The sequence below is a fragment of the Methanobrevibacter arboriphilus JCM 13429 = DSM 1125 genome (genome assembly GCF_002072215.1).
Classification (GTDB): Archaea; Methanobacteriota; Methanobacteria; order Methanobacteriales; family Methanobacteriaceae; genus Methanobinarius; species Methanobinarius arboriphilicus.
On record NZ_JXMW01000007.1, the window covers coordinates 1 to 57,671 of the forward strand.

Genomic DNA, 57,671 nt, shown 5'->3' on the forward strand with positions numbered 1-57,671 from the left:
GTTAGTTATGTTGGTAATGAGAATTATACTGCTTTTATTAATGCAAGTAGTTTTACTGTGATTTTGAATGATACTAATTCTAGTATTGTTGTTAATCCTGAAACTGTGAGTATTGGTGATAATGTTACTATTTCTGGTGAGCTTGTTGGTTATGTTGGTAATGGCTCTGATATTTTGACTGTTAGTGTTGATGGTAATGTTTATGATAATGTTATTATTAATGGTACTGGTGGTTGGAGTCTTAATTATACAACTAATCGTACAGGAAACATAATTATTACTGTTAGTTATGTTGGTAATGATAATTATACTGCTTTTATTAATGCAAGTAGTTTTACTGTGATTTTGAATGATACTAATTCTAGTATTGTTGTTAATCCTGAAACTGTGAGTATTGGTGATAATGTTACTATTTCTGGTGAGCTTGTTGGTTATGTTGGTAATGGCTCTGATATTTTGACTGTTAGTGTTGATGGTAATGTTTATAATAATGTTACTATTAATTCTACTGGTGGTTGGAGTCTTAATTACACAACTAACCGCACAGGAAACATAATTATTACTGTTAGTTATGTTGGTAATGATAATTATACTAGTTTTACTAATGCGACTAACTTTTCAGTGGCTAAAAATGGTGCTAATTCTTCTATTAATATTCCTAGTAATATTAAGGTTGAAGATTCTATAATAATTGATGGTGTTTTAGCTGATGAAAATGGTAATCCAATAGCTAATACTACTATTACTGTTATTATTGATGGTGAAAACTTTAATGTAACAACTGCTGAAAATGGTAGTTGGAATATTAATTACACCCCAACTTATGCAGGTGAATTTACTATTAATCTTACTTGGGAAGGTAATGAAAATTACACTAGTTTTAACAATAATACTAACTTCAATGTTACTAAGTTAGCTACATATTCTAGTATTGATCTTTCAGGTGATTTTAGAGTAGGGAAAACTACTGTTATAAGTGGTGTTCTTCTCGATGAGGAAGGTAATAAAATAGCTGATATTGAATTAGAAATTACTATTGATGGTAAAAAACATTTAGTGAAAACTAATTCCAATGGTTACTGGTATTTAACTTATAAACCTGAAAAAACTGGAAAAACTACAGTTGTACTTAATTTCAATGGTGATGCTAAATATTTAGGTTTCACTAACAGCACTAGTTTTGATGTTAAAAAAGGTGAAAGCTTTGTTAATGTTACTGTTAATGAAAATAAGAATGGTTCTGTTGATTTGATTGTTAAAGTAGTTGATGAAGATGGTGATACCATACCAGATTATAAAGTTGATGTTGAATTAGATGGTAAATACATAGGATCTGTGATAACAGATTCTGATGGAGTTGGAATATTCCATATACCCAATTCTAAACTTACACCTGGTAAACATAAGATTACAGTTTCATCTGACAATGAAAATTACTTTAGTAATTTAGCATTTGCTGAATTTGAAACCAAAAACAACAACACTAACAACACTAATAATACTAATAGTACTAATGGTAATGGCAATAAAACAAGCGATAATCCAGTAGCAATAGCTACTATGAAAAAAACAGGAATACCAATAATAGCTATTATACTAGTATTGATAAGTATATTTGGAATCAGCTTAAGAAGAAAACAATAATTAAACATTTTTTTTTAGGAGGGCTTATTTATTTTTTTCCTCCATATTTATATTTTATTATTTATATTTTAGTTTTTATTATTATTTTTTAGGCTTTGTAGAAACCATTTCAATAATCAATATAATCATGAAAAATATATTGTTAAAAATGCTTTATTTTGAAATTAAAGAACAATTTTCAAAAATTATTTCCACAAAGCAAAAATTTCAAGTGATAAAATAAGGGTTTCTACAAAGCCATTTTTTATATTATTTTTGGCTTTGTAGAAATCCTTTTTTTTAGCTTATTTGTGCTGATCTTTTTTAAACAGATTTTAGCATTAATTATAAGTATAAATAATGAAATTTATAAGTTTATTTTCATTTAAATCAGTGATGCATTGATTTTTAAATTTTTTAATATAATTTTTCAGGCTTTTCAAAGTTAACATCCGAAAAGATTTAATTGTCTTGAAATTAAATCATTAAACTGAGAGTATGTACTTTTGCGTTTTATAATAATATATATTCTCATTATTAATATTTATATCTTTTTAATCCTTAAATTTCAAAATAACTAAATATAAACCAAAATATAAAAATTTAAAGAAAAAAAGGATAGTTTATTTGAAAATTAAAGAATAAATTTTTCAAAAAAAATAATAAAAAAGTAAAAATATAAAAGATAAAAAGAAAAAATAATAGAAAAGGAGGTCGACTCACAATTATTTTTGTTCAATTAGTATATATACTAAAATGAATAATTTTTAAAAAATTTTATTATATAATATTTTGTTCAAAAATATTTCTAAATTTAGACTTTTGTTCATTGAATTTGTAATTATGAGTCATCCTCAAAAATAAATAAAAAAAGAATATTTATTTTTATTATATATTATTTATTATAATTATTTATTAGATAGTATTTATTCTATTACATTATTTTATTTATTCTATTACATTCTTTTCTTATAAATTTTTTATTTTTCTTATAATCTATTATTTTTCTTATTAATTTTTTATATTATAACATTTTTATATATATGACTTATTGGTATTATATTCTTTCAAATAATAAGTCCATCATATCTTTAACTGTGTATGTATCTGGATATATGGCGTCTATTCCAAAGTTTTTGAGGGTTTTATTTGTAATTGGCCCTATTGCAACTGTTAAAACACTAGTTGATAATTTATTAACTAACTCTGGAATTTGTTCATCACTAGCTATCTTAAAAAGGTTTATTGCTGTTAATGGGCTTGTAAATGTTATTGCATCAATTTCAGAACTTAAAATTTTACCAATTAAAACTTCAATTCTAACCGTGTCAAGAGGAATTATTGATTCATAACTTTCAGCAAGTATGACATCAGCACCCATTTTTTCTAATCCTTCTGGAAGAGTATCTCGTGCAGCTAATGTTCTTGGAAGTCCAATAAGGCTTTTTGTAATATTAATGTCTTTAAAGGATTCAAGAAGTCCTTCTGCAGTATAATTTTCAGGAACTAGATCTGTACCTAAACCATATTCATTAGCTAACTCTGCTGTTTTTTGTCCAATAGTTGCTATTTGGCAATTTTCATTTATTAATTCTCCAAAATTAGGATAAAATTTAAAAATTGATTCTATTGATGTTGGTGAAGTAAATATTAACCAATCTAAATCATCAGCTAATTCAATTAATGCTTTTAGAGATTCTGTATTAGTTAATTTTAATTCCAATGTTGGAGCTATAAATGGTGTTGCCCCATAGGATTCTACAATGGATACGGCTTCATCTAATCTATTAAAAGGTCTTGTGATAGCCACTATTGTTTCTTTTTCAAATTTTTTCATTTTTACATCTCCTTAATTTATTGGAAATAATATTATGAGATATCAATATTTAATGATTAATTTTATTTTAATGATTAAGTTCATTTTAATGATTAATCTCATTATTTAATGATAGCCTATATAAACAGTAATATTTAGTCTAATCTAAATAATTCTATTTTAAATACTAATCTTTATCTTTAAAATCTTTTATTTCTTTAAAAACATTTATAACATTTCCAACGATTAATATTGCAGGAGTATTAATATCTTTTTTGGCTATATTTTCTAATTTTCCAAAAATGATTCTTTCATTAGGAAGTGTTCCATTTTCAATTATACAAGCAGGTGTTTCAGGACTCTTATATTTCATCATTTCAGCAGTATTCTCTTCTATTTTTCCTATTCCCATTAAAACAATTATGGTATCAGCAGTATAATCCCATTTCACTTGTTTTTTATTTTTTGTAGGATCTTCATGCCCTGTGACTACTGTGAATGATGTAGCTACTCCCCTATGGGTGATTGGAAGACCAACTGTTGTTGGAGCTCCGATAGCTGAAGTTACACCTGGAATGATTTCAAAAGAAATATTTTCCTTTATAAGTTCTAATATTTCTTCTCCTCCTCTTCCAAATACAAAAGGATCTCCTCCTTTAAGTCTAACAATTATTTTATTGGATTCATTCTTTGCTTCTTTAATAATAATCTTATTAATTTCTTCTTGAGATTTATAATGTTCTCCAGCTTTTTTTCCAACATAAATTAATTTTGCATTAGGAGAATGTTGTAATATCTCTTCATTAGCTAATCTATCATATATAACAACATCTGCTCTGTTCAATGCTTTTATAGCTTTAAGTGTAATTAGTTCAGGATCTCCAGGACCTGCTCCAACTAGATAAACGGTCATTTATTCACCTTGATAGTCAAATCTTTAATTTAAAATATTTTTTTATAATATATGCTACTAAAATTATATACTATCTAAAATTCCTTTGAAAAAGCTTAATCCATCATCAGAACCTAATATTTCTTCTGATGCCCTTTCTGGATGGGGCATAACTGCACATACTAATCCAGATTCATCACAAACTCCAGTAATTCCTTCAATTGAACCATTTGGATTCTTATTAGAAAATTGGAGGACAATCTGATCTTGACTCTTTAGTGTATCAATGTCTTGGTTAAAGTACCTTCCTTCAGCATGAGCTACTGGCATTTTAATAATTTCGTTTTTCTTAAAATTATTCGTAAATGGAGTTCTTGTAGTAGATACTTTTAAATCAACCCATTCACAGTTGAACTTTGGATTTTCATTTACAGTAAATACTCCTGGAACAAGACCAATTTCAGCTAAAATCTGAGCTCCATTACATATTCCAAGAACTGGTTTTTCTTCTTTTACTAGAGATTTTATTCCATCTACTACTGGAGTAATAGAAGCTATTGCTCCTGCTCTTAAATAATCTCCATAAGAAAATCCTCCAGGTATTACTACTGCATCTAAGTAACTAAGATCTTCTTTATTCCACCATACATATTCTCCTTCACCACCAGCTAATTCAATTGCATGATAGACATCCCGATCACAGTTAGAACCTGGAAATCTTATTACTCCTATTTTCATTTCTTTTTACTCTCCATTAGCTATTTATAGTTATTTCATAATCATGAATTACAGGATTACAAAGTAGTCTCTGACACATATCATCAACTTCTTCTAAAACTTTTTCTTCATTTTTTTCATCTATTTGAAAAGTAATAATATCAATTGTGTCAGTATTTTTTACTTTATATCCAAGTAAATCTAGTGCTCTTTCTATTGTTGAACTTTCTGGATTTAACATTCCTTTTTTTAGTGAGATTTTAACTTCAACATTGAATATCATATTATCATAGATCCTTTATTAATATTCTAAAATTTCATAATAATTGGAAATTATTGAATTTCCCATCTTTCTATATCTTTTTCATCAACAATCATACTACAAACTTGATCATAAATATCCATAACATTATCTTGACCTTGTCTAAATGAATCCTTATCTAAAGTTTCTAAAGTTTCTATATCCCAGTATCTACATGTATCTGGACTAATTTCATCTCCTAAAACAATATTCCCCTCTTCATCTTTTCCAAATTCAAGCTTAAAATCTACTAATAATATTCCTTTTTCTTTTAAGAACTCGCTCAAAATTTTATTTATTTTAAGAGTAATATTTCGTATTTCATCTAATTCTTCTTGAGTAGCTATTCCAAGAGCAATAGTTATTTCATCATTTAACATAGGATCATGATATTCATCATTTTTATAATCCATTTGTATAATAGGAGGATCTAGCTTTTGATTTTCTTCAAATGGAAATCTTTTTAAAAGACTCCCAGTAGCTATATTTCTAGCTATCACTTCAAGAGGAATCATTTCTAATTTTTTAGATAACATTGATCCTGTTTCAATCAATTGGATATATTGGGTTTTTACATTGTTTTCTTCTAATACTTCAAAAAGTTTTGAAGATATTAATGAATTACAATGTCCTTTTCCTTTTAAATTATCTTTTTTTTCTCCATCTCCAGCTGTGATATCATCTCTAAAAGTAACAATAACTTCATTTTGTTTTTCAGTCTCATAAACATCTTTAGCTTTTCCAGCATAAATTAAATCTTTAGATTCACTCATAACAGACACCAGGAATAAGTATAATTATAATTTAAATTAAATATATTTCTTATTAGCTTTTTTATTAGCTTTTTTATTAGCTTTCTTATTAGCTTTATTATTAGATTTATTATTAGATTCATTATCAATTATTAGATTCATTATCAATTTTATTATAAATCCCATGAATTTTATTATTAATTTTATTATTAATCTTTTTATTAATTTTATTAAAGAATAATTCTATTATATTTATTATTAACTTTATTATTATTTTTATTATTAGTTATATTATTAATTTTTATATAATTTCTTTTTTATATTATTTCTTACTTTTTCATTATTATTTAATTATTTTTCATTATTTTTTATTATAATTTTTTTAATATGATATTAACTATATATATTTAATTTTATTTAATTTTTTTTAATTTTAATTACTTGCTATTAATTAATTATAGTAAATTACTATAATATTATATTTTTTTAATATAAAATTTTTAATATAAAATTATTTTAACAATATTAAATTTTTTAATATTAATCTTTTATTATTAAATTTTTATAATCTTATGCTTACTAATTTTATGTAATAATATTAGTTTATTAAAATATGTTTTCTATGACTAATAACCTTGATTACAACTAATTTTTAATTATTTTAAAAATTAAATTATGAAATTTAATTTATTAACAAATTGTATTAATATTATTATCAATAAAACAAATAATGATAAATATTAATAATAGAAAATACTATTAATAATAGAAATATAACTATTAATCAAAATTAATTAAATAAATCAATATAATAAACATAAGTTATATTATCTAGTTTAGATATTAGCTAATATTTAAGAATCTTTATAAATTTTTAAAAATATCACTATCATATGCCTTTAATTTATATATAATAACTATTATTAATAAATCAATAAAATAACATTTGGATAAGAATGATATAATCAAAATTATAATTAAAAATATAGTTAAAATTACAGTTAAAAATATAGTTAAAAATATAATTAAAAGATTTTAATAATTAAAAAATGTAGCTAAATAATATAGTTAAATAATATAGTTAAAAGATATAGTTAAAAGATATAATAAAGTAAAATTATATTAAAAATATCAATTAATAAAAATATTATAAAATATAATAGAATTATTCTATAAAGTTATTTAAAAATTATTAAAATATACTAGATTATAAAATATAATGAACCATTTAAGATAAATAAATCATTTAAATTATATTATTTAAAATAATAAATTATTTAAATTATAATCTAAAATATTATATCTAAAATCTTCATTAAGTTAGGGATGTTTATAATTATACACAATAAGATTATTACAAAGGGTTAAAATATGTGCGGAATTGTTGGATGTGTATTAAAAAATAGAAAAGTAGCTCCAATTCTTTTAGAATCTATTGGTAAGCTTGAATATAGAGGTTATGATTCTGTAGGAATTTCAACAGTTGATCAAAATGGTATTCACTTAAAAAAGGGTTCTGGTAAAATCAAAGAGGTGAATGAAAAAATTGATCTTGGAGAACTACCTGGAACTACTGGAATAGCTCATGTTAGGTGGGCAACTCATGGAATACCAAGCACAGAAAATTCACACCCGCACACTGATAATGAAGGGAATATATCAGTTGTTCACAATGGAATTATTGAAAATTTTAGTGAGATTAGAGAATCTCTTGAAAAAGAAGGTTATATATTCAAATCTCAAACAGATACTGAAATTATACCAATTTTAATTGAAAAAAATATGAATAAAGGGCTTAATTTAGAAGATGCAGTAAATGAAGCTCTTAAAATTATAAAAGGATCTTATGCTATTGGAGTAATATCTAAAGATAATCCTAATGAAATAATAGGTGCAAGAAATGACAGTCCATTGATCATTGGTGTTGGAGATGGGGATTATTTCATTGCTTCTGATGCTACAGCTATTATAAATCATACAAAAAATGTTATTTATGTTGATAATGGAGAATTAGTTATTTTAAATAGTGAAGGTGTTGTTGTTAAAGATTCTAAGGGAAATGTAGTTGATAAAAATATTGATGTAATTGATTGGGATGCAGAAATGGCTCAAAAAGAAGGTTATGACTATTTCATGCTTAAAGAAATTCATGAACAAGATTCTGCTATTAGAGATACACTTTCTGAAAAAGATAAAATTGCTGAGATAATATCTAATTTAGATGGGATTAATAGAATTTGCTTTGTAGCTTGTGGTACCTCTTTTCATGCTTCATTAACTGGAAAATATTTAATTGAGTCTATGTCAGGAATTTCTACTGATGTTATTCTTGCTTCAGAGTTTAGATATTCTGCTAATACTTTAGATGAAAATACTCTTGTTATTTTCATTAGTCAATCTGGTGAAACTGCAGATACTCTTAAAGCTTTAAAATTAGCTAAAAAAACATCAAAAACTCTTGCAATTGTTAATGTACTTGGAAGTTCAGCTACTCGTGAAGCAGATTTTGTTATATATACTAGAGCAGGGCCTGAAATTGGTGTTGCTGCAACAAAAACATATATAAGTCAGTTAGTATGTATATATATGTTTGCAGCTATTTTAGCAGATAATAAAGAGCTTTTAAATACTTTAAATGAAGTTCCTGATTATGTTTCTGAGGTTTTATCTAAAGAGGATGTTGTAAAAGATATAGCTTCTAAATATAGTGATGTTAATGATTTTTTCTTTATTGGTCGAGGTTTATCATATCCAACAGCATTAGAAGGAGCTCTTAAATTAAAAGAAATAACCTATATTCATGGAGAAGGATATGCTGCAGGAGAACTTAAACATGGTCCTTTAGCATTAATTGATGATGATGTTCCAGTTGTTGTTGTTTTACCTCCTGGAGATAATTATAAAAAAACTGTTAGCAATTTAGAAGAGGTTAAAGCTCGTGGAGCTCATGTAATAGCTATTGGTTCATGTGAAGATGATTTTATAAAAACAGAAGTTGAAGATTCATTTTGTATTAATGATAAGGTAAAAGAAATTATCGCACCACTAATATATGTTGTTCCTTTACAGTTATTATCTTATTATATTAGTGTAGAAAGAGGTTTAGATCCAGATAAACCTAAAAATTTAGCTAAATGTGTAACTGTTGAATAAATATTAATATTATTTTTAATTTTTGAATAAAATAGCTATTAGGTAAATGAATTTAAGCTTTAAATTGAATTTAAGCTTGCCTATAATTGAATTTAAAAATTTTTTATTATTTGAACTCTAACGTTTATTAACTATTTTTAATTATAAATTACAGAAATGTGCAGAAATGTTTAAGTAGTATAGTTTATCATTTATAATCTAATTCAATCTTTTCTTTGTTAATAAATCACTTATTTATTATAAATTCATTATAAATTTGAAAATTTAATCTATTAATCTAATTATATTAATCTAATATTATAATAATTACAATAAAAAATATCACAAAAATAATTTAATTATTTATCTAATTTTCAGTTGTATTTATATAATATTTTAAATAATAACATATTATAAAATATGAAAGTTCATGTATACTAAACATTGAGAAATTAAAATGTCAAAAACTGCAAGAATGATTCTTTATGTAAGATTGAAAAAGTATTTGAACCAATTACAGAAAATTAATTATAGAAAGAGTTCTAAAACATCTAGTAGAAATTAAATGATTATATTATTTTAAATAAACAGTTATTTGACTTCAAAAATAATGGCTTTGAATATATTTACCTATATATATGGATTTTTAAATGAAAAAAAAAATGAAAGAAAGATTTGCTGATGAGTATAAAGGAGTTAAAATCCATTAATTCATTAAAGATGAACTATTTGAATATTAAATGTAATTCGTCTTGATGTGGATTCAATTGTTAATGATTATAAACAAGTTATAATTCTTAATTATGTATTGCTTTTTCATTATCTTAATAATCTTATCAAAAATTGATAAAATGTTAATAACTGTTATTATTCCAACATATAATGCTGAAAAATATCTAATAAATACTATTGACTCTGTAATTAACCAAACTTTTGGTTTTGAAAATATTGAGCTAATAATTGTAGATGATAATTCTACTGATGGAACAAAAAATTTAATTTTAGATTTAGCAAAAAAATATAAAAATATTATTCCCATATTACTAGAAGATAATAGTGGATCTCCAAGCAAACCTAGAAATATTGGAATTAAAAAAGCTTCTACTAATTATATCATGTTTTTAGATAATGATGATTTTTATTATCCTGAAATGTGTGAAAAGATGTATTTAAATATTACTGGTTCATCCTGTGATGTTGTAACTTGTAGATACAGACAATTTATTAATGGGAAATATAATAGAAGAAAATCCTTTTTAGATGATCTTGATAGCTTTATAAAAATTGATTCAATAAATGAATTCCCAGATTTAATGACTTTGGGTTTTCCTACTATGATTTGGACAAAAATCTTTAAAAAATCAGTTATTATTGATAAAAACATATTATTCCCAGAAGGAGAATTCTATGAAGATGTTTATTTCTGTGCTAGTTTTTATGAAGTAGCTAAGGGAATAATAGTATTAAATGATTTTTATGGATATAAGTATAATGTAAGAATTGGAAAGAGTAAATCAAATTCTCAATTATTCAATAAAGAGTCATTTATGAAACAATTTAAAGGTTTCAAAAGAATCACAGCATTTTTTAAAGGGGAAAATTTCCCATTCATACCAGAGTTAGTTGTAGATATGACTAAAATTTTTTTATATTCTGATTTAAATAAAGAATGTCAAAAAAGGTTTTTAAATGAAATGAATAGTTTTTATAAAGATTATAAATTAACTACAAAATTAAATACTGCGTCATTACCTTTGAATATTATATTAAATATTTTTATAAAGCTATTTTCACTAAATAACAATTTTTCTATTTTTACATCAATATTAATAAAAAAATTAAAATAGTATGATATGGGAGTATAATATGAGTTAAAAAATAATATAGTAAATCTATTTTTACTTGTATTTATATATTTAAATAATAACATACTTTATTTATAATAAATAAAATATTAATATATTAAAATTGAGGAACTAGAATGTCAAAAACTGCAGGAATGATTCTTTGTGGTGGTTTTGGTAAGCGTCTTAGGCCTATTACTGAAAAAATCCCAAAACCACTTGTTGAAATCAAAGACGATTACACTATTTTAGATAAACAGCTGTTTGATTTTAAAAATGCTGGTGTTGAGGATGTTTATCTTTTAACTGGATTTTTAAATGAAAAAATAAAAGAAAGATTTGGTGATGAGTATAAAGGTGTTAATATTCATTATGTTATTGAGGATGAACCTCTTGGAACTTTAAATGCAATTCGTCTGGGTATGGATGAAATTACAGACGATTATGAACAGTGTGTTATTCGTAATGGTGATGTTGTAGCTGATTTAAATCTTTCAAAGATGGTTGAACAAGGTGAAAAGTCTGATTATCCATTTAATATTTTTATAACTCAAATGCAATCACCTTATGGAATTGTTGAAACAAGTGGTGATAGATTAGTTTCATTTAAAGAGAAACCTCTCTTAGATTATTATATCAATGGCGGGATTTATTTTTCCAAGGGAAAACTTGATTTTGGAGACTTTAAAACAGGAGATATAGAAAAAACACTTTTCCCATTAATGGCAAAAGATAATAAAATTGGTTATTATAAGGAAGATGGGTTATTTTGGATGGCGATAGACACATCTAAGGAATTAGAAACAGTTAGACAAGAATATGAAAATCGTACTGATAAGCCTTGGGGTTATGAAAAGATTCTAATTTATACAGAGAAGTATTTAACTAAAGAACTTTTTATAAAAGAAGGTTTTCAAACTAGTTTCCATTTTCATGAGAAAAAGGATGAAACCATGTATATAATCTCTGGTGCAGGTTATATAGAGTTTAATGATAAAAAAGAATACTTTGGTAAAAATGATACAATAAGAATAGAGCCTAATATCGAGCATTCTATTGTAGCTACTGAAAACACAGTACTCCACGAAGTTTCAACACCATACTTAAACGATACTGTTAGATTAGAAGATTTTTATAATAGATGATCAATAATTATTCAAATATCTTCAAATAAGTTAAAAATTTTAAAATATTCAAACGGCATAATTTCCAAAATACAAAATTTTATAATATTATTTTTTGATATTGAGTAAAATTAATTTTTAGTAGTAAAATTTCACTAAGACTTTTTAATAGTTGATAATATGGATATTACGTTAATTTCAAAATCTTTTCAAACAAATACTAATGGTTTAGGTAGTTATTCAAAAAATTTACATGAAAGTATTAAAAATAATAGGAATTTAAATATCAGACAAATATCTCAAAATAATACTTTAATAAAATTAGGGCAACCAGCTACTTTATTCTTTTCATTTGTGGAGATTCCATTGAAGATGAGAAATTCCGATATTTATCATGCTTTATCTCCAATGGAATCTTTTTATTTAGATCCTAAAAAATCAGTTGTTACAATACTGGATTTTATTCCACTATTTGAAAACACTGAAGAAACGGACAAATTTAAAAACTTTACAAAATTTTTCTATGAAAAGGCTGTTAAAAAATCTATAAAATTTGAAAAAATAATAACAATTTCAGAAGAGACTTCTAATGATTTAAAATCACATTATAATGTAGATGATGAAAAGATCCATTCAATAAGATTAGCTATAGATAGAAAATATCATCCAAAAAATATTAAAAATGATATTTTTACAATTGGTACTGTCTCTGGTTTGGGAAGTAGGAAAAGGATTGATATATTGATTAAGTCTTTTTTGGATGCAGATATTGAAAATTCTCGATTGTTGATTGGTGGCAAAGGGCATATGTTAGATGAATTAAAAAAATTGGCAAATAATGATCCTAGAATACTTTTTTTAGGTTTTATTTCTGATGAGGATATGGTTGATTTTTATAATTCATTGGATGTTTTTGTTTTTCCAACAATCATGGAAGGTTATGGTATGCCTATAGTTGAAGCTATGGCTTGTGGAAAACCGGTTATTACTTTAGAAGATGCATACATTCCTCATGATATTAAAAAAAGAACACATATATCAAGTAAAAATAATTTAGCTAATGTTTTAAAAGAAAAAAATTTTGATTGTGATATTAAATCAAATCTAAAGTTTTCAAAGGAATTTAGCTTAGAAAATATGGGTTATGATTTAATAAAAGTTTATGAAGAGATGCTGTAATTTAAGTTTAAATTTGAAAATATATTTATAATTAATATAGATTTATAATTAATTTTATCAATTCATTTTGGAGGTATAAAATATGATTGCATTAATTACAGGTATTACAGGACAAGATGGTTCTTATTTAGCAGAATTGTTATTAGAGAAAGGTTATGAAGTTCATGGTTTAGTTAGAAGAAGTTCTTCTTATAATACTAAAAGAATAGAACACTTATATTTAGATGAATTGATTGAAGATAGCCATAAAGATAGAAAAATTCAATTACATTATGGTGATCTAAATGATTCAACAAATTTAATGTCTTTAGTTAATAAAATAGAACCTGATGAGATTTATAATCTAGCTGCTCAGTCTCATGTTAAAGTTTCTTTTGAAACTCCAGAATACACTGCAAATTCTGATGGTATTGGTGTTCTACGGCTTTTAGAAGCTATTAAATTATCTGGACAAGATAATATTAAATTTTATCAAGCTTCTACTTCTGAATTATATGGTCTAGTTCAAGAAACTCCTCAAAATGAATTGACTCCATTTTATCCAAGAAGCCCTTATGGTGTTGCTAAACTGTATGGTTTTTGGATAACAAAAAATTATAGGGAAGCTTATGATATATTTGCTTCTAATGGTATTTTGTTTAATCATGAAAGCCCAAGAAGAGGAGAAAATTTTGTTACAAGAAAAATTTCAATAGCTGCTGCAAGAATTTCTTTAGGATTTCAGAAAAAATTATATTTAGGGAATTTAGATGCATCAAGAGATTGGGGCCATGCAAAAGATTATGTTGAATCTATGTGGAGGATATTACAGCATAAAAAGGCAGATGATTTTGTTGTTGCAACTGGAAAAACTCATACTGTAAGAGAATTTGTAAATTTAAGCTTTAAAGAAGTTGGAATTGATTTAAAATGGGTTGGTGAAGGTGTTAATGAGAAAGGAATTGACACAAAGACTAATAATGTTTTAGTTGAAGTTGATCCTGCATATTTTAGACCAACTGAAGTTGATTTATTATTAGGTGACCCTTCTAAAGCAAGAAAAAAGCTTGGTTGGAAACCAAAAATATCTTTTAATGAGTTAGTTAGAGAGATGGTTCAAAGCGATTTAAAAATGGTTAAAAATGATAAATCTTTATTATAATACATTATAAATATATTATAAACTAGCCAATTGATGATTTTATGAACTGGAAAAATAAAAAAGTTTTTATAACTGGAATATCAGGATTTGTAGGTTCTTATTTGACTAAAGAACTACTAGAAAGAGGAGCTAATGTTTCAGGTTTTGATAGAAAAATTAAAAAAAATCCTATTATTGATTTAAAAACAGATAATTTAAATATTTTTGAAGGAAATTTATTAGATAAAAAATCTGTTGATAATGTATTAAATGATGATTTTGATTTTGTTTTTCATTTAGCTGCTCAGCCATTTATTCCTAGATCTTTTGAAAATCCAAAAGAAACACATGAAGTTAATGGAGTTGGAACTTTAAATTTATTAGAATCTATTGTTTCAAAAGATTTAGATTCGAAAATTGTTTTTTCAAGTTCAAGTGATGAGTATGGTTTAGTTTTTTCTTCTAAGCAGCAATACTTAGATTCAAAAGAAAAATATGGTAATATATTTCCTGAACCAGTTTCATTTCCAGAATTACCAATTTCTGAGAATAATCCTTTAAGACCAATGTCTCCTTATGCTGTTAGTAAAGTTTATGGAGATTTTTTAATGAGAAACTATTATCATGCATATGGTTTAAATACTGTTGTTTCAAGGTCTTTTTCTCATGAAGGTCCTGGTAGGGGAGAAATGTTTGTTACTTCTGTTATTACTAGTCAAATTAATCAATATAATAGAGATTTAATTGATAATATAATTATTGGTAATGTTAATGTATTTAGGGATTGGAGCCATGTTGAAGATATAGTTAATGGGTATTTATTATTAGCTGATAAAGGATTATCGGGGGATGTTTATAATCAAGGTTCTATGAGAACAAATTCAATTTTAACATATATTTTATTAAGCTTAGAATCTTCTGGATATGAAATTGATAAAATTGAAACAATAAATAATGATAAAATAGTTAAAAATCCTACTGAAACTGATGATTCTAAGCTGTTTGGGTTAAATTTTTATAAAACTAAACTTGATAAATTAATGATTGATGGAGATATTAATTTTACTTTAGATGATAAAGGAGTTATAGTATTTACAAACTCTGAAAAAATAAGAATAATTTTTGATGAGAGTAGATTTAGACCTGCTGATGTTCCAATTTTACTTGCTGATAATAAAAAAATTAGAAATTTAGGCTTTAAAACAAAATATAACATTAAAAATATTATCAATGATCAGTTGAACTATTTTAACTAATCTTAATTTTAATCCAACCTATATTAATAACATATTTATAGTTAGTTTTATAACCAATTCTTTTATAGCTACTTTTATTATATCTATTTTTATTATAGCTATTTTTTATATTTATAATATTTATAATATTAGTATTATACTTAAAATATTATGTAATACTTTCTTTTTTTTATTGATTCTGTATATTGATTAATTTATAGAGAATAATGATTTTTATATATGAAAATATATACTCTATTTATGAATAATCATTTAGGTTTTAAAAAATCAGATAATATTACAGAATCAAAGGATATTAAGAAATCAAGTCCTATTGAAAATTTTCATGAAATAATCAATCAATACTTTTTAAAAGAAAAAGAAACTTCAAATATCAAATATAGAAAAGAACTTTTAAAAATGGTTAATGACTATATAATCAAAACTGATGATGGATCATATACAATAAACTCTCCAGATTTTGATGGAAAAGTTGAAAGTATGCATAACTCAAATGGTGCTATTACAGAATCATTTGAAAAATTTGTCAAACCATTTAAACATAGCTATATTCAAAATAATTTAAGACAAAGTGGTAGTGATTTAGAGAGTTTTCATGATTTTCATGATTTTACTTATGAAAAAGATATAGCTATCTTAGATATATGTAGTGGTTTAGGATATAACTCATCAGCTATTATTGAAGAATTTTTGAAAAATAAGGGGGATAATGGGTCTCTTTCTATTGATATGGTAGAAATCTCAATTGAAACTTTAGCTATGGGTCTTTTAATACCCTCTCCTATAAAAACTCATAATTTTATTAAAAAGGCAATTGAATCTAAGCTTATTGATGAGGATTTTGCAAAACTAGAAATTGAAAATGCAAAAATTCCTGACAATGTTAATATTAATATTTTCTGTGAAGATGCTCGTAAAACCGTAAAAAATTTAAAAGATAATACTTATGATGCAATCTTTTTAGATCCTTATTCACCAGCTATGGCTCCTGAATTGTGTACTGTTGAATTTTTTGAAGAGTTGAAAAGGGTTATTAAAGATAATGGTATTATAGCTACTTATACTTTAGCTGCGGGTGTTCGCTTTGCTTTTGTTGAAGCTGGTTTTTATATTGGTGACGGTCCTGTTTTTGGTAGAAAGTCGGGTGGAACAATAGCTTCTTTAGATATTAATAATATTTCTAAAAATATTCCTATTAATGATGAGAGAACAATAGCTTTATCTGATGCAGGAATTCCTTTCCGCGATCCAAATTTGGACTTTAATACTGAGAAAATTCTTGAAAATAGGAGTGAGGAGCGATCATTAGCTAGACACAATTACAAAATTTCTTCCGCTGTTCAAACTCCAATATTTTTTGGGGAGGATGTTTCTGATGAAAAGTTAAAAAGAAGAATTCTTAGGAATTTTAATAAGGTGAATATTTCTGATTTAAAATCAAAAGAAGCACTTTATATTATAGAAACTCAAAAATATCATGATAAAAAACCTACTATTAATTTTAATTCAAAAGATAGAATTATTGAAATGAATAAGAGACTTTTAAAGGTTATTAATAATAAATTTTATAAATAATAGATTTTAGACTTTTTATTTTTAATTTATTAAATTTTAATATCATTCTAATATACTTTTTTGGTATTATTTTTATTATAGTAAATAATTTTTTGTTCATTAAAATAATTTTTTAATTTAAATCTATTTTTACTCTTTAAACTCATTATTGTAGCTTTATTTTAGTAATATTTATATATATCTATTGTAAATATGATTATTTAAATAGTAAGAACTTTTATAATATTTTAATGAGTTTTTAAGGATATAAAATTAAATAATCTTTATTTAAATGATACTTATGTATAATTATTATAATAAAATATTATAATAAAATTAGAGTACCTAAAATCATGATATAACGAATAATGTTATGATCTTATAATAATTTTAATATAATATTAGAATATAATTAGATTTAAAATACTTCGTGATTAAATTATTATGAATACTTATTTATAGTATAATGTACTTAAAATAATAGATTATTAATATTTTAAATATTATAATCTAGTTTATAATTATAATTTTACTTTATAAATTTTTATAATAGACTATAATTATAGTACTTTATTATAGAAGTTTTAACTATTTATTTAATTTATTTAATGTTTAATTTAAATAATTTATAATTGAATGGTATTAAATAATTTAAAATAATCTAACAAATAAAATACTTCAAAATATTTCTAAGTATTTTAAAACCATATATTAAAAATAATATAGTGACTATTGATTTGGAGGAATTATCATTTTTGAAATTAAATATAAAGATAATAGAGGGAGAGTTGGTTTACTCAAAACAAAACATGGGACTGTGAAAACTCCTGCTTTAATGCCAGTTATTCATCCAAAAAAACAAAAAATTGATGTTAAAAAGTTTGATACAGAAATTGTAATTACAAATGCTTACTTAGTATATAAAGATGAAGAATTAAAAGAAAAAGCTTTATCTGAAGGGATTCATAAATTAATTAACTTTGATGGTCCTGTCATGACTGATTCTGGTTCATTTCAGCTTTCAGTTTATGGGGATGTTGATATAAGTAACAAAGAAGTTATTGAGTTTCAAGAAGCTATTAAAACAGATATTGGCACTTCTCTTGATATTCCAACTGCTCCTTATGAAACAATAGAAAAAACTAAAGAAGATTTAAAAATAACTCTAGAGAGAGCTAAAGAAGCTGTTGAATATAAAGAAGCTAAAAATATGGAAATGCTTTTAAATTCAGTTGTTCAAGGTTCAACTTATCCAGAACTTAGATCCTATTGTGCAGATGAACTTTCAAAGTTAAATGCAGATTTATATCCTATTGGTGCAGTTGTACCTTTAATGGAGAATTATAAATATAGGGATTTAGTGGATGTTGTCATGTCTTCTGTATCTCATCTTCCAGATTCTACTCCTCGTCATCTTATGGGTGCAGGCCATCCAATGCTTTTTGCATTAGCTGTAGCTATGGGTTGTGATTTATTTGATTCTGCAGCTTATATTTTATATGCTGAAGATGATAGGTTTTTAACCACACGTGGAACTTATAAACTTGAAAATTTGCAAGAAATGCCATGTTCATGTAAAATTTGTAATAATTATACTCCTGATGATTTGAGAGCTATGGAAAAAGATGAGAGAACCAAACTCATAGCTGAACACAATTTAAATGTTAGTTTTGCAGAATTAAGAGTTGTTAGACAAGCCATTATTGATGGAGATTTAATGGAGTTAGTTGAAGAACGATGTAGAGTTCATCCAATGCTTTTAGATGCTTGTCGTCAGCTTGATAAATATACTGATGATTTAGAGCTCTATGATCCAAGAATTAAGAAATCTGCATTTTTTTATACAGGTCCTGAATCTTTAAGACGACCTGAAGTTACAAGACATTTAAATAAACTTAAAAATATGGATAAAAAAAGAGATTTGGTTATTTTACCTAAATCTAGAAAACCATACTCAAAATATATTAATAAATCTGATTTTGGTGATTTTTATACTTATGGTAGTGAAACAGATTTAGATTTAGATAACACTGATTTCATGGTTTTAGATGTTCCATTCTGCCTTATACCTCTAGATATTGATGAAGTTTATCCTTTATCTCAGAATGAATCTCCTAAAATAAATGATATTGATTCTATAGAGTTTATAGAGAATTTTATTTCTGAATTTATAGAGTATTATGATCAAACATTGATTAGTTCTAAAATAATTGACTTATTAGGTATTGGTCTTTATAATATTCATCCTGATTCAGATAATGTAAAATTTATAAAGGATGATGAAAGAAAGGTTAAAGCTATAGCTGATTATCAATTTGGTAATGGTGTAGGGGAATTTATCTTTGAAGGGAATCTTAAAATCGAAAAAAGTAAAAATACTGGAAAGATTAGACATATTTATTCTGATGGGACTCTTATAGCTAATATGAGAGCTTCTGATTCATTTTTTGTTTTAGCTAAAGAAGGAGCAAAAAGGTTGCATCGTTTTAAAGCGTTTCCTGAAAATAGGGTCGTGGTAAATAAAGATTCAGAACCTTTTGCTCGTGAAGGTAAAAGTGTTTTCTCTAAATTTGTACTTGATTGTGATACTAATATTAGATCTAAAGATGAAGTTTTAATAGTTAATGAAGATGATGAATTATTAGCTTTTGGTAAGGCTTTGTTAAATCATAATGAAATAATGGATTTTAATACAGGTCAAGCTATAAAAACAAGAAAAGGATTTGGAAATATAGTTTCATAATCCTCTTTTTATTGTTTAATAATCCTCTTTCTATTATTTAATAATCTCCTTTCTATTATTTAATTATTTTATAATTCACTTTGTTTTGTTTTATTTTATTCTTTGCAAGTTGTTTCTTTGAAATTTTTTGAACTTTATTAACTATTAACCCATAATAATTTTTTCCTATTTTGTTTGATATTATTTTATTCTTTTGGGATTGTTTTAAAATATTTAAACCATATTTATGCTTTGTTATTGAATTTTTTTTAAGAATATTATTTTTGCTTTTATAAATGTATATTCCATATCCTTTTTGTATTGAGTTTCCTGTTATTTTATTAGATTGTATTGTGTTACTATTCCCTTTTAAGTTTATCCCATAATTTTTTGGCTTTTTAATACTATTACTTAATATTTTATTTTTATATCCATTAATTTTTATTGCAAGATTTCCTTTAATAATTTTATTTTTATAAATAAAGTTTTTGGCTCCATTGGATACTATTTGATTGTTATTACTATTTAAATTATTATAAATTATTCTATTACTGTTGCCATTAATATCTATTCCTTTTTTGCTGTATTTAATATTGTTACTTTTAATATTATTACTTTTAATATTGTTATAATCGCCTTTTACTATTATTCCGTTTCTATTGTTTGTTATAATATTCCCTATTAATTGATTATTAATACCTTTAATGTATATTCCATATTGATTGTTGTTTAATTGATTTTTATTTATTAGTGAATTTGATGCTTTATTAACAATTCCATATTTATTATTAATTATTTTATTATTTAGTATCTTGGCTTTACTTGACACTTTAATACCAGTATTAGCTTTGTTAATATTGTTATAGGTTATTTGATTATCATTACCTTTGCTATTTATTGCTGTAGATCCACCATCAATAATATTATTGTTTATTTGATTGTTGGAACCAGTATTAATGATTCCATTTTGATTATCTGTTAAAGTTAATTTGTTGTAACTAATAATAGCTTTATTTCCTTGATTTTCTATTATAACATTATTATTTTTGTTGTTATATAAATTATTATTTTTAATAATCGTATAATGTCCTTTATTGATTATATGGCCATTTAATTCATTTTTGATAATTTGATTATTGTTTCCAATTATTTCAAGTTTATAATAATTAGAATTAGTATTTTTAACTTCTTTTATTTCGGTTATGTTATTATTATTACCTTTTATAGTAATTGTAAAAAAATTGTTTATAACAGTACCATTAATAGAGATATTTTTAATTTTTGAGTTATTTTCATTATAATCTATATAAAAACGATTATTTGAAATATTACTAGAGTTATTACTATTATTTATAAAAATTCCATGATTGTTAATATTATAAATATTATTATTCATAATATTTAAAGGAACATCTGAATAAATTAGTAAATTATATTCTTTTTTGGAATTTTCAAAATATGAATTAATAATATCAAATTTATCTTCTTGATTATATATGGCACTACCATAACCATTTGCAGTGTTATTTTTAAATTTTGAGTTGATTAAAACTTGCTTTCCTCCAAATTTGTATATAGCTCCACCATAGTTTGCACTATTGTTAGTGAAATTGGAATTAATTATAGTTTGAGCAAAACCTATTTGGATGAAAGCTCCTCCACCTTCGGTTGCAGTATTATTTATGAAGTTAGAATTAGTTATAGTTTGATTACTATAATGATTAAAGATAGCTCCTCCATAACTTCCATTGTTATTTGTAAAATTAGAATTATTTATAATTTGATTACCATAGATATAAATGATAGCTCCTCCATGAAATCCAGTATTATCTCTGAAATTAGAGTTATTTATATCTTGAATACCTCTATAATGATATATAGCTCCTCCTCCATAGCTTGCAGTATTGTTAATAAAGTTAGAATTATCTATAATTTGACTACCATCTTGATTATAAATAGAAGCACCATTTGTTGCATAATTATTTAGAAATGTACAGTTTATTATTATTAGATTTCCCTCATTGTATATTGCTCCACCATTGTTTCCATTAAAGTTTTGCAGTATTAGATTGATTAGTGTTAAATTCCCCTCATTATTTATAAAACTGGTTATATTTGAACCATCAATAATTGCTTTATTATTAGTATCATTACTTTTTATAGTAATATTTTTACTTTTGGCTATTTGAATTCCTGTGTTATTTTCACCTGTGTATTTTCCACCACTTAATTTAATTATATCATTATTATTATCTATAGTATTTTTAATACCTCCTTCAGTAGTATTTGTAATTTCAACTGTTGTTGCCATACTTGAATTTACTACTAATAATGATAAAAATATTATTAAAAATGTTAAGATAATGATTTTAATTAATTTTTTTGAAATAATTTTACCTCCAATAATTAAATTGCTTTTATAAAAAGAGCTTTTTAAATACTTTTAATACTTTTAATACTTTTTAATACTTTTTAAATAGTTTTTAAAATAGTTTTTAAATATTATTGCATATCAAATATTATTGCATATCGATTTTTTTTAATATTCTAAATATCTTTTTATTCAATGTCTATATTTATATTTATAATTATTTAAATTTTTTTATGAATTTATTTTTAATTAAACATTAAAATAATAATAAAACATAAAAAATTATCTGATTGAAATTAGAAATTAGATATGAAATTATATTCATAATGAAATCTATTTTTAATAATATGAAATAATCAAGTATACTTAATAAAATAATATAAAAAGTAAAAAACAACATAAAAAATATAAAAAATATAAAAAATATATAAAAAAACAATATAAAAACAATTAAAAAGAATATAAAAATAAAATAAATAATATAAAAATAATAATAAAAATCTAATAATAAATTTATAAGGAATTAATGATAAATTTAATATTGTATTAATATCGTTATAAAAAAAATATTGGAGAAATAATGAATTTAAATAATAATCTAACAAAAGAAAAACTTTTGAAAAAACTTGACTATTGGTATGAAAATGCTCGTTTTGAAAAGGTAATAGATAAAGTATTAAAAATTCCCAAAGAAGATAGAGATTATGAAACAACTTCCTACTTAATAAGAGCATATAATAGTGTTAACAAATTCCAATCAGCTATTAGAGAACTTAATTTAATTAAAGATAAAGGTAAATCTGATCCTTTTTGGCATTTTAGATTAGGTTATGCTTATTTGAATATAGAAAATTTCGATGATGCTTTAAAAGAGTTTGAGACTGCTCATAAACTAGATGAAAATAATGAAACTATAAAAAATCATTTTGAAACTCTTAAAATTAATCTATTTCTTGGTAAAAATTTGTTAGAAGATGAAAAGAATACTTAACAAATAAATACATAATCATCTGAATTTTACTTATTTTATCTTAATTATTTTAATTTTACTCACCTGAATCTTAATTATCTGAATTTTACTTATCTGAATCTTATTATCTGAATTTTACTTATTTGAATCTTATTATATTAATCTTATTTTTTCATTGACTTATTTTAAGAGGTGTTGTTATATTAAGTATTGAAGATTTCATTGAAGGTAGTTATTCTTCATTTGAAGCTAAAATAAATCTATGGAAAAAAGAAGTGGATTTGTTTATTAATATTTTAGAAAATCATCATATTTCAGATAACATTTTTGAAGATATAGTCAGAATAATAAAATTTGTTGAGGAAAATAAGAGTATGATCCAAGAAACTTTATTTAAGGATGATATTTTAGAGTTAGCTGAAGATATTACTAGTTCAGCTACTCTTTTAGAATGTGCTTCTGATGAGTGTTATATTTTAGATGATGGTTCTAAAGTATATTTTCCAATAACAAAGGATGATTTTTTTAATAGTTTATATATTGAATCATTAACTATTAATTTCAATAAGAATAATAATTCTTTTATAGAGCTTATATTATTAAATAATCCTGATTATTTTAATGGTAGCTATTTTATAATAAATATTGATGAAAATAGCAATATTAAATTCATTGGATTGGAAGATTAAGTATGATACTATTAAATTATAGATTAGAAAATTTAAGTAATTTTTATTTAATTATCTTTTATTTAGTTATTTTTATTTAGTTATTTTTATTTAATTATCTTTTATTTGGTTATTTTTTTATTTATAGTTATTATTTTTTTATTTGATTATTTTTGATTTATTGAATATTTTCATGATCTTAATAATTATTTATTTTAATGATCTTTATTTTTTTAGTTACTATTTTAGTAAAATTATCATTTTATTAAATTAATTATAATAAGACTTTATATCAATAAATATTTAAAATATAACTAAAGTATAATAAAATATATTAAATTTAAAATAATATAAATATTTAATATAAAATAATATAAGTATTTAATAAATTTAATAAAATTTTAAATTTAATAAAAAACTAAATTTAATAAAAAACTAATATAAATATTTAATAAAAATTCATTAAATAATTCAATAACTTAAGGAAGATATTTATGATACCTGGAATGAATCCAAAACAAATGAAGCAAATGGAAAGACAAATGAAAAAGATGGGAATGGAAATGAAAGACCTTCCTGATGTTAAAGAAGTTATTATTCGATTTGAAGATAAAGAACTTGTTATTCCTGACGCTGAAGTAAATCTTATGAATGTTATGGGTCAAGAAACCTATCAAGTCACTGGTACTGCTGTTGAAGTTGAAATAGATGCTGAAATTGTTATTCCTGATGAAGACATAGAGATGGTTGCAAATCAAGCTGGAGTAAGTAAATCAGATGCTGAAAAAGCTCTAATATCTACTAATGGTGATTTAGCAGAAGCTATTTTAAAATTAAGTCAATAAATTTATTAGAAGATTCATATAAATTTCTTATAAGTTTCTATAAATTTTATAAACTTCATAAAAATATTTCAATATAAATAGTGAAAAATATGCCAGATTCAAATGAAAATTCTTTAAATTCTGAAACTGTAATAGCTCATATATCTGATTTACATATTAGTAATAATGCATTTGATGATGAGATATTCCTCGAGGTTGTAAACCAGATTAATGATTTATGTCCTGATATGGTGATTGTTACTGGAGATCTCACTGATCATGGATATTATTCTGAATTTTTAAAAGCTAAAGAATATTTTTCTATGATTCAATTTCCATTGTTTGCTGTCCCTGGAAATCATGACGCTCGTAATGTTGGGTATGAAATTTTTGAAGAGTTGATTGGGGAACGTAGCTGGGTTTTAACTAAAGATGATGATTTAACTGTAATTGGTATGGATAGTAGTGGACCAGATATTGATAGAGGGCATATTGGTAGACCTCAACAGTTATGGATGGAAAATGAGTTAAATAAATCTTTGAAGAATTCTAATTTTTCTATTGTAGCTATGCACCATCATGTAATTCCAGTTCCAAAAACTGGAAGAGAAAGAAATGTTTTATCAGATGCAGGAGATATTTTACAGAGTCTTATAGATCATGATGTTAATATGGTTATCTGTGGGCATAAACATGTTCCTCATCTTTGGAGAATGGAAAATACACTATTTGTAAATGCAGGTTCGGTTTCATCTATTAAATTAAGAGGAAAGGATAAAAACTCTTATAATACTTATCATATTCGTCCTGATCATATAGATGTTATTTTAAACAATATTAATGATGAAAAAATATTTTTAGGAAAATTTAATAGAATATAATTTTTTTAGAATTTTTTAAAATTTTTATAACTTTTTTATAACTTTTTTATAACTTTTTTTTTGAATTTTTAATATTTTAAGAATTTTTAATATTTTAATAAATTCTTTTATAATGTTTCTTTTATTTTATTTAATTAAATTTATTTAATTTTGATTTTATTTTTTATTTTTTATTTTAATTAATTTAATCAATTTAATTAGTCTTATAAGACTAATTTATTTTGTTTTTTAAGATATTTAGTAGTAAAATTTAAATATATGTTTAACTATTATATTATTATCGTAAACATTATTGGAAATTATCTCTATTGGAATTTCATTTAATATAATTCATACTTAATAATAATTAATTTTAATAATAATCAATTTTTGGTGATAAATTGAAAGTTATCATAGATGCATCTAATGTGGCCCATTTTGGTAAAGAAAATGATTCAAGTCCTAAGTTAGCTAATATTCTTTCTGCAGTGAAGGCATTAGAAGATAAAGGACATGATTTTGTTATTATGGCTGATGCTTCTCTTAAACACGAAATTGATGATAAAGAAAAGTATGTTCATTTACTTGATGAAGAAGCTATTGAGGAAGTTCCAGCAGGTAACAATGCAGACCATTTTATTCTTGAGTTAGCTGAAGAAGAGAATGCAAAGATTCTCTCAAATGATCTTTTCAGAGAATTTAATGATGAGTTCAAAGATATACAAAGTAGGAGATTACCATTTTCCTTTGATGGTGAAAAAATAACCATTGGGGAATCTAAAAAACCAAAAAAGGATAAGAATATTCTTCAGCATATATGTAATGATATTCTTTTATCTATTGAAAATAAACGATGGGAGATTTATAAAGGAAAAGAAGGAATTGAATTTAGCCCATTAAACATAGCTAAAGAGTCCATAATTCGAATGGATAAATCTCAGCAAGATGGGGTAGGTAATAAAATTGAAGGCTTGTTTTCTAAGCTTCCTATGTTTGATAAAGTTATGGATATGGTGGAAGATGTTGAAACATCGGCACCTTACGTTATCTTTGTTTTAGTTCATCCTAAAGATTATAAAGAAGCTGTTAAGAGTGCAGGTAATATTTCTGTTACTATAGCTGACAGACTAAGACTTGATAAAAGACCACTTATAGCTGTTAGAAATGACCTTTTCATGAAACCTGGTACATTTGAGCTTAACATTCTTTATTCTGATGAAGTTGAAGAGGAAGCTCCTTTCAACGTTGAAATTAAAATTAATTCTCATGATGAGGTTTTTATAAAGAAAAATTCTCGAAATATAGCAAGTACTGTAGCTGGAAGAATGGGATCTTGGAAGTTTCCATTTGTGGCTGTTAAACCTGATATTATTTTGGAAAAGCCTGGGGAATTTGAGACTTATTTGGATAAAAATGAGAAATATGGTAAAAAGGAAGATAAATAATCATAAGATATAATATAAGATATAATATAAGATATAATATAAGATATAATCATAAGATGATTAATCACAAGATTATTAATCATAAGATGATTAATTTATAATATGGAAATCTATATTAACAATATATAAGATAAATAATCTATTTAATAAACTCACTTTAAAATTATATTGCTTAAAAGTATTAAGGTATACTATTTAAAAATATTAAGGGGGCAATAAATGGCTAATCATGGACTTACTAGATATATATTTAAACTTTTAACTAAGCATGAAATCATCAGTATTGGTACTAAATATTATCCAACAACTCCCTTAGAAATTGAATATGTTGAAATGTTTAATTTCACTCAAACTATGCTTATGGAGCTTGAAAAAGCAGAAATTACAACCGATAGTATTTTTTATAACCTATTACGTGATGTTGGGGAAGAAAATATTCCTGAAAACCATCATTTTTATGAGTTAAAACCTGCTGAAAATAAAATTGAGGAATTTGCTCTTGTAAGTAATATTATAATGGGTAGTGACCGTTATCTCTATGTTGAGCTTTCTAATTCAAGTTTAATTATAAATGAGTTTTCTAATATTATAATGGAAGAAAAAGGAGAGATTGTAGAGCAGAGTTCTACTGAAATTGTTTCAAAACTTCTTTCTAAAAATGATGCTATTAGAGTAGCTATTAAATTGGTTGGAATGGGCCTTGATAATGGTGTTAATGTTCGTGCTGCTGTTGGAATGACTGGTGCTGCAGCTATAGAACGCTCAATTAATCTTACTAAAGAAGTTGGTGAGGTTTCGGGTGTTGGCTTTACTAAACTAGGTGGAGAATATGCACTTGTTTTTGATTCTAATTTTTTAAAGTCTTCTTCTACGACTCCAGAACTTCAAAATTATCTTTTTATAGATGTAATTGATTCTACTAAGTTTATTAATGATTATGGCAGGGATAAATTAGTTGAATTAATGACTGGTGTTAAAAATTTTATGGAAATAGAATGTAATGGAAAAATTGAAGGATATAGGGAAGGTGGGGATGATTTAATTGCTCGATTCCCAAGCAAAGATTTAGCTATCCGAGCAGGTCTTGATACTGCATGGTATATTCTTAATAATGGTGCTAAAATCAGGGCAGGTATAGGAAAAAGTAGAAGAGAAGCAGGAGAGAGAGCTCAACTTGCTGATGAAGTTCAAATATCAAATCCTTTGTCTTTAGTTGTTTTTGATCTTGCTAATGGTCTTTATGCTTATTATATTCCTTCAGAATTTTTTAGAACTGTTATAAATTTACTATTAAATAAAAGAGCTAAATTAATTGGAATTTTTATTTTAGTATTCATACTTGTTTATTTCATGACTATTTTAGGTTATTGGGAATATAGTTTTGTAATAGTCATCTTAGCAGCTTTATATGCTTTAGCTTCTTAAGTAAACTAAAGATATTATTTATTTATAAAAGTAGTATTTTATTTATAAAATTATTATTTTTTCTATAAAAGTAGTATTTTATTTATAAAATTATTATTGATATTGTAAAAGTAGTCGTTATATTTTTAGTTTTTAGGTTTTTTATTATAATTCTTCTTCACTTCTTCTTTTAGCTTCAAGAAGTAGCTTTGTAACTTCTTTTGACCTAGCTCCTTTGTCTAATCTCCAATTAATTGATGCATTTTCATCTAACCAATTAGCTAAGTCTTTTGGAAGAGATATATTCATTCTTGACTTTTCTGATAATTTCCAGATTCTGTCAACTTCTTCTTTATTTACCATTATAAATACATTATCTTTTTTCTATATATATTTTTTTTGGTTTATTTTAGGTTTTATTCTTTTATTTATATTTTTATATATTTCTGTATATTTTTATATATTTATATATAAATTATATATAAATTTTTATTTATATGTATAAATAATTTTATGTGTATGTGTGTATGTAATCATTTACTTACTAATTATTTTTATTAAAATAAATATCTTTAAAAATCTTATTGTTTACAGTCTTTTTATCTTTTATATTAATTATAAAGATTTTTATATTAATTGTAAAGATTTTAATTTTAATCTACTATTTTTAAATACTTTTATTAGGTTTTATATCATATTTAGGATTTTTATTTGAAAATCAAATTATTTAAATTTAAAATTTTATTCTTGTACATTTGTGTACACACATACACACATAATAAATTATATATATGGTTATCAATATATGATAAAATTGCATTGTTGATATTAAGTAACATGTTCTTTTATAAAACAACATGTTGCTTAATGTTTCTTTAAATAGATTCATCAATTTTGTAGTAAAATTGTCTGTGATTCATTATTGAATCTTATGAATATGGTTTCTTATAATTATGGCTATATGATTATAATTATTACTATAATTATTACTATAAATGTGACTTTTTACTCAAACTTATGAACTGAAATAAAAATGGACTTATCAAATTACTCATAACTGAAAATAAATGTGAATATGAGAGCAAATACAAACAAGTATATTTTTATTTTAGTTTATTATCTATCAAATGATTAATTCAGTATGTTTAGAAATCAGTAAATAGACAAATTATTAAAAATCATAAAATAAACAAAATAAACAATTCTTCGTTTATTATGAGAAGATCATAAGGATTATTAAAGATCATATGGATGATTAGAATTGTTTATAAATTAGCTGGCGGATTTTTCAATTTCAAAAATCAATTTGTAATTGAAAATAGTATTTAAATCTTTAAGGGTGGATTTATATGCTTTTCAAATTCATTGGTGTGGCTCAATGATTTAAGACTTATATTATACGACTTATATAATGGAGGAAGTATGAGTTCTAAAAACAATGATGGGAAAATAGTAATAGCTTTAATAATCTCATTAATAGCATTTGGATTAGGGTCTGGTATTGGAATTGCTGTTGGTATATCTGGAGATAGTTTTAATTCATCAGATACTAATGAACCAGTTAATACTACTATCGATGTAACTAACAATATTAGTCAAGATAATCCTAATTATAACATGGATGCATATCCTTTTGAGGAAAATAATCTGTCTTCTGATTCAAATTCATCAAATTCAGGAGTTTATTACTCTGAAGAGGATTTAGCAAAAAATAATAGTCATAGTATAACAATAGGTTAGACTTTTAAAAAATAGCAGTTGACCCCACAAAACTAGCTTGCTTTATGTATTCTTAACCTATTTTTATACAATTTTTAAATTAAAAGCTTATAGGATATTTCATTATTTAAAATCATTATTTAAAATCATTATCTAAAAATCATTATTTAAAAATTTTATTTTATATTCTATTAATAGCTTTTCACGTTATTTTTGTTAGTTTTAACTTTACAATTATCTTTTTATTTTTAAGTATTGTTTATATTAATATTATTCATATTATTATCTGCTAAATAGTTGCTCATATTATTTTCTGTTAAGTATTATTCATATTATTAAATTTTAAATAGTATTTATATAATTTAAAATTAGCTATATGATCTAAAATTACAATAATAATCTAAAATTACAATAAATTATAAATTATCAACATTTTTTTATTAGTTATTTGATGTTGATTATGTAATTTATAATGGATATATACAAATATTAGATATAACAAATAGATTTATCAATAAGTAAATCTATGAAGATTTTATTAAATTAATTTTAACAAGGGTTATAATGATAACAAGAAAAGATATACATAAGGATTTTACAGATAAAATAAAGGTAATAGATGGAGGAATATGCGCTGTTTCTAAAGTTAAGGTAGCTGGTGTTCGAGATGGAAAATATGGTGTTTCTATTATAGTCTGTAAAAATTCTGATGTTGCTGGTGTTTTTACTTCTAACAAAGTTATTGCAGCTCCTGTTGAATACACTAAGAATACAATTGAAGATGGAAAGTTGTCTGCAATTATAGCTAATAGTGGAAATGCTAATTGTTTTACAGGCGATCAGGGAGTATTTGACTGTGAAGCTACTGTTGAAATTATTTCAAAAATCTTTGAAATTCCTAAAACTGAAATTGCAACTGCTTCAACTGGTGTAATTGGTCGAAAAATGCCAATGGATATTATTACTAGACTAATTAACCAAGCTAGTGAAGTTCTTGAAAATTCAAACAATGCTTCTATAAATGCTGCAAAAGCAATAATGACAACTGACACTGTTTATAAACATGCGTCTATTGAAGTTACATTAGGAAATAATCAAAAAGTTAAGATTGGGGGAATTTGTAAAGGTACTGGTATGATTGCTCCAAATATGGGAACAATGTTGTGTTTTATAGCTACAGATGCTATTGCTGATCAGAAAATCTTAAAAGAATCTTTAAAAAAAGCAGTTGATGATAGTTTTAATATGGTTATTGTTGATGGAGATGAAAGTACTAATGATACAGTTCTTTTCTTTGCAAATGGGGAATCTAAAAATAGTATTTTAGTAAATAACAAAATAAATGGTTCAGATATAGATAGAAACTTTCAAGAAGGATTAAATGTTCTTTGTAAAGATTTAGCTAAGCAGATGGCACAAGATGGTGAAGGTGCAACTAAATTCATTGAAGTGGAAGTTAGAGGAGCTAAATCAAAATCTGATGCTCAAATCGCATCTAAATCAGTTGTTAAATCACCACTTGTTAAAAGTGCAGTTTTTGGCGGGGATCCTAATTGGGGTAGAATTGTAGCTGCTGTAGGATATTCTGGTGCTTATATGGATCCTGATGATATTACTATTGCCATATCTTCCAATGATAATCTTGTTGACTTGGTACTTGATGGTGAAATTTTAGCTTTTGAAGGAACAGCTAATCTTGAGAATGCAGAGTTGATTATGAAGGAAAAATCGATAAAAATCATCATTGATTTAAAGAATGGAAAATATAATGCTATAGCTTATGGTTGTGATTTAACTTATGATTATGTTAAAATTAATGCAGAGTATACTACTTGAATTTAATTTATGAAAAATGTTTATTCAATTAAATAAATATCATTTTAATTTTTAATAATAAAAACTTAAATAATAAAAGGTGGGATGAATTATATGCTTTCAAATAAAGTAAACTTAAAAGATATGAAAAAAACTGGAAAAAACACTTCTATTTATGGTACTAGGTATGTTTCAGAACCTATTCCTAAATTTGAAATTCCCGATGAAGGTATGCCTTCTAAAGCAGCATACCAATTGATTAATGATGAATTAAATCTTGATGGTAATCCTAATTTAAACCTTGCAAGTTTTGTAACTACTTGGATGGAACCAGAAGCAGATATACTTATTAATCAGACTAATGGGAAGAATTTCGTTGATAATGATGAGTATCCTCAAACTGAGATTATTCAAAATAGAGTAATAAATATGTTGGCAAGGCTTTTTAATGCTCCAAAGGATTGTGATTTTCTTGGTACTAGTACTATTGGTTCATCTGAAGCTATAATGTTGGGAGTTCTTGCTCATAAATGGGCTTGGAGAGAAAATAGGAAAGCTGAAGGTAAAGATTGTTCTAATCCTAATATTGTTATGGGTGCCGATGTTCATGTTGTTTGGGAGAAGTTTGCCAAATATTTTGACGTTGAACTTAGAATGGTTCCAATGGAAAAAGGCGAATATACATTAACTGCTGATAAAGTTAAAGAAAATATTGATGAAAATACTATTGCTGTGGGTGTGGTTCTTGGAACAACTTTCACTGGTCAAATTGATCAAATACAAGAGATTAATGAGCTTTTAGTTAATGTTAAAGAAGAAAAAGGTTGGGATATTCCAATTCATGTTGATGGTGCAAGTGGTGCTTTTATAATTCCTTTCCTTGATCCTGATTTTAAATGGGATTTTAGACTTTCTCATGTAAGGTCTATTAATGTTTCTGGACATAAATATGGGCTTGTTTATCCTGGTGTTGGTTGGTTAATTTTTAAAGATAAAAAATATCTTTCAGATGATTTGATTTTTGAGGTTAATTATTTAGGTGGTATTATTCCAACATTTAATCTTAATTTTTCAAAAGGAAGTAGTATGATTATTGCACAATACTATAATCTTTTAAGACTTGGAAAACAAGGATATTCAAGTATTATGAACAATTTAATGGAAACAGCTACATATCTTGCAAATACTCTTAAAAACACTGGATATTTTAAGTTATTAGATGAAGAGTTAGTTTTACCAATATTAGCTATAAAACTTGATAATTTAGATGATCTTGATGGTGCAGATGATCTTACTGTTTTTGATATTTCTAGAAAACTTCGTGAAAGAGGATGGTTAGTTCCAGCTTATACTTTACCAGCTAATGCTGAAGATATCGCAGTTTTAAGAATTGTTATAAAAGAGAATTTCACAAGAGATATGGCTGATCTTTTAGTTCAAGATTTAAATAATATTTTTGATGGGTATAAAAAAGATTCAAAGGATGATTCAGAAAATGAACCTTTAATTAATATATTTTAATAATTATAATTAATATTATTAATAAAAGTTTTAATATGCATATTTATTTATTATTTATATTTAATTAGTAAACTACATATTAAAAGTAAATTTTTGCCCCTTTTTATTAATAAAATATTTATATCTAAAAGTAAATATTATAAATGAATATTATTTTAATAATTGAATTTTTTAATAATTGAATGCTTTAATAGATGAACATATATTCTAATAAAAATCCTAGCTTGCATTATTTAACATTTGCAATTTTTATCAATATATTTATACTTTTATAATAATTTGTTGTGAAAGATATGTCAGAGGAACTGAATAATAAACCAAATAAGGCGAATCTTCTTATTGAAGCATTACCTTATATAAAAGAATTTCATCATAAAAAAATCATGATAAAGTATGGTGGACATGCTATGATTGATGAAGAAGCTATGAACTCTACAGCTAGAGATACAGTTTTACTTAAATATGTAGGTATGGAACCTATTGTTGTTCATGGTGGAGGTCCTGAGATTACTCGTTCTATGAATAAAATGGGTAAAGAGCCTAGATTTATTAAAGGACTTCGTATTACTGATGAAGAGACTATGGATATTGTTACAATGGTTTTAGTTGGCAAAATTAGTACAGAAATTGTTTCTAAAATCGGTATTCATGGTGGAAAAGCTTCTGGTATTTCAGGAAAAGATAGTCAATTAATTGTAGCTTCTAAAAAAGCTCCTCATAGAATAACAGATGAAGAGACAGGTGAGGAACATGAAATTGATTTAGGTTTAGTTGGTCAAATTGACTCTTTAAATACTGAAATTGTACAAATGTTCACTGATAATGATTATATTCCAGTTATATCTCCTATTGGTGTAGATGATAATGGAAATACATTAAATCTTAATGCTGATACTGTTGCTGGAGAAGTAGCTAGTAAAATGAACTCTGAAAAATTAATAATTTTAACCGATGTTCCTGGTGTACTTAAAGATCCTAATGATCCTAAATCATTAATCAAAAAGATTAAAGTAGATGAAGTTGATGATTTAATTAAAGATGGAACTATAAGTGGAGGTATGATTCCTAAAGTAGAAACTTGTGTTAAGGCTATTGAAGGAGGAGTAAAATCTGCTCATATTATAGACGGCAGAGTTAAACATTCTCTACTTCTTGAAATATTTACTACAAAAGGTATTGGAACTATGATTACATTATAGTTTTATTATTTATTATAGCTTTATTAAAATAGCTCTATTATTAATATTACTTTATTATTTTTTCTATTATCAATTTTTATTAGTATTTATTCAAATTATTTTTTATTAATATTATTTTTATGGTTATCAATTTTTATTAATATTTATTGAAATTATTTTTTATTAATATTATTTTTATTATTTATTTTATTATTGTCTATTATTAGTATTACTTTTATTATTACTTTTACTATTATTTTTATTACTATTTATTAAATTAATTAGGTAATTTTCATTAGTTAGTTAATTTTCATTATTTTTGATTGTTTTTAAATTAAATTTTCTAATTCTTTTTTAATAGCTATAGTAATATCAGATGTTTTTGAGTTTCCTCCTAAGTCAGGAGTAGCTATTTTTTTTGATTTTAAAACATTTTCAACAGCTTTATTAATTTGTTTAGCATAAAAATCTTCTTTTAAAAATTCTAACATCATACTAATGGATAATATCATAGCTATTGGGTTAGCTAATCCTTTTCCTTCAATATCTGGGGCAGAGCCATGAACTGGTTCAAATAAACCGTTTTTATCTCCTATGTTAGCTGAAGGTGATAGTCCAAGACCACCAACTAATCCTGCTCCTTCATCAGATAGTATATCTCCATAAAGGTTACTTGTTACTATTATATCGAATTCTTGTGGTTTTGTTATTAAATACATTGCAGTTGCATCTATATAATAATCATTAGCTTTTATATCAGGGCATTTTGCTGAATATCTTTCCACTACATTGTAAAACGATTCTTTAAATATACCATCAGTTTTTTTTAATACATTTTCTTTATGAACGCAAGTAATTTTTTTTCTATTGTTTTTTATCGCTGTTTTATATGCAAATTCACATATTTTTGTACTTGCCTTTTTAGTTATAACTCTTTTAGCTATTGTTTTTGTGATTTTATTATTTTTTTCATTTTCATTATTTTCTTTCTTTTCTTTCTTTGTACTGTTTTTTTCTTCCTCTTTTTCAAAAGACTCTATTTGAGAGTATAATCCTTCTGTATTTTCCCTAATGATTAAAAAATCAATATTATTAAATAGTGAGTTTACTCCTTCAAATGTTTTTATAGGTCTTAAATTAGCAAATACGTCGAGTTCTTTTCTAAGAGTTATAATTGGACTTTTTTCACTTGGTGTAGATGTAATAGCTCCAAATAAAGTAGCTGCACTTTTTTTAGCATTTTTTATGGTTTCTTCAGGTATTGTTTTACCACAGTTTTGAAAACATTCAAATCCTGCTTTTGACTTGATAAAATCATAATTTAAATTTAGAGATTCTAAAATAGTTAAACCTGCTTCCATAACTTCCTTTCCTACTCCATCCCCAGCTATAGTTGTTATCTTTTTCATAGATTATCTCTCAATTAACATTATTGTTTTAATTTGTGTTTTTAATTAATTATACTTTAATTAATATAATCATATAATTAATATAACTTAATTACTATAATTTGATTAATATTTATTTGATGATTTATTTGATGTTTTTAAAAATTGATATTAGTTTTAAATTTATAATTTTTGATTTATTGATTGTTAAACTTATTGATTTAGTTAAATATTTATCTTATGAATAATATAATGTACATTATAGGTTATATTTTTAATTATTTATGTTTTCAATGTTTTGAATTCATATTTAAATCATTAAAAGTATTAAAATATAGTTCGTATTATGTCAAAGTATTTATATTATGTATTACATATATAGTATTAAGATTATATTATTATAATTTGTTATAATTTATATAGAAATTTATAAAAATTTCCAATTAAAATAAATGAGAATAGAATTTAATGGAAATAAAGTTTATAAAATAATAGGAGTTATTGCTATGGAAAAAACTATAAAACAACTTATTGAGGATTTGAATAATGATGATGAGTTTGTTCAAGAAGAAGCACTTGGACTTCTTGAATTTAGATCTGAAGAGTCTCTTGATCCTCTTATTGAAGTTTTATCTACTAAAGGTACAAATAAAAATATAAAAATGTCTTCTGCAAAATTATTAGGTATTATAGGTGATGAAAAAGCTATTGATCCACTTATAGCTACTTTAAAAGACAATAATAAGCTTGTTAGAAGAGAAGCTTCAACTGCACTAAGTCGTATGGGTGATAAAGCTGTTGATCCCTTGATAGCTATTCTTGATGATGATGATTGGAGAGTTAGAGGGGCTGCTGCATGGGCTTTAGGTAAAATAGGAGATAAAAATGCTATTGGTCCTTTAAAATCACTTCTTGATGATGATAGTGGATTTGTAAGAACTGGTGCTAAGTTTGCTTTAGATAATATTGAAGAATAATTGGTATTTTATATCTTTATTAAAATAACTAATGTATTATCTCTATTAAAATAACTAATATAAAATAAATAATATTAATCATATAAAATAAATAGTATTAACCAATATAAAATAAATAATATTAATCATATAAAATAAATAGTATTAACCAATATAAAATAAATAATATTTATTAAAAATTTATTAAAAATTCATATATAAAATTTATATATTATATTATTTATTAAAATAACTAACTAAGACTTTATATCTTTATTGAAATAAGTAATATTTTATAATATTATAATAATAATTATAATATTATTAAAAGTTTTAATAAGTTTATCTTTCATTATTTTTTGTTTTTAATTTTAATCTTTTCTTTTTATTTTTATATGAGATTTTAGATTTTATTTTTAATTATTATTTAATTATTTTATTAATAGTTATAAATGTTATAAAAGTTATAAAATTAATTTTTTTTGAAAAATAAAAATAATATATTATTTATTAATTTTTTTAAACAATTTCAAAAAAAAATCTATTCTTTGATATAATTTTTCAGAAAAATTAACTAATCGGAAAGATACTTCCGGTAGATTTATATATGATAAAAGCTATATTAATACTGCTGATAATTATCCATAAATATATTCTGTATTAATATTCCTTTAGTATCTATTAATCGTAATTTTATTGTAATTTTTAATTATTAGATTTTAATTATTAGATTTTAATTTTTAATTATTATATTATTTTTATATTACTAAATATCTGTATCAAATGTTTTTTTATTTAAATGATAACTAATTTAAATATTAATTCTAATCTAAATTTAGATAATAAAAAGCTAATGATAATGTATCAAAAGTTATTGATATAATGAAAAGCTAAATGATATATAAATATAATAATGAAAATTTAAATTTGATTGACAATTAAAGGAATAGTATTATGATTAAAATAGGAGTATTGAATCTACAAGGTGCAGTTAGTGAACATGTTGAAATGACATTGAAAGCTATTGAAAACATGGGTAAAAATAATGAAATTGTAGCTGAAGTAGTTAGATATGCTAATGAAGTAGCAGAGTGTAATGGAATTATAATTTCTGGAGGAGAAAGTACAGTTATTGGTAAGCTTATTAAAGAAAGAGGAATTGATAAAGTAATTATTGAAAATAATATTCCTGTATTTGGAACTTGTGCTGGTATGGTTCTTCTTTCTAAGAAAACAGACTATGATCAGGAGATTCTTGGTATTATGGACATTGAAGTTAAAAGAAATTCTTTTGGAAGACAAAGAGATTCTTTTGAGAATGAAATTAATATCTTTAATTATTCTTATCCTGGAGTTTTTATAAGAGCTCCTTCTGTTTCAAATATTCTTAATGGAACTAAAGATGAGAGTTCTCAGATAAAAAATCAGGTTCAAATACTTTCCGTCCTTGATTCAAATATTATAGCTGTTAAACAAGGAAATAACATAGCTATGTCTTTCCATCCTGAATTAACAGATGATACAAGATTACATGAGTATTATCTAAATCAGATTTTAGAGTTAAATAATGATAATTAAATAATAATAATTTTTAAAGAATTATTCTTAAAAATAATTTTTAAATTAATATATAAATTAATAAATTTTTAAATATTAATTTTTTTATTTAAATATCAATTTTTTAAATATTAATAATAACAGAGGTGATTTCATGTGTGGGATAGCCGGAATTGTTTATAAAGATAAAAAATTACATAATGTTGGAGATGATATGACTAAAATGTTACATGCTCTTCAGCACAGAGGACCAGATTCTGCAGGTTTTGCAATCTATGGTGGAATGGGTCTTGAAGATAATGAATATATATTAAATATACAAGTAGCTGATAAAAAAGGTTTACTTCATACTGTTCAAGATGCTATTAATGTTAAAACTCCTATTAAAGAAGATGAAATCATACCTTCTGTTGATGATTCTTTTATTTACAAATGTAAAATAGCTCTTGATGATTTTCATGATTTAAAACCTTTAATTACTAGTATTGATAATATTGGAGCTACTAATACTAATAAGTGTATTAATGATTATTCTGTTGCCAATGTAGATAATGACGTGATAGTTTTAAATGGAAGTCATTCTTTCCAAATGATAAAAGATGTAGGGTCTGTTTATGAAATTGCAGAGCGTTATGATACTCGTGATGTAAAAGGAACTCATGCGATTGGTCATACTAGGTTTTCTACTGAAAGTAATGTTGATAGATATCATGCTCACCCATTTCAGACTTATATTGTAAAAGATATTACTGTTGTTCATAATGGTCAAATTACAAATTATTGGAAAGTTAGAGATCCTTTAGAGAGAAAAGGTCATAAATTTGAAACTAATAATGATACTGAATGTCTTGTTCATTATATAGCTGATAAATTAGATACTGGTTATTCTCTTGAAGAAGCTTTAGAACAATCTGTTGAAGATATGGATGGTCCTTTTTCTTATATTATCGGAACTCCTAATGGTATTGGAATAGCTAAAGATAAATTAGGCTTACGTCCTGGAATAATGGCCGAAAATGATGATGTTTTTGCTATTGCTTCTGAAGAAATAGCTCTCCATGAAGTTATGGATACTCAAGAAGTTGAACAGATTTCTCCTGGAGAAGTTAGGGTTTATGAGATTTAATTGGAGTTGTTATTTATGGATTCAAACAATTTAACTAACGATAATTTAACTAAAGATTCTAATAATAATAATATTGATGAAAATAGTATTAATGGAAATAGTATTAATAGAAATGATATTAATGAAAATAAGGTTTTTGAGCTAGATTTTTCATCAATGACTCCAAGGGAAGCTAATCAAAAGATAAAAGATTTGTCTACTAAATGTAATAAAATTTTAATTAAAAATCCTAATGCAATGCATTCTCTTGTAGCAGGACTTACTGAAAAAGCTCATATTGAAATTGAGGGTTCTGCTGGTTATTTTGCAGGAACTATGTTGGATAAAGCTCAACTTATCATTCATGGTAATGCTGGTTGGTTTGTTGGTGATAACATGACTGGTGGAGAGATTATTGTAGAGGGTTCTGCTGGTGATGGTGCTGGTCAAGGAATTTATGATGGTACTCTTGTTGTTAAAAATAGTGCAGGATCTCGTACTGGTGAGATAATGAAAGGAGGCACTGTTATTGTTGGTGGTGATTCTGGTTTTATGACTGGTATTTTTATGATGGGTGGCCGTATTATTATTTTAGGTGACGTTGGTAAAGATGCTGGTGAATCTATTATTAGAGGAGCTATATATGTTAAAGGTTCTGTTGAAAGTTTAGGTCAAAATGCTAAGTTATTAGATATTTCTAAAGAGGATTTAGATGAACTTAAGACTACTTTGAGTAGTTATGATTTTGATTTATCTGATGAAGATTATAAAAAGTTTAGAAAAATAGTTCCTAAAAGTAAACGTCCTTTTTATGGTAATGATGAAGAAGAAGATTGTTACTGTGATTAATAACCTTAATAAAAATTATAGTATTTGTTATAATATTTTATTTGTTATAGTATAATATTTTTAAAATTTGTAATTTATTCAAAAACTTAATAGGAGGGAGTAAATGCCTTTTAAAGTTGAAAAAGACTTAATGTTATGTAAAAGAAATTTTAATCGCCCTGGGTGTTGTTGGTATTTGTGTGATGATAGAGATGAAAATATTTGTAATAAATGTTTTTCTTGTTTAAACAATTGTCCTCATGGTGTTTATGAAGTGATTAATGGGGATCCCTATCCAGTTCATACTAAAAATTGTGTTGGTTGTAGGATATGTGAAGAAATGTGTCCTAATAATGCGATTAATGTTAGTGCTGTAGCTAATGATAAACGAGGAATATGGTCTTATGATACTCTTAATGAAATTTCAAGAAAATCAAATCAGGGTTCTTATAAAATTAGGAGTACTGGATCTGTAAGATCTCTTCCTACATTTGATGATTTAGTTATTACTCCTGCTCAGGTTTCAAGACCTCCTATTGATAAATATCGTGAACCTTGTAGGACTGATGTTGTTTTAGGTAGTAGATTTGCTGAAAAACCACTTAAACTTGATACTCCTGTTATGATTGGGGCAATGTCCTTTGGAGCTCTTAGTAAAGAAGCTAAAATGGCTTTAGCTATTGGTTCTACTATTGCAGGAACTGCTACTAATACTGGTGAAGGTGGAATGCTTCCAGAAGAAAGAAAATTAGCTAATAAATTAATTGCTCAGTATGCTTCTGGTCGTTTTGGAGTTTCTGCTGACTACTTAAATAATGCTGATGCTGTTGAGATTAAGATTGGTCAAGGTGCTAAATCTGGAATGGGTGGGCATCTTTTAGGTGAAAAAGTCACTGCTGAAGTTTCAAAAATTAGAAATATTCCTGAAGGTGCTGATGCTCTTTCACCAGCTAGACATATGGATATTGTTGGTCCAGAAGATCTTAGTATGAAAATTTCTCAACTTAGGGAAATTACTAACTGGCAAGTTCCTATTATGGTTAAGTTTGCTGCTGGACGTGTTGCTGATGATGTTAAAATAGCTGCTAAAGGTGGAGCTGATATTATTGTTGTTGATGGTATGCAGGGAGGTACTGGTGCAGGTCCCGATGTTATAATGGAACATGCAGGAATACCTACATTAGCTGCTATTGTCGAAGCTGATAAAGCACTTAAAGAAGTTAATCTTAGAAGTAGTGTTGATCTTGTTGCTGGTGGTGGAATTAGAAATGGTGCAGATTTAGCAAAAGCTATTGCTCTTGGTGCTGATGCAGTTTATATAGCTACTGCTGCTTTAGTTGCTATTGGTTGTAAAACTTGTCAAATGTGCTTTAAAGGGAATTGTAGAAAAGGTATTGCTACTCAAAATATACAATTACGCCATAGACTTGATTATAAACAAAAAGGAGTTCAAGTTGCTAGATACATTAAAGCTATGACTGAAGAAGCTTGTATGTTAGTTCAACAAGGCGGTAATACTCATATTACTAAAATTGAAAAACAAGATCTTAAATCTTTGACACTCGAAGCTTCTGCTTTAACTGGTGTGGGGATGGCAGGTTCTAATTAGAATTAGATTTATAATTTTGTCTTTAAAATTTAGATAAAAATATCTTTATTTCTATTTCTATAATTTATTTTTAAATTTTAGTTTTAGATTTCATTTTTAGACTTTATTTTTAGATTTTAGTTTTAGATCTCATTTTTAGATTTTATTTAGTTTTAGATTTCATTTTTATACTTTATTTTTATACTTATTTTTAGATTTTATTTTTATATATATTATAATTTTTATATTTTATAATTTAATAGTAAAATTTTAAAACATTATTTTTATCTTAAATATTATATACTATATATCAAAAAAAGTTATATATGATAAAAACATAATATAATTATACAATAATAAGAATACTTGAATTTAAATAAACTTTACTCTATTTTTGGTCAATAAATTGAAAATAAGAGTTTATAAATATGTTTTTTATAATATGTTCTTAAATTAGGTATTGTTTTCAATCATTCTTTATTATTATATCTTATTATATTATTATCTTATTATTTTATTAGTTTGTATTTATTATTGTTTTTTAATATAGTAATAATTAATTATAGTTTGCTTTATTAATTTATGATGTTTTATTGATTATATTTTATATATACTTCACACAAATAATTGGTTTATTTATAATTTTTAGTATTTTATATTATAATTTTTATTTTATATTATAACTTTCATAATTTATTGTATAATTATAATTAATCTATTTGATGTATTATAATTTGTATTATTATTAATAGATCAGATAGATTATTAATTAAGATTGACTTAGATGGACTTCAACATGAATTTTTTTAATGATGGGCTGATGATAAATGAATCGGGATAAAAAAGATCAAAACAAAGGAATTAACAAAAAAGATACTAATAGTAGTAATACTTGTAATAATATTGAGAATAGTAATACTGATAATAATATTGAAAATATTAGTACTGGAAGTAATATTGATAATATTAATGTTGATAATAGTATTGACAATAATGATGTTGGTAATGAAGATTTTGGAGAAACTGAAGGTGTTTCTACTATTCTTGGAGATCCAAAAAAAGCTATATTAAAGTTGTCTGGACCAATGATTATAGCTATGATGATTACTTCATTATACAATCTCATAGATGGTGTATGGGTAGCTGGACTTGGTCAAAATGCACTTGCTGCTATTGGTTTTATAACACCTATATTCATGGTAGTTATTGGTTTTTCAAATGGTCTTGGTGCTGGAGCTACTGCTGTTATATCAAGATTTATAGGTGAAGGAAGTAAAGATAAAGCTAATAATGCTGCAATACATATAATATTGCTTACAATAATATTCACAATTATAATAATGGTTTCTTTAGGCTTGTTTTTAAGGCCTATTCTTGAAATGCTTGGTGCAGGAGTTACTGTTGACCTTGCACTTGCCTATGGTAATATTGTCTTTGCAGGGTCTATATTTATTGTATTTACAGCAGCTGCTTATGGAATACTTCGTGCAGAAGGAAATGTTAAAAAAACTACTTATGCAATGTCTTTAGGAGCTATTCTCAATATAATTCTCGATCCTTTATTTATATATACTTGGGGTTATGGAATTGCAGGTGCAGGTATTGCAACTGTGTTATCAATGGCTGTTTCAAGTTTCATTATTCTTTATTGGTTTAAGAAGGATACTTACATTAGAATATCCTTAAAATTTTTTAATTTCAGTAAAGATATTTTAAAAAAGATTCTATCTGTTGGTATTCCTGCTGGTGCTGAGTTTTTAATCATGGCAATACTTGCAGGTTCTTTAAACATGATTTTAGTATCTGTTTCTGGAGCTGATGCTGTGGCTATTTATTCATCTGGTTGGAGAGTTCTCATGATAGCTATTGTTCCAATAATATCCGTATCTATTTCTGTTGTAGCTATTGTTGGAGCTTCATTTGGTGCTAGAAGATATGAAAATTTCAGTATTATTCAAAACTACTCTATTAAAATTGGAACTATAATATCTATTATTACAGCTGTATCTACATTTATTTTTGCACCATATATAGCAATGTTATTTACATATTCTCCTGAAACTGCTGCTTTAAATGGTCCTATTACTGATTTTTTGAGAGTAATGGCTCTGTTTTACCTTTTTGTTCCAATGGGTTCAACTGCAGCTTCTATTTTCCAAGGTGTTGGTAAAGGATTGGATTCTTTCATGCTTACAGCTATAAGGGAGTTATTGCTTGTTGTAGTATTTGCTTATATATTAGCTATTCCTCTTGGAATGGGTCAATATGGTGTATGGTGGGGAATTGTAATTGGAAATATAATTGGGAGTTTAATAGCACTGATATGGTCTAAATTATATATAAAAAAAGTTGTAACTATTAAAGGTGGGGAAAATGAAGCTTTAGAATAACTAGTGTAGTTGTTTAAACTTTATTTTTTCAAAAACTAATAATTTATCTTATTTTTTTCTAATTACTTATATTAAAAATCAGATTGCTTGGCTATGCAGAATTTACAAACTGCATTTGGATTTTCTTTTTGTTTGTCTTTTACAGGACAAAAATAAGTTCCATTTTCATAAGTAACTTTTAAATTCCCTGGAAAAGGAGTTCCAATGGGATGTATTGGTTCATTTAATATGAAAGTAGTATATAAACTGATTATTGTATAAATTAGGGGAAATTTATCATTTTCATTTTTATATAATTCTTTATTTTTATTTTGTGTTTCTAATAATTCAATAGCTTCTAAAAAATCAGATTCATTAGATATTTTTGAATTATAATAATTTTTATCTTCTTTTACATCTTTTATTCTCATAATAAAATATTTTATATAGATTTCCAAGTATCCTTCTCTGTAACTTGATTGAACATATTTTCCTTCTTCTCTTAATATTACAGTAGCTAACATAAGGTCATGAACAGAAATTTTATTAGCTAATTCTTTAATAGCTTCCATTAAATCTTTCTTTAAAATGTTTTTCATTGATTTAAATTCATTAAGTTCTTTAAACATTATAAAACCTTATTTTATATTAATATTTTTTATTTTTCTATTTTTCATTATTTGGATATTTTATTATCTTTAATTCTATATTTTTATTACATTATTTTAAACTTTTATTGTAACTTTTAAAATTAATATTTATTTTAGAAGTAATATTTATTAATGGAGTTCAACAAATTTCTAAAAAGACATATTATTTAAATATAATATGGCTTTATATTAGAATATTAATAATACATTCACATACATATACTTAATTATAGAATACATAAATACATTTACTAATAAAATAAATTAATATTTTAATTATATGATATTATTAATATAAACATTAAAATGACCATATGATGACTTTTTACTAAAATAATTATAGTTAGTAATTATATATTTAATAGTTATATTAAGTAATCATAGTTAGTAATTATATATTTAATAGTTATATTAATTAATTATAGTTAATAATGCTATTAATTTTATTATATTGCTATTTATTTAAAAATATTAGTAATTTTAAAGATATTAATAATTTTAGAAATATTAATATTATTATACTATAATTGAGAATTATATTAGAAATAAGATTAATAAAATGAATTTAATAATATAAGATATAAACATTAAGATATAAACATAATTTATTAAATAGATAATATATTAAATAGACAATATATTAAATAGACAATAATCAATATGAGGGATAAAAATATGAAAATTGCTATTATAGGTGGAACTGGAGATCAAGGATTAGGATTAGCTTTGCGATATGCCAAAAGTGGCGAAGATGTTGTTATTGGTTCAAGAAAAGCTGAAAAAGCTGAAAATGCTGTCGCTGAAATTGAAAATCTTTTAGGTAAGACAAATATTGAAAATTTAGAAGGCTTGAGTAATCCTGATGCAACAATTATTGCAGATATAATTATATTGACTGTGCCTCTTCAAGCTCAAAAAGCTACTTTAGACAGTATAAAAGATTATTTGGATGGTAAAATTATCATTGATGCAACTGCATCACTAAGTTCTAATATTGGAGGATTCCCAACTGAATTTATAGAAGTTTGGGAAGGTTCTGCAGCTGAAAGGACTGCAGCTATTTTAAAAGATAAAGATGTAAGTATTGTGTCTGCATATAGTAATATTTGTTCCTCAAGTTTAATGGATCATGAAGAAGAAATTGATTGTGATTGTTTAGTTTGTGGAGATGATGATGAATCTAAATTAAAAGCAATTGAACTTGTTAATAAACTTCCAGGAGTTAATGCAATTGATTGTGGATCTTTATCAAGAACTAGAATTGTTGAAAAAATTACTCCTTTGTTAATAGGTCTTAATATCAAAAATAGAGTTCATCATGCAGGAATCAGGATAACTGGTTTAGATAAAAAATAGCTTATTTAATAATTATATTTAATAATAATTATAGGTATTATTTGTGTTAAGATATTATTTATCTATAAAAATTATTTTTATTAGATATTTTTATTAGATATTTTTGTAGATATTTTATTAGATATTTTATTAGATATTTTTTATCTATAATTAATATATTTTGTATATTTGTCTATAATTTCTATAATTTGTGTATTTATTTTAGATATATTTTAAATAATTTTTACCGTAATCTAAATTTATTCAAAAATTATGATTTATTGTATTGAAAATAGTTTATAATTCATACTTATCATGAATTTAAGAGGTATTAAATGCGCGGCTGCTTAACTGATGAAATAGTGACTATAACTATTAAAGAAGATCTTAATCAAAAAGCTATTTCTCTTAATCAGAAAAGTTTTTTTGGAAAGCTTGAAGATGGTTTTCTTGAACTTTCTCTTATTGAGGCTTTTTATTTAATGGAAAATGGAAGGTTGAATATTTATAATGTAGATTCTGATGAAAAATTAGAAATAAATTATATTAGGGAGATTATCAAGAAAAAAGGAAACTATGCAAAATACTGCGTGTATAAGGATTTAAAAGATAGGGGATACATCATAAAAACTGGTTTCAAGTATGGTTCTGAATTTAGACTTTATGAAAGGGGAAAGTCTCCAGGTGATGGTCATTCTGAATATCTTGTAAAAATTATACATGAAGATTATGATATTAATGCTTTAGACTTTGCTAGCTATGTAAGAGTATCTCATGGTGTTAAAAAAAGCCTTTTAATGGCTGTTGTAGATGATGAAGAGGATATTACTTACTATAAAATAGAATGGACTAGGCCTTAATTTTATCATATATTATAGATTTTTTAAATACATTATTATATTAAGTCTGTATTATTATCGATTATACTTATTGAGTATTGGTTTGTATTTATATTATTTATATCTGTGTTGATTAATATTGATTTATTGATTATGTTCATATTGATGGTATATTGGTTTGTATTTGTATTGATTTAATAGATTGTATTTGTGTTGATTATATTATTGATTTAATTATGTTTATATTGATGGTATATTGGCTTGTATTTGTATTGATTTAATAAGTTGTATTTGTATTTATTGTAGTATTGGTTTGTGTTTCTTGTAGTTGTATTGATTGAGTATTGATTTTAGTAGTATATTAGAAGTTTTAGGTGATTTTTTGATTGACCCATGGGCATCATCATCAGTTGATTATGATAAATTAGTAAATAAATTTGGAATAAAAAAATTTTCCAGTGTTTTAAAAGATATTGAAGATCCATTACCTCTCATGAAAAGAGGAGTTATATTTGGGCATAGGGATTTTGAGAAAATAATTCCTTTAGTAAACAAAAATAAAGAATTTGCTGTTGTTTCAGGTATGATGCCAAGTGGAAAGATGCATATAGGTCATAAAATGGTTGTAGATCAACTTAAATGGTATCTAAAAAAGGGTGGGAATTTATCTTTACCTATAGCTGATATGGAATCATATGGTGCAAGAGGGATTGATTTTAATCAGGCAAAAGAAATGGCTGTTACAGAATACTTATCTAATTATATTGCCCTTGGGCTTGATTTAACTGATGAAAATGTTTTAGTTTATTTACAGTCAGAACATAATCCTGTTAAAAATTTAGCTTTTGAATTGTCTAAAAAAACTAATTTCAATGAATTAAAAGCTATATATGGGTTTTCTCCATCTACAAGTATATCTCATTTATACGCTCCTATTGTTCAGGTAGCTGATATTTTACTTCCTCAAATAGAGGAGTATGGTGGTCCAAAACATGTTGTTGTTCCTGTTGGTGTAGATCAAGATCCTCATATAAGATTAACTCGTGATATTTCTGATAAATTTAAATCTAAATATGGTTTTATTCCTCCTTCTTCTACATATCATAGATTCCTTACAGGCCTCACTGGAGGTAAGATGTCAAGTAGTGATCCAAAAACAGCTATTTACTTAAATGATTCTCCAAAAGAAGCTGAAAAGAAAGTTAAATCAGCTAAAACTGGTGGTCGTGAAAGTTTAGAAGAGCAAAAAAAACTTGGTGGTTGTCCTGATCAGTGTGTTGTTTATGAAATGTTAGTATATCATTTAATCGATGATGATGCTGAACTTAAAAATGTTTATGAGAATTGTAAAAATGGAACTTTGCTTTGTGGAGAATGTAAAACAATTACTGCAGAAAAAATGAAAAAATTCTTTGAAAAATTAGCTGATAAGAGAGAAAAGTCATTAGAAATTGCAAAGACCCTTTTATAATTTTTATAATAATATTCTTTGAGTTATTTTTTATTTAAAGTTAATTTAAAATTTAAAAAACTTAATTTAAAAAACTTAACTTAAAAAATTTAACTTAAAAAACCTAACATAAAAAATCTTAATTTTATTATTTTTAATAATAAGTTATTAAAATTATTTAACTATTAAAATTATTTAATTCATTAAATAATATATTATTTATAGAATGATTTACTAATATATTCATTTAGAATCAGTTGTGAAATAGATTCTTAATAATTTAATTAAAATCGATTAAAATTTAATTAATAGGTGGTATACTGCAAAACATTAGATATTATTTTTCTATTATATGGGATGAGTTGAAGAGTGCATTTTCAGAGAATAAATTTATAATCTTATTTTCAACATTGTTATTTGTTATTCCAATGCTTTTGGGATACTTCTTTGCACCTTATATTTCAGAAGCTATGAATCCTGTGATTAATTCTTTTCGTGAAAGAGTTCAACAAGGAGATATCCAATTAACTCATGATTCAATATTTTTTAATAATGTATATGTTGGTATAATATTATATTGTGGAGCTATAACCTTTGGTTTGCTAACTGCTTCTGTTTTAATTTCCAATGGTGTTTTTATTGGATATTTTGCGACTAAAATGCCTTTGTATTCATTTTTACTTTTAACATTACCTCATGGAATATTTGAAATTCCTGCTATTATTCTTGCAGGCTCAAGTGGATTTATCATGTTTAAATTCTTAATTGAATTTTTTAAAGGTATTATTAAACCAGTTATTACTAATAATGAGGTTAATCTATCAATAAAAAATAGGATAACTAATTCTTTAAATAATAATATAAATAGATTAACTCAATCTTTAGTTCTATTAGGCTTTTCAGTTGTATTATTTATAATAGCTGCATTTATAGAGGCTTATCTTACTATAGGCATAGCTAGACTTTTCATGATCTTCTAATCACTATAATATTATTTTTTTAGAAAGAAATTATATTTATATTTTTTATATATCATTTATAATTTTTTTTGTATCGAATTTATAATTATATATTAAACTTATATATTATTATTAATAAAAAATAATATATTATTAAATGTTAGGTAATTATAATAGATTTAATTTATAATAAAATAATTATACAATATTTTTTGCTTATCAAAATAGTTTTATATTAAATTTTTTTTATATTAAAGTGATTTTATGATTGTATGTGTAAATTGTAATACAAAATATAATGATAATGAAGTTATATACACTTGTAAAGAGTGTGGCTCTGTATTGGAAGTAGATATCGATATTGAAAATTTGGATATTTCTAAAGATATTTTTGATTGTAGAAAAGATATCTTATGGAAGTATAAAGAGTTTATGCCAGTTGATGAAACTAAGATAGTTTCTCTAGATGAAGGCGGAACTCCATTTTGTAAATGTGATAAGTTAGGTAGTGAACTTGGAATTGAACTTTTTGTTAAAGTAGAAGGTTCAAACCCAACTGGAAGTTTTAAAGATCGTGGTATGAGCGTTGGGATGACTAAAGCTATGGAACTTGGTGTAGATACAGTTGGCTGTGCTTCTACTGGCAATACTTCTGCATCACTTGCAGCTTATGCAGCTAGAGCAGGTCTTAGATGCGTTGTTCTTCTTCCAAGTGGAAAAGTAGCTCTTGGAAAGTTAGCTCAGGCAATGTTCCATGGAGCAGAAGTACTTTCAGTTAATGGTAACTTTGATGAAGCTCTTGAAGCTGTAACAGCTCTTGCTCTTGAAAAACATTTGTATCTTCTTAATTCTATTAATCCTTACAGACTTGAAGGACAAAAATCAATTGGATTTGAAATTGTTCATGAACTTGGATGGGAATCTCCAGACAGGATTATTTTACCAGTAGGTAATGCTGGGAATATTTCTGCTATTTGGAAAGGAGTCACTGAATTTTATAAAGCAGGTTTTATTGATAGTCTTCCTATGATGACTGGTATTCAGGCAGAAGGTGCATGTCCAATTGTAAATGCTTTTAGAAAGAATACTATGGATTTGGTTCCAACAGAAAATCCTGAAACTATAGCTACAGCTATTAGAATTGGGGCTCCAGTAAGTTCTATTAAAGCTTTAAGGGCTATTTATGATTCTAATGGTTTTGCTGAAACTGTTACCGATGATGAGATTTTAGAAGCTCAAAAGGAACTTGCAAGAAAAGAAGGGATAGGAGTTGAACCTGCATCAGCTGCCTCAATAGCAGGTCTTAAAAAACTTGTTGCTGAAGGAATAATTGATAAAGGTGAACAGGTTGTATGTATAGTTACTGGACATTTACTTAAAGATCCAAATACTGCTATAAATGCTTGTGTTGAACCTATAGAGATTGATGCTGATGTTGATGCTCTAAAGAAAGTTTTATTAAATAAATAATTTTTAAATACTTTTACTTATTTTTTAAATACTATCATTTAGCTTTTAAATATTATTACTTATTTTTTTTATTTTATTATTCTATTTTTTATTTTATTATTATTTTTAATTTTAATATTAATTTTAGTTTTATTATTACCAATCTCATTATTAGTTTTATTAAATTAATATTATTAATATTATTATTAATATTATTATTAAGTTTATTATTAAGTTTATTATTAATTTTATTATTAATTTTATAATTGTTATTATTTTATTTTTTTATCAAATTATTTTATTTTTTTATTTAGATTTTTATTTTATTTTTTCATTTTCATTATTTTTGACACGTATTTCTATTTGAATTATGTTATTATTTCTATGATTTCTGTAAAATTTAGTAATTACTAAAATTAACTTTATCTTTATAATATTAATTCTATATTTTTGAAATCATAATTGTAATGGCTATGAGTTGAGCTTAATTTATGAAAATTTTATCTAAATTTATTTAGTTAAGTGGTCTTGTATAGATATCGAATAATGAAAAATTCCAATCTCTAATATAAAATAAAATTGACTAAGTTGGTGGGATATTGAAATTTACTAATCTAGAACCAATATATTTATATATGATGAAAGATACACTTATAATTACAAAATTATGAGGTGAAAATATGGAATTACCAATTGCTCCTATCGGTAGAATCTTAAAAAACGCTGGTGCTGACAGAGTCAGTGACGGTGCTAAAGAAGCATTAGCTGAAGCAATCGAAGAATGTGGAAACGACATTGCTGCTAAAGCTGTTGGATTTGCAAGACATGCTGGTAGAAAAACTGTAAAAGTAGAAGATATTAAATTGGCTACAAAAACTTGTAGTTAAGTATATATAAATAGTTAATGGTTTTACTTTTAGTAAAACTATTCAATACTATATGGTAACGATATACAGTAATGATATTATTTACTTTTAGTATTGTTTTATTTGTAGGATATTTTCTATTTTATTTTTTTATTTGTTTTTATTTCTAATTTTTTTATTTTGTTGATTTTTTTTATTGGTTTATATTTTGTTAGTTTATATTTTGTTGGTTTATATTTTATGAGCTTATTTACTGGTTTTGTTTTATTTGAATATTTTTATTTGAATTTTAGATAGTTATATTTAAATATTGAATTTTGGATATTGAATTAACTAATTAATATTTAATCCTGTATTATAAAATTCATTATTAAAAGTTAAATATTATGATAATAAAAATAATAATAACTACTTTTTAATATAATAATTTGGCATATAATCAGAATTTAGAATCAGATATTGAAAAACTTTATAAGCTATGAAAATATATTTATTATAGTCTATTCTCAAGACTTTAAATTTCATTAATATTTTTATTAATATTTTAAATGATTTTATCTGAATTGTTTTAATACTATTTAGAATTCTAAATTTTTGAGATTATAAGGCTATAATTGATGCAATTAGTTTTTAACTATTGTGTAATGATGTTTTAGCTAAAATCAATAATTATATTTAATAATATTTTCGTTGATATTTTAATTTTAGCTTATTTTATGTTCATAGTCAATTTAGTTCTTTTTATAGACATTTATAAAATATTTAATATGATATACTTATTATAACAGCAAATAATCTCTAATATTGAGTAATTTCTAATATTATCTCTAATATTAAATGATATATTATATTTAAAGGATATATTAGATAATATTATGGTATTTCAAATTATTATAGTATTTATTACTTATAGTGATTATTATAATGTTTTTAAAAAATAATTTTTTTTAAAACTGCAGTTATAATATTTGCCGATGGATGGCAAATGCCAGATGAAAAAGGAGGTAAATAATATGGCAAAAGCAATTTATGTAAAATTTGACACCCCACAAGAAATAGCTGAAAAAGCTGAAGAAGCATTAGAAACCGCAAGGAATACAGGAAAAGTAGCTAAAGGAACTAACGAAGTTACTAAATTTATAGAAAGAGGAAATGTAGAATTAGTTGTAATTGCAGAAAATGTTGATCCTGCAGAAATCGTTGCACACATTCCTGTTCTTGCTGAAGAAAAAGAAATTCCTTATGTTTACTTGCCTACCAAAGAAGAAGTTGGTGGAGCAGCAGGTTTGAATGTTGGTACTGCTTCAGCAGCTATTGTTGATGCTGGTGAAGCTGAAGAGCTAGTAAAAGAAGTTGTGGAAAAAGTTGAAGAACTTAAAAATTAATTAGTTTAATAATTAATTATTTTTCTTGATCTGTTTGAAGAGCATTAATTAATAAATGCTCTAAAATTATTAACAGGTGATTATATGGAAGAAGGAAGTCCAGCAGAAGTCATTGAAGTTTTGAAAAGAACTGGGATGACTGGTGAGGTAATGCAAGTTAAGTGCAGAATCCTCGATGGAAGAGACAAGGGAAGAATATTAACTCGAAATATTATGGGTCCTGTTAGACAAGGCGATATTTTGATGTTATTGGACACAATTAGAGAAGCTAAGGAGATTAAGACTCCTTAACTGGCTATGGCTTTATGCTATGCTTTAGCTAGATATTAGGATATTCTTAATTAACTTAAATTCTAAAGGTGAATATAATGAGAACTTGTTCATTTTGTAAAGAAGAGATAGAAGAAGGTACTGGAAAAATGTATGTTAAAAAAGATGGTTCCATATACTTCTTCTGTAGTAGTAAATGTGAAAAAAATATGATTAAGCTTGGAAGAGTTCCAAGAAAAGTTAAATGGGTAAAAGAAAATTAGTATTATGATGATATAACTGAGTTATATTATTAAATAATATTATTTCATTTATTTATTATTAGGTATTTTTTTAGGTATTTAATGTTTATTTAATAATCATTTAATAATCATTTAATATTTATTTATAAATAACTTATTAATAACTTAATTTTAGCTACAAAAATTAGCTTCTATGACTAGTAAGTTATATGAGTAGTAGTTATAATGATTAATTTAGCTATAAGATTTAGATATGAATTTCTAATCTAATAATTATCTATTAATAACTATTCTATTGTATTACTTAATTATATTAATTTTTAATATTAATTTAATCAATCAATTTAATACTAAATCTAATAATAAAAATAATAAATCTATATAATAATACTAAATTTAATACTAAATCTAATAATAGAACTAAATCTAATAATAAATTTAATAATAAATTTAATAATAAATTTAATTCATAAATTAATTCATGAGGTTAAAAAGATGATGGAAAAAAGCTTTGTTATGATGAAACCTGATGCTGTACAAAGAAGAATCATGGGAAAAATTTTAACTAGGTTTGAAGAAAAAGGACTTCAAATTGTAGCTGCAAAACTTTTAAAGATAGATGAAGATCTTGCAAAAGAGCATTATGGTGAGCATTCTGAAAAACCTTTTTTCAATGATTTAGTTAGTTATATAACTTCATCTCCTTCATTTGCTATGGTAATTGAAGGTGACGATGCAATATCATTGATTAGAAAGATAGTTGGCGCTACTAATCCTAAAGAAGCAGATCTTGGTACTATAAGAGGAGATTTTGCTATGGATATGGGTAGAAATATTATACATGCTTCTGATTCTCCAGCTTCTGCTGAAAGAGAGATATCTCTATTTTTCAATGAAGATGAAATTTGTGAATATAAAATAGCTGATGATTCTTGGATTTATGAATAAATATTTATTAGAATAATATTATATTAGAATAATATTTATTAGAATAGTATTTATTAGAATAATATTTATTAAAATAGTATTTATTAGAATATATGGTTAAAACTTGTTAAAATAATAATTAGCTATAATAAAATATAATAAAATATTTGTTAGAACAATATTTGTTAGTTTTTAATCATATTAGAAAATTATAAATTAGAAAATTATGAAGATTCGATCTCCTATTGTATCTGTTCTTGGCCATGTGGATCATGGTAAAACAACTCTTCTTGATTTTATCAGAGGAAGTACTATTGCATCTAAAGAAGCTGGTGGAATAACCCAACATATCGGTGCTACTGAAATACCTATAGAGACAATAGAAAATATATGTGGAAATTTCATTGGAAAATTATCTATCCAAAAAGATATCCCTGGTTTATTTTTCATTGATACTCCGGGTCATGAAGCTTTTACTAGTCTTAGGAAACGTGGAGGAGCATTAGCAGACTTAGCTATTCTTATTGTGGATATTAATGAAGGTTTTAAACCTCAGACTTTTGAGGCTTTAAATATTCTTAAAATGTACAAAACTCCTTTTATAATAGCTGCAAATAAAATAGATAGGATTTTTGGATGGGAAACTCATAAAAACACTTCATTTTCAAAATCTTTTGCAAATCAAGCTCAAAATACTCAATTAAATTTAGATAAACAAATTTATGAACTGGTTGGAATTTTACATAAAGAAGGATTTCAGTCTGAAAGATTTGATCGTATAAATGACTTTTCTTCTCAAATTAGTATTATTCCTATTAGTGCTAAGTCTGGAGAAGGAATTGTAGAGTTACTTGCAATGTTACTTGGGCTTGCTCAAGAGTATTTAACTGAACAATTAAAAATTGAGGAAAATTCTCCTGCAAGGGGAACTGTTTTAGAAATTAAAGAAGAAACTGGGCTTGGAGTTACAATAGATGCTATTATATATGATGGTATTCTAAAAAAGAATGATGAAGTTGCTTTGATGGAAGTAGGAGATGTTCTTACAACTAAAATTAGGTCAATCTTAAGACCTCTTCCTTTAGAAGAGATGAGAGATTCAAAGAAAAAGTTTAAAAAGGTTAATGAAGTAGTAGCTGCAGCTGGTATAAAAATTGCAGCTCCTAATCTTGATAATGTTATTTCTGGTTCTCCTTTAAGGGTAACTAAAGATGGAGATCATGTTAAAGAGGAAATTTTAAGGGAAATTGAAGATATCACAATCCATACCAATGAAAATGGGGTAATGGCAAAAGCTGATACTCTTGGTTCTCTTGAAGCTCTTGTAAATTTACTGCAGTCTATGGATATTCCAATTAGAACTGCTGAAATTGGTGATGTTTCTAAAAGAGATGTTATTAATGCATCTATCGTACAGCAAGAAGATCCCTCTCATGGAGTTATAATTGCTTTTAATGTTAAAGTACACCCAACTGCCCAAGAGGAATTGGATAATTCTGATATAAAGCTCTTTTCTGGTAATGTAATATATCAAATTACTGAAGAATATGATGTTTGGATTAAAGAGAAGGAAAAAGAGCAAAGACAAAAGTGGTTGGATGCTATAATTAAACCTGCAAAAATTAGAATTATTCCTAAACTTGTATTTAGACAGAGTAAACCTGCAATTGCAGGAATTGAAGTTCTTAGTGGAACTATAAAGCAAGGTTTATCTTTAATGAATCATAATGGAAATGTTGTTGGATCTATTGAGAGTATGCAGGATAAAGGAGATAATTTACCTTCTATAAGTAAAGGTCAAAAAGTTGCAATGGCAATTAAAGATGCAATTGTTGGAAAAGATTTTGAAGAAGGAGACAATCTATATATTGATATTCCAGAAAAACATTATAAAATTTTAGAAAGAGAATTTAAGGATAAATTAAGTGAAGATGAATTTGAATCCTTAAATGAAATATTAACCATTAAAAGAAAAATTGATCCTGATTGGGGTACATTTGGACTTTTTGAATAATGCTAATAAAGCTATATGCTTAATTAATAATAGATAGTTTAATAATAAAACTAAAATTAATATTAAAACTAAAATAAATCATAACTAATAATAGATTTTAAAATTATAGTAAATATAATAAAACTAATAAAATAAATTAATAATAATTAATAAATTATTTAATAAAATTATTTAATAAAATTAATAATGAATACAGAATATTAATAAAATTAATAAAACTAATAATAAATCTAATAATAAAACTAATAATAAAACTAATAATATGATTAATAATATAACTAATAAAAATATTAATAATAAAACTAATATAATAATGGGTTATAATAAATATATATTAAATATAGATTATACTTTAATATAATATGTATTAGTGTATAGCTTATAATTAATTTAGATAATATTGGATTTTTATTTGTTCTCAATTATTAAAGATCAATCGTTTAAATTTGTTTAAAGGAGGAATTTTTTGGTATTTAAAGTTGTTATTTCAGAAAAAGAAGAAAGTCATCAAATTGAAGTAGACACTAATGAAAGACAAATCATTGGTTTAGCTATTGGTGACGAATTAAGTGGGGATTTAATAGGACTCGATGGATATACTTTAAAAATTACTGGTGGCAGTGATAAAAATGGTTTTCCAATGAAAAAAGATGTCGAAGGTCCTAGAAGGATTAAAAGTTTATTATC

Annotated in this window: 46 protein-coding genes (1 of these 46 running past the window's edge); 37 read left to right on the forward strand and 9 right to left on the reverse strand. The window is 24.7% G+C overall.

Annotated features, from left to right (window positions below; all coding sequences use genetic code 11):
- Window positions 1–1,644: hypothetical protein (locus tag MBBAR_RS10230; protein WP_158082534.1), on the forward strand; the 1,644-nt coding region annotated here is incomplete at its 5' end.
- Between the two features lie 1,036 nt (window positions 1,645–2,680).
- Here MBBAR_RS10230 and MBBAR_RS05230 read toward each other — a convergent pair.
- The 5 genes from MBBAR_RS05230 to purC form a co-directional block, all read right to left on the reverse strand.
- Window positions 2,681–3,460: a uroporphyrinogen-III synthase gene (locus tag MBBAR_RS05230; RefSeq protein WP_080460257.1), complete on the reverse strand. Its 780-nt coding sequence runs from the start codon at window positions 3,458–3,460 to the stop codon at window positions 2,681–2,683.
- A gap of 166 nt (window positions 3,461–3,626) precedes the next feature.
- Window positions 3,627–4,352, reverse strand: a complete 726-nt coding sequence (gene cobA / locus MBBAR_RS05235; RefSeq protein ID WP_080460258.1) for a uroporphyrinogen-III C-methyltransferase — start codon at window positions 4,350–4,352, stop codon at window positions 3,627–3,629.
- Between the two features lie 63 nt (window positions 4,353–4,415).
- Window positions 4,416–5,069 carry a phosphoribosylformylglycinamidine synthase subunit PurQ gene (purQ, locus tag MBBAR_RS05240; protein ID WP_080460259.1) on the reverse strand — a complete coding sequence of 218 codons (654 nt, stop codon included), beginning with the start codon at window positions 5,067–5,069 and terminating at the stop codon, window positions 4,416–4,418.
- 16 nt (window positions 5,070–5,085) lie between these two features.
- Window positions 5,086–5,331: a phosphoribosylformylglycinamidine synthase subunit PurS gene (gene purS, locus MBBAR_RS05245; RefSeq protein ID WP_080460260.1), complete on the reverse strand. Its 246-nt coding sequence runs from the start codon at window positions 5,329–5,331 to the stop codon at window positions 5,086–5,088.
- Window positions 5,332–5,381: 50 nt separating this feature from the next.
- On the reverse strand, window positions 5,382–6,122 hold the full coding sequence (gene purC, locus MBBAR_RS05250; RefSeq protein WP_080460261.1) for a phosphoribosylaminoimidazolesuccinocarboxamide synthase: 741 nt from the start codon (window positions 6,120–6,122) through the stop codon (window positions 5,382–5,384).
- Between the two features lie 1,350 nt (window positions 6,123–7,472).
- On the opposite strand from purC, the gene glmS reads away from it, so the two are divergent.
- The 8 genes from glmS (at window position 7,473) to tgtA (ending at window position 20,053) form a co-directional block, all read left to right on the forward strand.
- The gene (gene glmS / locus MBBAR_RS05255; RefSeq protein WP_080460262.1) at window positions 7,473–9,254 is read left to right on the forward strand and encodes a glutamine--fructose-6-phosphate transaminase (isomerizing); all 1,782 of its coding nucleotides are present in this window, start codon (window positions 7,473–7,475) and stop codon (window positions 9,252–9,254) included.
- Window positions 9,255–10,084: 830 nt separating this feature from the next.
- Entirely contained in the window at window positions 10,085–11,080 is a 996-nt protein-coding gene (locus MBBAR_RS05260; RefSeq protein WP_158082535.1) for a glycosyltransferase family 2 protein, read from the forward strand.
- A 134-nt stretch (window positions 11,081–11,214) separates the two neighbouring features.
- The gene (locus MBBAR_RS05265; RefSeq protein ID WP_080460264.1) at window positions 11,215–12,222 is read left to right on the forward strand and encodes a sugar phosphate nucleotidyltransferase; all 1,008 of its coding nucleotides are present in this window, start codon (window positions 11,215–11,217) and stop codon (window positions 12,220–12,222) included.
- A 159-nt stretch (window positions 12,223–12,381) separates the two neighbouring features.
- Complete coding sequence (locus MBBAR_RS05270; protein WP_080460265.1) at window positions 12,382–13,380, forward strand: glycosyltransferase; 999 nt, start codon at window positions 12,382–12,384, stop codon at window positions 13,378–13,380.
- An 82-nt stretch (window positions 13,381–13,462) separates the two neighbouring features.
- Window positions 13,463–14,521 carry a GDP-mannose 4,6-dehydratase gene (gmd, locus tag MBBAR_RS05275; RefSeq protein ID WP_080460266.1) on the forward strand — a complete coding sequence of 353 codons (1,059 nt, stop codon included), beginning with the start codon at window positions 13,463–13,465 and terminating at the stop codon, window positions 14,519–14,521.
- A 41-nt stretch (window positions 14,522–14,562) separates the two neighbouring features.
- Window positions 14,563–15,756: a GDP-mannose 4,6-dehydratase gene (locus tag MBBAR_RS05280; RefSeq protein WP_080460267.1), complete on the forward strand. Its 1,194-nt coding sequence runs from the start codon at window positions 14,563–14,565 to the stop codon at window positions 15,754–15,756.
- A 219-nt stretch (window positions 15,757–15,975) separates the two neighbouring features.
- Complete coding sequence (locus MBBAR_RS05285; protein ID WP_249025033.1) at window positions 15,976–17,331, forward strand: MnmC family methyltransferase; 1,356 nt, start codon at window positions 15,976–15,978, stop codon at window positions 17,329–17,331.
- 730 nt (window positions 17,332–18,061) lie between these two features.
- Window positions 18,062–20,053, forward strand: coding sequence for a tRNA guanosine(15) transglycosylase TgtA (tgtA, locus tag MBBAR_RS05290; protein WP_080460268.1), 1,992 nt, complete (start codon window positions 18,062–18,064; stop codon window positions 20,051–20,053).
- Between the two features lie 55 nt (window positions 20,054–20,108).
- Here tgtA and MBBAR_RS05295 read toward each other — a convergent pair whose 3' ends face one another.
- Window positions 20,109–22,343, reverse strand: a complete 2,235-nt coding sequence (locus MBBAR_RS05295; RefSeq protein WP_080460269.1) for a right-handed parallel beta-helix repeat-containing protein — start codon at window positions 22,341–22,343, stop codon at window positions 20,109–20,111.
- A gap of 640 nt (window positions 22,344–22,983) precedes the next feature.
- Here MBBAR_RS05295 and MBBAR_RS05300 point away from each other — a divergent pair.
- From MBBAR_RS05300 to MBBAR_RS05325, 6 genes are all read left to right on the forward strand, one after another.
- Window positions 22,984–23,394: a tetratricopeptide repeat protein gene (locus MBBAR_RS05300; RefSeq protein ID WP_080460270.1), complete on the forward strand. Its 411-nt coding sequence runs from the start codon at window positions 22,984–22,986 to the stop codon at window positions 23,392–23,394.
- A 200-nt stretch (window positions 23,395–23,594) separates the two neighbouring features.
- Window positions 23,595–24,062, forward strand: a complete 468-nt coding sequence (locus tag MBBAR_RS05305) for a DUF2262 domain-containing protein (protein ID WP_225370795.1) — start codon at window positions 23,595–23,597, stop codon at window positions 24,060–24,062.
- Window positions 24,063–24,535: 473 nt separating this feature from the next.
- Window positions 24,536–24,886 (forward strand): nascent polypeptide-associated complex protein, encoded by a 351-nt coding sequence (locus MBBAR_RS05310; protein WP_080460272.1) that lies wholly within the window; start codon window positions 24,536–24,538, stop codon window positions 24,884–24,886.
- Between the two features lie 89 nt (window positions 24,887–24,975).
- Window positions 24,976–25,746, forward strand: a complete 771-nt coding sequence (locus MBBAR_RS05315) for a metallophosphoesterase family protein (protein ID WP_080460273.1) — start codon at window positions 24,976–24,978, stop codon at window positions 25,744–25,746.
- Window positions 25,747–26,126: 380 nt separating this feature from the next.
- Window positions 26,127–27,170, forward strand: a complete 1,044-nt coding sequence (locus tag MBBAR_RS05320; protein ID WP_080460274.1) for an NYN domain-containing protein — start codon at window positions 26,127–26,129, stop codon at window positions 27,168–27,170.
- A 219-nt stretch (window positions 27,171–27,389) separates the two neighbouring features.
- The gene (locus MBBAR_RS05325) at window positions 27,390–28,595 is read left to right on the forward strand and encodes a hypothetical protein (protein WP_080460275.1); all 1,206 of its coding nucleotides are present in this window, start codon (window positions 27,390–27,392) and stop codon (window positions 28,593–28,595) included.
- Window positions 28,596–28,739: 144 nt separating this feature from the next.
- On the opposite strand, the gene MBBAR_RS05330 is transcribed toward MBBAR_RS05325, so the two are convergent.
- Complete coding sequence (locus MBBAR_RS05330) at window positions 28,740–28,937, reverse strand: hypothetical protein (RefSeq protein WP_042703676.1); 198 nt, start codon at window positions 28,935–28,937, stop codon at window positions 28,740–28,742.
- Between the two features lie 1,059 nt (window positions 28,938–29,996).
- Here MBBAR_RS05330 and MBBAR_RS05335 point away from each other — a divergent pair.
- The 4 genes from MBBAR_RS05335 to argB all read left to right on the forward strand — a co-directional run bounded on the left by MBBAR_RS05335 (window position 29,997) and on the right by argB (window position 34,828).
- A complete protein-coding gene (locus MBBAR_RS05335; RefSeq protein ID WP_080460276.1) occupies window positions 29,997–30,314 on the forward strand; it encodes a hypothetical protein in 318 nt (105 codons plus the stop codon).
- 543 nt (window positions 30,315–30,857) lie between these two features.
- Entirely contained in the window at window positions 30,858–32,129 is a 1,272-nt protein-coding gene (argJ, locus tag MBBAR_RS05340) for a bifunctional ornithine acetyltransferase/N-acetylglutamate synthase (protein WP_211272916.1), read from the forward strand.
- Window positions 32,130–32,222: 93 nt separating this feature from the next.
- Window positions 32,223–33,629: a glutamate decarboxylase gene (locus tag MBBAR_RS05345; RefSeq protein WP_080460277.1), complete on the forward strand. Its 1,407-nt coding sequence runs from the start codon at window positions 32,223–32,225 to the stop codon at window positions 33,627–33,629.
- Between the two features lie 293 nt (window positions 33,630–33,922).
- Window positions 33,923–34,828 (forward strand): acetylglutamate kinase, encoded by a 906-nt coding sequence (argB, locus tag MBBAR_RS05350; protein ID WP_080460278.1) that lies wholly within the window; start codon window positions 33,923–33,925, stop codon window positions 34,826–34,828.
- A gap of 308 nt (window positions 34,829–35,136) precedes the next feature.
- Here the strand turns inward: argB and MBBAR_RS05355 are convergent, their stop codons facing one another.
- Entirely contained in the window at window positions 35,137–36,216 is a 1,080-nt protein-coding gene (locus tag MBBAR_RS05355; protein WP_080460279.1) for an isocitrate/isopropylmalate dehydrogenase family protein, read from the reverse strand.
- Window positions 36,217–36,701: 485 nt separating this feature from the next.
- Here MBBAR_RS05355 and MBBAR_RS05360 point away from each other — a divergent pair, with 485 nt between their 5' ends.
- From MBBAR_RS05360 to MBBAR_RS05385, 6 genes are all read left to right on the forward strand, one after another.
- Window positions 36,702–37,172 carry a HEAT repeat domain-containing protein gene (locus tag MBBAR_RS05360; protein WP_080460307.1) on the forward strand — a complete coding sequence of 157 codons (471 nt, stop codon included), beginning with the start codon at window positions 36,702–36,704 and terminating at the stop codon, window positions 37,170–37,172.
- 933 nt (window positions 37,173–38,105) lie between these two features.
- Window positions 38,106–38,729 (forward strand): pyridoxal 5'-phosphate synthase glutaminase subunit PdxT, encoded by a 624-nt coding sequence (pdxT, locus tag MBBAR_RS05365; protein ID WP_080460280.1) that lies wholly within the window; start codon window positions 38,106–38,108, stop codon window positions 38,727–38,729.
- A gap of 133 nt (window positions 38,730–38,862) precedes the next feature.
- On the forward strand, window positions 38,863–39,834 hold the full coding sequence (locus MBBAR_RS05370) for a glutamine amidotransferase (protein WP_080460281.1): 972 nt from the start codon (window positions 38,863–38,865) through the stop codon (window positions 39,832–39,834).
- A 156-nt stretch (window positions 39,835–39,990) separates the two neighbouring features.
- Window positions 39,991–40,662 (forward strand): GltB/FmdC/FwdC-like GXGXG domain-containing protein, encoded by a 672-nt coding sequence (locus MBBAR_RS05375; protein ID WP_143746142.1) that lies wholly within the window; start codon window positions 39,991–39,993, stop codon window positions 40,660–40,662.
- Window positions 40,663–40,765: 103 nt separating this feature from the next.
- On the forward strand, window positions 40,766–42,250 hold the full coding sequence (locus tag MBBAR_RS05380) for a glutamate synthase-related protein (protein WP_080460283.1): 1,485 nt from the start codon (window positions 40,766–40,768) through the stop codon (window positions 42,248–42,250).
- A gap of 806 nt (window positions 42,251–43,056) precedes the next feature.
- Complete coding sequence (locus MBBAR_RS05385; RefSeq protein ID WP_080460284.1) at window positions 43,057–44,619, forward strand: MATE family efflux transporter; 1,563 nt, start codon at window positions 43,057–43,059, stop codon at window positions 44,617–44,619.
- 71 nt (window positions 44,620–44,690) lie between these two features.
- Here the strand turns inward: MBBAR_RS05385 and MBBAR_RS05390 are convergent, their stop codons facing one another.
- Complete coding sequence (locus tag MBBAR_RS05390; RefSeq protein WP_080460285.1) at window positions 44,691–45,227, reverse strand: DUF2115 domain-containing protein; 537 nt, start codon at window positions 45,225–45,227, stop codon at window positions 44,691–44,693.
- 696 nt (window positions 45,228–45,923) lie between these two features.
- Between MBBAR_RS05390 and npdG the strand changes: the two genes are divergently transcribed.
- The 12 genes from npdG to MBBAR_RS05450 all read left to right on the forward strand — a co-directional run.
- Window positions 45,924–46,604, forward strand: a complete 681-nt coding sequence (gene npdG / locus MBBAR_RS05395) for an NADPH-dependent F420 reductase (RefSeq protein ID WP_080460286.1) — start codon at window positions 45,924–45,926, stop codon at window positions 46,602–46,604.
- A 314-nt stretch (window positions 46,605–46,918) separates the two neighbouring features.
- Window positions 46,919–47,443, forward strand: a complete 525-nt coding sequence (gene endA / locus MBBAR_RS05400) for a tRNA-intron lyase (RefSeq protein WP_080460287.1) — start codon at window positions 46,919–46,921, stop codon at window positions 47,441–47,443.
- Window positions 47,444–47,804: 361 nt separating this feature from the next.
- Entirely contained in the window at window positions 47,805–48,893 is a 1,089-nt protein-coding gene (locus MBBAR_RS05405; protein ID WP_080460308.1) for a tryptophan--tRNA ligase, read from the forward strand.
- Window positions 48,894–49,234: 341 nt separating this feature from the next.
- Window positions 49,235–49,852 (forward strand): stage II sporulation protein M, encoded by a 618-nt coding sequence (locus MBBAR_RS05410; protein ID WP_080460288.1) that lies wholly within the window; start codon window positions 49,235–49,237, stop codon window positions 49,850–49,852.
- Window positions 49,853–50,095: 243 nt separating this feature from the next.
- Entirely contained in the window at window positions 50,096–51,301 is a 1,206-nt protein-coding gene (gene thrC / locus MBBAR_RS05415) for a threonine synthase (RefSeq protein ID WP_080460289.1), read from the forward strand.
- 659 nt (window positions 51,302–51,960) lie between these two features.
- Complete coding sequence (locus MBBAR_RS05420) at window positions 51,961–52,167, forward strand: histone family protein (protein ID WP_042703701.1); 207 nt, start codon at window positions 51,961–51,963, stop codon at window positions 52,165–52,167.
- Between the two features lie 992 nt (window positions 52,168–53,159).
- Window positions 53,160–53,531, forward strand: coding sequence for a 50S ribosomal protein L7Ae (rpl7ae, locus tag MBBAR_RS05425; protein ID WP_042703703.1), 372 nt, complete (start codon window positions 53,160–53,162; stop codon window positions 53,529–53,531).
- An 84-nt stretch (window positions 53,532–53,615) separates the two neighbouring features.
- Window positions 53,616–53,822 carry a 30S ribosomal protein S28e gene (locus tag MBBAR_RS05430; RefSeq protein WP_042703705.1) on the forward strand — a complete coding sequence of 69 codons (207 nt, stop codon included), beginning with the start codon at window positions 53,616–53,618 and terminating at the stop codon, window positions 53,820–53,822.
- Window positions 53,823–53,899: 77 nt separating this feature from the next.
- Window positions 53,900–54,064, forward strand: coding sequence for a 50S ribosomal protein L24e (locus tag MBBAR_RS05435; RefSeq protein ID WP_042703707.1), 165 nt, complete (start codon window positions 53,900–53,902; stop codon window positions 54,062–54,064).
- A 474-nt stretch (window positions 54,065–54,538) separates the two neighbouring features.
- Window positions 54,539–54,991 (forward strand): nucleoside-diphosphate kinase, encoded by a 453-nt coding sequence (gene ndk, locus MBBAR_RS05440; RefSeq protein ID WP_080460290.1) that lies wholly within the window; start codon window positions 54,539–54,541, stop codon window positions 54,989–54,991.
- 205 nt (window positions 54,992–55,196) lie between these two features.
- Window positions 55,197–56,984 carry a translation initiation factor IF-2 gene (infB, locus tag MBBAR_RS05445; protein WP_080460291.1) on the forward strand — a complete coding sequence of 596 codons (1,788 nt, stop codon included), beginning with the start codon at window positions 55,197–55,199 and terminating at the stop codon, window positions 56,982–56,984.
- A gap of 466 nt (window positions 56,985–57,450) precedes the next feature.
- Window positions 57,451–57,671: the 5' portion of a 30S ribosomal protein S6e gene (locus MBBAR_RS05450; protein WP_080460292.1), read on the forward strand. Its footprint extends 178 nt past the window's final position; 221 of the gene's 399 nt are visible here — the first part of the coding sequence; its start codon is at window positions 57,451–57,453; its stop codon lies beyond the right edge, outside the window.

Bases quoted from the DNA above. Each gene is read 5' to 3' on its own strand.
- MBBAR_RS05230 (WP_080460257.1), bottom strand. From the start codon at position 3,460: ATGAAAAAATTTGAAAAAGAAACAATAGTGGCTATCACAAGACCTTTT.
- cobA (WP_080460258.1), bottom strand. From the start codon at position 4,352: ATGACCGTTTATCTAGTTGGAGCAGGTCCTGGAGATCCTGAACTAATT.
- purQ (WP_080460259.1), bottom strand. From the start codon at position 5,069: ATGAAAATAGGAGTAATAAGATTTCCAGGTTCTAACTGTGATCGGGAT.
- purS (WP_080460260.1), bottom strand. From the start codon at position 5,331: ATGATATTCAATGTTGAAGTTAAAATCTCACTAAAAAAAGGAATGTTA.
- purC (WP_080460261.1), bottom strand. From the start codon at position 6,122: ATGAGTGAATCTAAAGATTTAATTTATGCTGGAAAAGCTAAAGATGTT.
- glmS (WP_080460262.1), top strand. From the start codon at position 7,473: ATGTGCGGAATTGTTGGATGTGTATTAAAAAATAGAAAAGTAGCTCCA.
- MBBAR_RS05260 (WP_158082535.1), top strand. From the start codon at position 10,085: ATGTTAATAACTGTTATTATTCCAACATATAATGCTGAAAAATATCTA.
- MBBAR_RS05265 (WP_080460264.1), top strand. From the start codon at position 11,215: ATGTCAAAAACTGCAGGAATGATTCTTTGTGGTGGTTTTGGTAAGCGT.
- MBBAR_RS05270 (WP_080460265.1), top strand. From the start codon at position 12,382: ATGGATATTACGTTAATTTCAAAATCTTTTCAAACAAATACTAATGGT.
- gmd (WP_080460266.1), top strand. From the start codon at position 13,463: ATGATTGCATTAATTACAGGTATTACAGGACAAGATGGTTCTTATTTA.
- MBBAR_RS05280 (WP_080460267.1), top strand. From the start codon at position 14,563: ATGAACTGGAAAAATAAAAAAGTTTTTATAACTGGAATATCAGGATTT.
- MBBAR_RS05285 (WP_249025033.1), top strand. From the start codon at position 15,976: ATGAAAATATATACTCTATTTATGAATAATCATTTAGGTTTTAAAAAA.
- MBBAR_RS05295 (WP_080460269.1), bottom strand. From the start codon at position 22,343: ATGGCAACAACAGTTGAAATTACAAATACTACTGAAGGAGGTATTAAA.
- MBBAR_RS05300 (WP_080460270.1), top strand. From the start codon at position 22,984: ATGAATTTAAATAATAATCTAACAAAAGAAAAACTTTTGAAAAAACTT.
- MBBAR_RS05310 (WP_080460272.1), top strand. From the start codon at position 24,536: ATGATACCTGGAATGAATCCAAAACAAATGAAGCAAATGGAAAGACAA.
- MBBAR_RS05315 (WP_080460273.1), top strand. From the start codon at position 24,976: ATGCCAGATTCAAATGAAAATTCTTTAAATTCTGAAACTGTAATAGCT.
- MBBAR_RS05325 (WP_080460275.1), top strand. From the start codon at position 27,390: ATGGCTAATCATGGACTTACTAGATATATATTTAAACTTTTAACTAAG.
- MBBAR_RS05330 (WP_042703676.1), bottom strand. From the start codon at position 28,937: ATGGTAAATAAAGAAGAAGTTGACAGAATCTGGAAATTATCAGAAAAG.
- MBBAR_RS05335 (WP_080460276.1), top strand. From the start codon at position 29,997: ATGAGTTCTAAAAACAATGATGGGAAAATAGTAATAGCTTTAATAATC.
- argJ (WP_211272916.1), top strand. From the start codon at position 30,858: ATGATAACAAGAAAAGATATACATAAGGATTTTACAGATAAAATAAAG.
- MBBAR_RS05345 (WP_080460277.1), top strand. From the start codon at position 32,223: ATGCTTTCAAATAAAGTAAACTTAAAAGATATGAAAAAAACTGGAAAA.
- argB (WP_080460278.1), top strand. From the start codon at position 33,923: ATGTCAGAGGAACTGAATAATAAACCAAATAAGGCGAATCTTCTTATT.
- MBBAR_RS05355 (WP_080460279.1), bottom strand. From the start codon at position 36,216: ATGAAAAAGATAACAACTATAGCTGGGGATGGAGTAGGAAAGGAAGTT.
- MBBAR_RS05360 (WP_080460307.1), top strand. From the start codon at position 36,702: ATGGAAAAAACTATAAAACAACTTATTGAGGATTTGAATAATGATGAT.
- pdxT (WP_080460280.1), top strand. From the start codon at position 38,106: ATGATTAAAATAGGAGTATTGAATCTACAAGGTGCAGTTAGTGAACAT.
- MBBAR_RS05370 (WP_080460281.1), top strand. From the start codon at position 38,863: ATGTGTGGGATAGCCGGAATTGTTTATAAAGATAAAAAATTACATAAT.
- MBBAR_RS05375 (WP_143746142.1), top strand. From the start codon at position 39,991: ATGACTCCAAGGGAAGCTAATCAAAAGATAAAAGATTTGTCTACTAAA.
- MBBAR_RS05380 (WP_080460283.1), top strand. From the start codon at position 40,766: ATGCCTTTTAAAGTTGAAAAAGACTTAATGTTATGTAAAAGAAATTTT.
- MBBAR_RS05385 (WP_080460284.1), top strand. From the start codon at position 43,057: ATGAATCGGGATAAAAAAGATCAAAACAAAGGAATTAACAAAAAAGAT.
- MBBAR_RS05390 (WP_080460285.1), bottom strand. From the start codon at position 45,227: ATGTTTAAAGAACTTAATGAATTTAAATCAATGAAAAACATTTTAAAG.
- npdG (WP_080460286.1), top strand. From the start codon at position 45,924: ATGAAAATTGCTATTATAGGTGGAACTGGAGATCAAGGATTAGGATTA.
- endA (WP_080460287.1), top strand. From the start codon at position 46,919: ATGCGCGGCTGCTTAACTGATGAAATAGTGACTATAACTATTAAAGAA.
- thrC (WP_080460289.1), top strand. From the start codon at position 50,096: ATGATTGTATGTGTAAATTGTAATACAAAATATAATGATAATGAAGTT.
- MBBAR_RS05420 (WP_042703701.1), top strand. From the start codon at position 51,961: ATGGAATTACCAATTGCTCCTATCGGTAGAATCTTAAAAAACGCTGGT.
- rpl7ae (WP_042703703.1), top strand. From the start codon at position 53,160: ATGGCAAAAGCAATTTATGTAAAATTTGACACCCCACAAGAAATAGCT.
- MBBAR_RS05430 (WP_042703705.1), top strand. From the start codon at position 53,616: ATGGAAGAAGGAAGTCCAGCAGAAGTCATTGAAGTTTTGAAAAGAACT.
- MBBAR_RS05435 (WP_042703707.1), top strand. From the start codon at position 53,900: ATGAGAACTTGTTCATTTTGTAAAGAAGAGATAGAAGAAGGTACTGGA.
- ndk (WP_080460290.1), top strand. From the start codon at position 54,539: ATGATGGAAAAAAGCTTTGTTATGATGAAACCTGATGCTGTACAAAGA.
- infB (WP_080460291.1), top strand. From the start codon at position 55,197: ATGAAGATTCGATCTCCTATTGTATCTGTTCTTGGCCATGTGGATCAT.